The organism is uncultured Ilumatobacter sp. (assembly GCF_963980585.1).
GTDB lineage: Bacteria > Actinomycetota > Acidimicrobiia > Acidimicrobiales > Ilumatobacteraceae > Ilumatobacter_A.
This window is the reverse complement of sequence record NZ_CAXCAM010000011.1, coordinates 1-57,671: the sequence shown is the minus strand read 5'-3', so window position 1 is coordinate 57,671 and position 57,671 is coordinate 1. Positions and strand designations below refer to the sequence as shown.

Annotated in this window: 52 protein-coding genes and 1 tRNA gene (1 of these 53 running past the window's edge); 25 read left to right on the top strand and 28 right to left on the bottom strand. The window is 64.0% G+C overall.

Going from position 1 to position 57,671, the window contains the following annotated elements; translation table 11 throughout:
• A protein-coding gene (locus ACH2DW_RS05600; protein ID WP_394928735.1) for a succinate dehydrogenase cytochrome b subunit crosses the window boundary here: on the bottom strand, positions 1–109 show its start. 713 nt of this gene lie to the left of the window's left edge; 109 of the gene's 822 nt are visible here — the first part of the coding sequence; its start codon is at positions 107–109; its stop codon lies beyond the left edge, outside the window.
• A gap of 288 nt (positions 110–397) precedes the next feature.
• Between ACH2DW_RS05600 and ACH2DW_RS05595 the strand changes: the two genes are divergently transcribed.
• The gene (locus ACH2DW_RS05595) at positions 398–2,485 is read left to right on the top strand and encodes a sodium-translocating pyrophosphatase (protein ID WP_394928734.1); all 2,088 of its coding nucleotides are present in this window, start codon (positions 398–400) and stop codon (positions 2,483–2,485) included.
• Between the two features lie 170 nt (positions 2,486–2,655).
• Here the strand turns inward: ACH2DW_RS05595 and ACH2DW_RS05590 are convergent, their stop codons facing one another.
• Together ACH2DW_RS05590 and ACH2DW_RS05585 are read right to left on the bottom strand one after the other, a co-directional pair.
• A complete protein-coding gene (locus ACH2DW_RS05590; RefSeq protein WP_394928733.1) occupies positions 2,656–3,483 on the bottom strand; it encodes a DUF3097 family protein in 828 nt (275 codons plus the stop codon).
• Positions 3,484–3,625: 142 nt separating this feature from the next.
• Positions 3,626–4,384 carry a hypothetical protein gene (locus ACH2DW_RS05585; protein ID WP_394928732.1) on the bottom strand — a complete coding sequence of 253 codons (759 nt, stop codon included), beginning with the start codon at positions 4,382–4,384 and terminating at the stop codon, positions 3,626–3,628.
• Between the two features lie 19 nt (positions 4,385–4,403).
• Here ACH2DW_RS05585 and ACH2DW_RS05580 point away from each other — a divergent pair, with 19 nt between their 5' ends.
• The 5 genes from ACH2DW_RS05580 to ACH2DW_RS05560 all read left to right on the top strand — a co-directional run bounded on the left by ACH2DW_RS05580 (position 4,404) and on the right by ACH2DW_RS05560 (position 8,710).
• Entirely contained in the window at positions 4,404–4,796 is a 393-nt protein-coding gene (locus ACH2DW_RS05580; RefSeq protein WP_394928731.1) for an SCP2 sterol-binding domain-containing protein, read from the top strand.
• 51 nt (positions 4,797–4,847) lie between these two features.
• Positions 4,848–5,729, top strand: coding sequence for a DNA-formamidopyrimidine glycosylase family protein (locus tag ACH2DW_RS05575; protein WP_394928730.1), 882 nt, complete (start codon positions 4,848–4,850; stop codon positions 5,727–5,729).
• 19 nt (positions 5,730–5,748) lie between these two features.
• Positions 5,749–6,465, top strand: coding sequence for a purine-nucleoside phosphorylase (locus ACH2DW_RS05570; RefSeq protein WP_394928729.1), 717 nt, complete (start codon positions 5,749–5,751; stop codon positions 6,463–6,465).
• A gap of 111 nt (positions 6,466–6,576) precedes the next feature.
• Positions 6,577–7,860, top strand: coding sequence for a multidrug effflux MFS transporter (locus ACH2DW_RS05565; protein WP_394928728.1), 1,284 nt, complete (start codon positions 6,577–6,579; stop codon positions 7,858–7,860).
• 43 nt (positions 7,861–7,903) lie between these two features.
• Entirely contained in the window at positions 7,904–8,710 is an 807-nt protein-coding gene (locus tag ACH2DW_RS05560; protein ID WP_394928727.1) for an META domain-containing protein, read from the top strand.
• 61 nt (positions 8,711–8,771) lie between these two features.
• On the opposite strand, the gene ACH2DW_RS05555 is transcribed toward ACH2DW_RS05560, so the two are convergent.
• The 5 genes from ACH2DW_RS05555 to purH all read right to left on the bottom strand — a co-directional run bounded on the left by ACH2DW_RS05555 (position 8,772) and on the right by purH (position 16,689).
• On the bottom strand, positions 8,772–9,758 hold the full coding sequence (locus tag ACH2DW_RS05555; protein WP_394928726.1) for a malate dehydrogenase: 987 nt from the start codon (positions 9,756–9,758) through the stop codon (positions 8,772–8,774).
• Between the two features lie 44 nt (positions 9,759–9,802).
• Positions 9,803–11,938, bottom strand: coding sequence for an acyltransferase family protein (locus tag ACH2DW_RS05550; protein WP_394928725.1), 2,136 nt, complete (start codon positions 11,936–11,938; stop codon positions 9,803–9,805).
• Positions 11,939–12,092: 154 nt separating this feature from the next.
• Positions 12,093–14,147, bottom strand: a complete 2,055-nt coding sequence (locus ACH2DW_RS05545; protein WP_394928724.1) for an acyltransferase family protein — start codon at positions 14,145–14,147, stop codon at positions 12,093–12,095.
• A 16-nt stretch (positions 14,148–14,163) separates the two neighbouring features.
• Complete coding sequence (locus ACH2DW_RS05540) at positions 14,164–15,021, bottom strand: methylenetetrahydrofolate reductase (protein ID WP_394928723.1); 858 nt, start codon at positions 15,019–15,021, stop codon at positions 14,164–14,166.
• 99 nt (positions 15,022–15,120) lie between these two features.
• A complete protein-coding gene (gene purH, locus ACH2DW_RS05535; RefSeq protein WP_394928722.1) occupies positions 15,121–16,689 on the bottom strand; it encodes a bifunctional phosphoribosylaminoimidazolecarboxamide formyltransferase/IMP cyclohydrolase in 1,569 nt (522 codons plus the stop codon).
• Between the two features lie 137 nt (positions 16,690–16,826).
• On the opposite strand from purH, the gene ACH2DW_RS05530 reads away from it, so the two are divergent.
• The gene (locus ACH2DW_RS05530) at positions 16,827–17,387 is read left to right on the top strand and encodes a hypothetical protein (RefSeq protein ID WP_394928721.1); all 561 of its coding nucleotides are present in this window, start codon (positions 16,827–16,829) and stop codon (positions 17,385–17,387) included.
• 75 nt (positions 17,388–17,462) lie between these two features.
• Here ACH2DW_RS05530 and sucD read toward each other — a convergent pair whose 3' ends face one another.
• The 3 genes from sucD to ACH2DW_RS05515 are packed head-to-tail and all read right to left on the bottom strand — an operon-like array spanning position 17,463 to position 19,972.
• Positions 17,463–18,359: a succinate--CoA ligase subunit alpha gene (gene sucD / locus ACH2DW_RS05525; protein WP_394928720.1), complete on the bottom strand. Its 897-nt coding sequence runs from the start codon at positions 18,357–18,359 to the stop codon at positions 17,463–17,465.
• 9 nt (positions 18,360–18,368) lie between these two features.
• On the bottom strand, positions 18,369–19,514 hold the full coding sequence (gene sucC, locus ACH2DW_RS05520) for an ADP-forming succinate--CoA ligase subunit beta (protein ID WP_394928719.1): 1,146 nt from the start codon (positions 19,512–19,514) through the stop codon (positions 18,369–18,371).
• Positions 19,515–19,567: 53 nt separating this feature from the next.
• Positions 19,568–19,972, bottom strand: a complete 405-nt coding sequence (locus ACH2DW_RS05515) for a cobalamin B12-binding domain-containing protein (RefSeq protein ID WP_394928718.1) — start codon at positions 19,970–19,972, stop codon at positions 19,568–19,570.
• Positions 19,973–20,112: 140 nt separating this feature from the next.
• On the opposite strand from ACH2DW_RS05515, the gene ACH2DW_RS05510 reads away from it, so the two are divergent.
• Positions 20,113–20,646 carry a hypothetical protein gene (locus tag ACH2DW_RS05510; protein WP_394928717.1) on the top strand — a complete coding sequence of 178 codons (534 nt, stop codon included), beginning with the start codon at positions 20,113–20,115 and terminating at the stop codon, positions 20,644–20,646.
• Between the two features lie 14 nt (positions 20,647–20,660).
• Here ACH2DW_RS05510 and ACH2DW_RS05505 read toward each other — a convergent pair whose 3' ends face one another.
• Together ACH2DW_RS05505 and ACH2DW_RS05500 are read right to left on the bottom strand one after the other, a co-directional pair.
• Positions 20,661–21,089: a flavodoxin family protein gene (locus ACH2DW_RS05505; RefSeq protein WP_394928716.1), complete on the bottom strand. Its 429-nt coding sequence runs from the start codon at positions 21,087–21,089 to the stop codon at positions 20,661–20,663.
• A 56-nt stretch (positions 21,090–21,145) separates the two neighbouring features.
• Positions 21,146–23,635, bottom strand: a complete 2,490-nt coding sequence (locus ACH2DW_RS05500) for a UvrD-helicase domain-containing protein (protein WP_394928715.1) — start codon at positions 23,633–23,635, stop codon at positions 21,146–21,148.
• Between the two features lie 134 nt (positions 23,636–23,769).
• Here ACH2DW_RS05500 and ACH2DW_RS05495 point away from each other — a divergent pair, with 134 nt between their 5' ends.
• Complete coding sequence (locus ACH2DW_RS05495; RefSeq protein WP_394928714.1) at positions 23,770–24,522, top strand: TSUP family transporter; 753 nt, start codon at positions 23,770–23,772, stop codon at positions 24,520–24,522.
• A 70-nt stretch (positions 24,523–24,592) separates the two neighbouring features.
• Here the strand turns inward: ACH2DW_RS05495 and ACH2DW_RS05490 are convergent, their stop codons facing one another.
• From ACH2DW_RS05490 to ACH2DW_RS05475, 4 genes are all read right to left on the bottom strand, one after another.
• Entirely contained in the window at positions 24,593–26,404 is a 1,812-nt protein-coding gene (locus ACH2DW_RS05490; protein WP_394928713.1) for an ABC-F family ATP-binding cassette domain-containing protein, read from the bottom strand.
• 75 nt (positions 26,405–26,479) lie between these two features.
• Positions 26,480–27,121, bottom strand: coding sequence for a hypothetical protein (locus tag ACH2DW_RS05485; protein WP_394928712.1), 642 nt, complete (start codon positions 27,119–27,121; stop codon positions 26,480–26,482).
• Positions 27,122–27,263: 142 nt separating this feature from the next.
• On the bottom strand, positions 27,264–28,580 hold the full coding sequence (locus ACH2DW_RS05480) for an ATP-binding protein (protein WP_394928711.1): 1,317 nt from the start codon (positions 28,578–28,580) through the stop codon (positions 27,264–27,266).
• A 29-nt stretch (positions 28,581–28,609) separates the two neighbouring features.
• Positions 28,610–29,323, bottom strand: a complete 714-nt coding sequence (locus ACH2DW_RS05475; protein WP_394928710.1) for a response regulator transcription factor — start codon at positions 29,321–29,323, stop codon at positions 28,610–28,612.
• 91 nt (positions 29,324–29,414) lie between these two features.
• Between ACH2DW_RS05475 and ACH2DW_RS05470 the strand changes: the two genes are divergently transcribed.
• A complete protein-coding gene (locus ACH2DW_RS05470; protein ID WP_394928709.1) occupies positions 29,415–29,852 on the top strand; it encodes a CrcB family protein in 438 nt (145 codons plus the stop codon).
• Entirely contained in the window at positions 29,849–30,172 is a 324-nt protein-coding gene (locus ACH2DW_RS05465; protein ID WP_394928708.1) for a fluoride efflux transporter FluC, read from the top strand. The genes ACH2DW_RS05470 and ACH2DW_RS05465 overlap by 4 nt, the downstream gene beginning before the upstream one ends.
• A gap of 41 nt (positions 30,173–30,213) precedes the next feature.
• Here ACH2DW_RS05465 and ACH2DW_RS05460 read toward each other — a convergent pair whose 3' ends face one another.
• From ACH2DW_RS05460 to ACH2DW_RS05430, 7 genes are all read right to left on the bottom strand, one after another.
• A complete protein-coding gene (locus ACH2DW_RS05460; RefSeq protein WP_394928707.1) occupies positions 30,214–31,521 on the bottom strand; it encodes a cytochrome P450 in 1,308 nt (435 codons plus the stop codon).
• 8 nt (positions 31,522–31,529) lie between these two features.
• Positions 31,530–31,724 carry a ferredoxin gene (locus ACH2DW_RS05455; protein WP_394928706.1) on the bottom strand — a complete coding sequence of 65 codons (195 nt, stop codon included), beginning with the start codon at positions 31,722–31,724 and terminating at the stop codon, positions 31,530–31,532.
• Positions 31,725–31,875: 151 nt separating this feature from the next.
• Positions 31,876–32,838, bottom strand: a complete 963-nt coding sequence (locus ACH2DW_RS05450) for an AAA family ATPase (RefSeq protein WP_394928705.1) — start codon at positions 32,836–32,838, stop codon at positions 31,876–31,878.
• A gap of 101 nt (positions 32,839–32,939) precedes the next feature.
• A complete protein-coding gene (locus ACH2DW_RS05445; RefSeq protein ID WP_394928704.1) occupies positions 32,940–34,139 on the bottom strand; it encodes an MFS transporter in 1,200 nt (399 codons plus the stop codon).
• A gap of 63 nt (positions 34,140–34,202) precedes the next feature.
• Entirely contained in the window at positions 34,203–35,489 is a 1,287-nt protein-coding gene (locus tag ACH2DW_RS05440) for a DNA-methyltransferase (protein ID WP_394928703.1), read from the bottom strand.
• A 22-nt stretch (positions 35,490–35,511) separates the two neighbouring features.
• A complete protein-coding gene (locus tag ACH2DW_RS05435; RefSeq protein WP_394928702.1) occupies positions 35,512–36,372 on the bottom strand; it encodes an SDR family NAD(P)-dependent oxidoreductase in 861 nt (286 codons plus the stop codon).
• A 104-nt stretch (positions 36,373–36,476) separates the two neighbouring features.
• Complete coding sequence (locus ACH2DW_RS05430; RefSeq protein ID WP_394928701.1) at positions 36,477–37,895, bottom strand: diguanylate cyclase domain-containing protein; 1,419 nt, start codon at positions 37,893–37,895, stop codon at positions 36,477–36,479.
• A gap of 133 nt (positions 37,896–38,028) precedes the next feature.
• On the opposite strand from ACH2DW_RS05430, the gene ACH2DW_RS05425 reads away from it, so the two are divergent.
• From ACH2DW_RS05425 to ACH2DW_RS05365, 13 genes are all read left to right on the top strand, one after another.
• Positions 38,029–39,975, top strand: coding sequence for a mycofactocin system FadH/OYE family oxidoreductase 2 (locus ACH2DW_RS05425; protein WP_394928700.1), 1,947 nt, complete (start codon positions 38,029–38,031; stop codon positions 39,973–39,975).
• Between the two features lie 69 nt (positions 39,976–40,044).
• On the top strand, positions 40,045–42,552 hold the full coding sequence (locus ACH2DW_RS05420; protein WP_394928699.1) for a beta-glucosidase family protein: 2,508 nt from the start codon (positions 40,045–40,047) through the stop codon (positions 42,550–42,552).
• 104 nt (positions 42,553–42,656) lie between these two features.
• Positions 42,657–44,381 carry an alpha-amylase family glycosyl hydrolase gene (locus tag ACH2DW_RS05415; RefSeq protein ID WP_394928698.1) on the top strand — a complete coding sequence of 575 codons (1,725 nt, stop codon included), beginning with the start codon at positions 42,657–42,659 and terminating at the stop codon, positions 44,379–44,381.
• Positions 44,382–44,424: 43 nt separating this feature from the next.
• Positions 44,425–45,048 (top strand): DedA family protein, encoded by a 624-nt coding sequence (locus tag ACH2DW_RS05410; protein WP_394928697.1) that lies wholly within the window; start codon positions 44,425–44,427, stop codon positions 45,046–45,048.
• 48 nt (positions 45,049–45,096) lie between these two features.
• On the top strand, positions 45,097–45,519 hold the full coding sequence (locus ACH2DW_RS05405; RefSeq protein WP_394928696.1) for a cyclic nucleotide-binding domain-containing protein: 423 nt from the start codon (positions 45,097–45,099) through the stop codon (positions 45,517–45,519).
• 74 nt (positions 45,520–45,593) lie between these two features.
• Positions 45,594–46,544, top strand: a complete 951-nt coding sequence (locus ACH2DW_RS05400) for a mycofactocin-associated electron transfer flavoprotein alpha subunit (protein ID WP_394928695.1) — start codon at positions 45,594–45,596, stop codon at positions 46,542–46,544.
• Positions 46,541–47,845 carry an FAD-dependent oxidoreductase gene (locus ACH2DW_RS05395; RefSeq protein ID WP_394928694.1) on the top strand — a complete coding sequence of 435 codons (1,305 nt, stop codon included), beginning with the start codon at positions 46,541–46,543 and terminating at the stop codon, positions 47,843–47,845. The genes ACH2DW_RS05400 and ACH2DW_RS05395 overlap by 4 nt, the downstream gene beginning before the upstream one ends.
• Positions 47,842–48,189: a ferredoxin family protein gene (locus tag ACH2DW_RS05390; protein ID WP_394928693.1), complete on the top strand. Its 348-nt coding sequence runs from the start codon at positions 47,842–47,844 to the stop codon at positions 48,187–48,189. Before ACH2DW_RS05395 ends, ACH2DW_RS05390 begins: the two co-directional genes overlap by 4 nt.
• Positions 48,087–48,980, top strand: a complete 894-nt coding sequence (locus ACH2DW_RS05385) for a mycofactocin-associated electron transfer flavoprotein beta subunit (RefSeq protein WP_394928692.1) — start codon at positions 48,087–48,089, stop codon at positions 48,978–48,980. The genes ACH2DW_RS05390 and ACH2DW_RS05385 overlap by 103 nt, the downstream gene beginning before the upstream one ends.
• Before the next feature lie 56 nt (positions 48,981–49,036).
• Entirely contained in the window at positions 49,037–49,765 is a 729-nt protein-coding gene (mftE, locus tag ACH2DW_RS05380; RefSeq protein ID WP_394928691.1) for a mycofactocin biosynthesis peptidyl-dipeptidase MftE, read from the top strand.
• A 7-nt stretch (positions 49,766–49,772) separates the two neighbouring features.
• On the top strand, positions 49,773–51,038 hold the full coding sequence (locus tag ACH2DW_RS05375; protein ID WP_394928690.1) for a glycosyltransferase: 1,266 nt from the start codon (positions 49,773–49,775) through the stop codon (positions 51,036–51,038).
• Between the two features lie 81 nt (positions 51,039–51,119).
• Positions 51,120–52,076, top strand: coding sequence for an alanine racemase (locus ACH2DW_RS05370; protein WP_394928689.1), 957 nt, complete (start codon positions 51,120–51,122; stop codon positions 52,074–52,076).
• The gene (locus ACH2DW_RS05365) at positions 52,067–53,164 is read left to right on the top strand and encodes a DUF418 domain-containing protein (RefSeq protein ID WP_394928688.1); all 1,098 of its coding nucleotides are present in this window, start codon (positions 52,067–52,069) and stop codon (positions 53,162–53,164) included. Before ACH2DW_RS05370 ends, ACH2DW_RS05365 begins: the two co-directional genes overlap by 10 nt.
• Here ACH2DW_RS05365 and ACH2DW_RS05360 read toward each other — a convergent pair.
• Together ACH2DW_RS05360 and ACH2DW_RS05355 are read right to left on the bottom strand one after the other, a co-directional pair.
• Complete coding sequence (locus ACH2DW_RS05360) at positions 53,117–54,187, bottom strand: ROK family protein (RefSeq protein ID WP_394928687.1); 1,071 nt, start codon at positions 54,185–54,187, stop codon at positions 53,117–53,119. The two genes, ACH2DW_RS05365 and ACH2DW_RS05360, sit on opposite strands and share 48 nt — an antisense overlap.
• An 81-nt stretch (positions 54,188–54,268) precedes the next feature.
• On the bottom strand, positions 54,269–55,561 hold the full coding sequence (locus ACH2DW_RS05355) for a 2-oxoglutarate and iron-dependent oxygenase domain-containing protein (protein ID WP_394928686.1): 1,293 nt from the start codon (positions 55,559–55,561) through the stop codon (positions 54,269–54,271).
• Positions 55,562–55,742: 181 nt separating this feature from the next.
• On the opposite strand from ACH2DW_RS05355, the gene ACH2DW_RS05350 reads away from it, so the two are divergent.
• On the top strand, positions 55,743–56,543 hold the full coding sequence (locus ACH2DW_RS05350; RefSeq protein WP_394928685.1) for an SDR family NAD(P)-dependent oxidoreductase: 801 nt from the start codon (positions 55,743–55,745) through the stop codon (positions 56,541–56,543).
• 28 nt (positions 56,544–56,571) lie between these two features.
• On the opposite strand, the gene ACH2DW_RS05345 is transcribed toward ACH2DW_RS05350, so the two are convergent.
• Together ACH2DW_RS05345 and ACH2DW_RS05340 are read right to left on the bottom strand one after the other, a co-directional pair.
• Positions 56,572–57,555 (bottom strand): 3'(2'),5'-bisphosphate nucleotidase, encoded by a 984-nt coding sequence (locus ACH2DW_RS05345; protein ID WP_394928684.1) that lies wholly within the window; start codon positions 57,553–57,555, stop codon positions 56,572–56,574.
• Positions 57,556–57,595: 40 nt separating this feature from the next.
• Positions 57,596–57,671 (bottom strand) — tRNA-Thr (locus tag ACH2DW_RS05340).

Genomic DNA, 57,671 nt, shown 5'->3' with positions numbered 1-57,671 from the left:
TCTTGCCGACTGCCGTGCCGTAGAGGTCGAGGAGGAACGGTTTTCTCTTTGCCGTGTTCGCCTTGACGGCGGTGCCCGAAACCGGGCCACGGCTCAACGTTTGTGACATGACGGCCACGGTACTCGCCATGCATCGTCGCGAGCCCAATCCGCCACCAACCAAAATTGTGTGGGCCTCGTCACACACCAGCTCCGTGCCACCCAGGGCCCCAGGCGCCGCGATGACGTTGCCCACCACCGGCGAGGGACAACGTCATCTCGACACTCACTGACTGTCACGCACCTGTGGAAAGTGATGAGTTGGGATTTAGCCTTGCGCAGCGGCCATCATGGTCCGGACGTTCGCGCTCAACGCGAGCCTCGCTCATCATCCATTTGCCCCAGGAGGCACTACCCCGTGGGATCCATTCCATATCTCGCAGCACTGTCGGCTCTCGCAGCCCTCGGTCTTGCGTTCTTCTTTTACAAGTCTGTCGAGAAGGAGTCGCCCGGCAACGAGCGCATGGTCTTCTTGATGACCGAGATCCAGAAGGGCGCCAAGGCGTTCCTCCAGGCCGAGTACAAGTGGGTCAGCATCTTCGCTGTCGCCATGGCCATCTTGTTGGCGGCCGTTATCGCGCCGCTCGCTGCAGTCACGTATCTACTCGGCGCAATCCTGTCATCCGCCGCCGGCTACGCAGGTATGACCGTGGCCACCATGGCCAACGCTCGCACCACCGAGGCGGCCAAGCAAGGTCCGGGCAAGGCGCTTCCTGTCGCATTCCGCGGCGGCGCCGTGATGGGCTTCTCCGTCGCCGGTCTCGCACTGCTCGGCCTGATGGGCACCTACATCGTGTTCGTCACGATGCTGGAAGTCGACGACGCCTTCGAAATCGTGACGGCCTACGGCCTCGGTGCATCGACGATCGCACTGTTCTCCCGCGTTGGCGGCGGCATCTTCACCAAGGCCGCCGACGTCGGCGCTGACCTCGTCGGCAAGGTCGAAGCCGGTATCCCCGAGGATGATCCTCGCAACCCGGCCACCATCGCCGACAACGTCGGCGACAACGTCGGCGACGTCGCTGGCATGGGTGCCGACCTGTTCGAGTCGTACGCCGGCTCGATCATCGCTCCCATCTCGCTCGTTGCATTCGCTGGAGCGATCGGCGCCGAGCAAGCCGGCGATGTCGGCAACATTGAATTCTTCGTCTTCCCGATGTTCGTTGCGTTCATCGGCATGATCGCTTCGATCATCGGATCCTTCCTCATCAAGGGCGGGACATCGACAGACTCGAAGTCCCTCAGCAAGGCGCTGCATCTCGGTACGAATGTGGCCATGGCGATCACCACCGTGGGTGTGTTCGCCGGTGCGTACTGGATCTTCGGCGACGCCTCCGACAACCCGTGGGGCCTTGCCGTCTCGGTCATCGGCGGTTTGATCATCGGTTGGGCGCTCGGCAAGACCGCCGAGTACTACACCTCGGATCACTACAAGCCGGTGAAGGAAATCAGTCAGCAGACCGAAACCGGACCGGCGACCACCGTGCTCAAGGGCATCAGCATCGGCATGCAGTCCGTCGCTGCTTCGGTCGCTCTGATCCTGGCCGGCGTCGGTATCGCCTACTGGGGCGGACAGCAAGCATTCGACGGCGAGATCGGCGGCCTCTACGGCATCGCCGTTGCCGCCATCGGCATGCTCGCAACCACCGGCATCGTCGTCTCCGTCGATGCATACGGCCCGATCGCAGACAATGCCGGCGGCATCGCCGAGATGGCCGAACTGGACCCGTCCGTGCGTGAAGTCACTGACGCGCTCGATTCGCTCGGTAACACCACAGCCGCCATCGCCAAGGGCTTCGCTGTCGGTTCCGCAGCGCTGACCGCCCTCGCTCTGTTCAAGAGCTTCGAGTTCGCCATCGCGACGGCCTCGGACGGTGCGACGGTGCTCAACCTCGACATCGGCGAGGTTGACGTGTTCTCCGGACTCTTCATTGGCGCGGCACTGCCGTTCCTGTTTGCCGCTCTCACGATCGACGCCGTCGGCCGTGCCGCAGCGAAGATGATCGAAGAAGTGCGTCGCCAATTCCGCGAGATTCCTGGCCTGCGCGAAGGGCTGCCGGGCGTCATTCCGGACTCGGCTCGTTGTGTCGCCATCTCGACCGAAGCTTCGCTCAAGGAAATGATCCTTCCGGGCGCCCTCGCCGTGGTCGTGCCGCTCGTCGTCGGATTCATCAGCGTCGACGCGCTCGGCGGCTTGCTCGCCGGTGCGCTCGTGACCGGCTTTGCCCTCGCCATCTTCATGGCCAATGCCGGTGGCGCTTGGGACAACGCAAAGAAGTACATCGAAGCCGGAGCCCACGGCGGCAAGGGCTCTGATGCCCACAAGGCAGCCGTCGTTGGTGACACCGTTGGTGACCCGTTCAAGGACACCTCGGGTCCGTCGATGAACATCCTGTTGAAGGTCATGACGATCGTCAGCTTGGTCTTCGCCAGCGCCTTCGTCTGATCAACACCTGAACAACTGAACGTGAGGGCGGGCCTGCGGGCCCGCCCTTCGTCGTTGTCAGCAAGAGTCCTTGACGGGATCGGTGGCGCTGATCCAGACGGCGCTGATCCAGACGGCGCTGATTCAGGCGCGTTGACCGTCAGACCGGCATGCGAGGCCGGGCTGCGCGTTCACTCCTCCGGGAGGTCGGCGACGAAGTCGATGAGTTGTTCGACAGCACCAACGAGTTCGGGAGTGAGGTCGGCGAACGTGTTGACCTGATTGCGGAGACGCGGCCAGAACCCCTCAAACGGTGCTCCGAGCGCCGCGCAGAGCCCTTCCTTCCACGTGACGTCCGGGTCGTATGGGATCTCCGGCCACGCCTCCAGGCCGATCACCTTGGGTCGGATACCCGCCCACACGTCGACGAATGGATGGCCAGTGATCAAGACGTTCGGGTCGCGCACCGTCTGGGCGATACGCGTCTCCTTCGAACCAGGAACGAGGTGATCGAGCAGCACGCCGAGCTTGCGTTGGGTACCGGGCTGAAAGTCAGCGACCATCGCCGCCAGGTCATCGGCGCCGTGCAGCGGTTCGACAACGATGCCAAGGTCACGGAGGTCGTCGCCCCACACATGTTCGAGCAGTTCGGCATCATGCTGACCCTCCACCCAGATGCGGCTGGCACGAGCGACACGCGCTCGGCCGTCGCCCGCGACTGCGCCTGAAGCCGTGACCCGCTGCGTTGCGGACTTCGCCTGCTTCGGACGAACGAGGGTGACCGGCTCGCCCAAGATAAGAAAGCCCCCGGGCTTCCAGCTGAAGTGACGGAGATACTGCTTGGCATCGCGCAAAGTCACCCCCTCCGCGTTCCAGCGGGCGATGTCACCAGTGAAGTGGCTCGAGCGATCCTCGACGACCATGCCCATCTCAACGACCACGTCGGGATAGGCCGGCCGCTTCGCGCTGCCCATCCCGCCGTGGGTGAAGTCGTCGAGGATGTCGTTGTTGTAGGTCATGGTGTCGTTCGCTCGTTGAGTTCGTGCCAGAGAGGGCGACCGCAGCCTGGCGTCGATCGCAGTTTCGAGTGTGGCATGGGAACCCCCGATGGTCGCGGCACGTCGGCGACCGGCTTCGACGACCAGGGCACCCAGTCGCTGATCACCGTGACGGTGCAGACGGCCGAGACGCTCGCTGGCACCAGCCCGTCGACGTCAGCACGAGGTCGCTGGTGCTCCCGTCGGGGAACCGGAACGGCGCACGAACTCCGGTGTGTGCCACCACATCTGGAAGCGGCAACGGCCCGAGACCCGCCAGTGACCCATCCGGTGCGGGACCACTGGTCCAACGATGCCACCGCTGCGCACGCACCTCAGAAAGTTCCACCTTCGGTTCGCCCAGGATCTCGATCGCACCGTGGACCACACCCCGCTGCTGGTATCCGATGCTCATGTCAGGCGCGAGCTCGAGGGCCACAGCCGCTCCTGTGGCGTACCACTCCAGGTCGAAGGCGATCGGCGTCGGATTGCCGTACCCGCGGCCGAGTGCTTCTTCTGGGTCGTCGAGTGCTGCGGCATATGTTTCGTTGCCCACGGTCCACTGCTCCATCGGCGCCTCGCGAGTGTGCTCGGCCCACATCGCCTCGCCCTTCACGATAAACGGGTCGGCGAGTCGGACCGGCACGTCGAAGTCGGTGATGTGCAACAACGGGCGTCCGTGCCGAGCCAGGGCCGCCCAGTACCACGCGTTGCGGCCCACGAGACGGTGGCCCGAGATCACGCCCAGCGCGGCGTCGTCGGTCCACGCCGCAAACACCCACTCTTCGACATCGGCTGATGGGTGCCGACCGTCGTGAAACACCAGGCCGCCATCGCCACCGTGACTGTGGCCGTGGTCGTGGTCGTCGGATATCGGGCTCACGATCAGGCAGACTACGGGGGTGTACCGATACCTCAGTCTCGACTGGATCAACGAGCTCACTGCCCAGGTTGCGGCGAGCGACCACATGCGCGAAGTCGCGGCGTCGCACAAGATTGGCGTCACTCAGGTCGTTTCCGATGGTCCCGAAGGTGATGTCACCTATCACGTCCAAGTGGGCGATGGTGAGGCCTCCTTCGGCGCGGGAGTCGCCGATCCCGAAGACGTGAAGATGGAGCAAGCCTGGGACACCGCAGTTGCCGTGGCAACGGGTGAGATGAACGCGCAGGATGCATTCATCAACGGCCACATTCGGCTCTGGGGCGACCAGCAGAAACTGCTCGACAACCAAGCGGTGTTCGGCGCGCTCGATGCCGTGTTCGCCACGGTCAAGGAACAGACCACCTACGAGTAGTTCGCTTGCGAAGCGATCGAGGCGAGTACTCGTCGTGGTTAGCCTCGGCGTATGCCTGAGATGCCTGAGGTTGAGGCGCACGCCGAGCGCCTGGAGCGACAGTTCGGCGGGCGCATCTTGTCGAAGTTCACGCCGTTCAACTTCACCGCGTTGAAGACAGCGGTTCCCGCTCCTGATGAGGCGTACGGCTGGCCCCTGCTCGGCGTGAGCCGCCGCGGTAAGTACCTGATCTTGCGTTTCGATCCGGTCAGCTTCGTCGTCCACCTGATGCAAGGGGGGCGACTCCTCGCTGACGAAAAGCGCTCCGCGAAGCCACGCGGCGGACAGGCCCGTTTCACCTTCGAGCCCGTCAACATCCCATCGACAGACGACCGGCCAGGATCAATTGATGAGACAGCGCTCCTCCTGACCGAGCAGGGCAAGGAGCGACGCGCCGGAGTGTGGTGCGTTCCGTCTGCCGAACTCGAAACTTCGCCCCCGCTCACGAAGCTCGGCCCCGAGGCAGCAGGGATCAGTGCCGACGACCTCGCGGAGCGGTTCGCAACCAACTCGATGCGGGTGCACGGATTCCTGCGGCATCAGGGCATGGTCGCGGGCATTGGTCGTCGGTTGTCGAACGAGGTCTGTCATGCCGCGCAGATCTCGCCGTTCGCAACCACCAAGCAACTCGGAGCGCAAGGCGCAGCGAAGGTGGCGGCCGCGATCGAACACTGCGTTGCCGAGGGCCTCGCCGCCGAGCGCACCCGCGAAGACATGAGCTCCTCGAAGGACCGGCCGAGCGCCGTGCACAAGCGCACGGGTGAGGCCTGCCCCGTCTGCGGCGACACGATCCACGAAGTCACGTACTCCAGCTATTCGGTCAACTACTGCCCGACCTGTCAGACCGGCGGCAAGATCCTCGCCGACAACACCACGAGTAAATTCCTCAAGTAGGCCTGCGTATCCTGCACTCATGCCGATTCACTTGCGTGCTGACGAGTCCGACTATGCGCCGAACGTGCTGTGCCCCGGCGACCCGGTGCGCGCCCAGTACATCGCGGAGACGTTCTTCGATTCCGGCTTCCGTCAGGTCAACGCTGAACGCGGGATGCTGGGCTTCACCGGCACGTTCGACGGCAAGCCGATCAGCGTCCAGTCCACGGGCATGGGCTCGCCCAGTGCCGGAATCGTCTTCGAAGAACTCATCATGCTGGGCGCCAAGCGACTGGTCCGTGTGGGTACCTGCGGGGGCCTGCAAGCCGATATGAAGATGGGCGACACCGTGATCGGCATCAGTGCCTCGGCCGACGACAGCACTCCCCTTCGTTACGCCCAGATGCCGGGTTACGCACCAAGTGCAACGTTTGCGCTCGCTGAGACCGCCGCACAGCTCAGCCGGGAGTCGGGCGCTGGCGCAGTGCATACCGGAGCGATCGTCACCTCCGGCATTTTCTACGACCCCGACCCCGACACGTTCGGCCGATGGAAGCGCCTCGGCCACCTCGGTGTCGAGATGGAAGCGGCGATGATGTACACGATTGCCGCGGTGAAAGGCATCGAAGCGCTCGCCATCATGACGGTCAGCGACATTCTCGGTGACGACGGCAGCGCCGTCCGCATCAGCGACGAGGACCTCAAGGCGGGAGTCGACCGAATGATGCAGATTGGCTGCCGCGTCGCAGTCAGTTAGGCACCAGCAGCCGATTCCTCACCGCAGGTGAGCCTCGTTCCGCGACGCGCCGCAGCGTGACGCCCGTCGCTCAGCCGGGACTTGTCCATCGCCGCTCGTTAGCGTCGACAGGTGACCCAACTCGCTTCTGACACTGACGCCGCCGTTCCGGTGACGCCGCAGTACCGCATGGGTCAGCGGGAACTGCTGACATTGATGTCGGCGATCATGGCGCTGATGGCGCTCGGCATCGACACGATGCTGCCGGCATTCGACGAGATCCGCGAGGCATTCGACCTCGGCGACTCTTCGCCGCGCGCCGGTCAGGTCATCACCGTCTTCTTCATGGGACTCGCCATCGCTCAGCTCGCCTGGGGGCCGATCGCGGACCGCTTCGGACGCAAGCCGGTCCTGTACGCAGGCAGCATCATCTACATCATTGGGGCTGCCGGTTCTGCGTTGGCGCCGACCTTTGAGCTGCTGCTCCTGAGCCGCTTCGTCTGGGGCCTCGGAGCGGCAGGCGCACGAGTGGTCGCGACGGCGATCATTCGCGACCGTTTCGAGGGCAGCCAGATGGCGAAGGCGATGTCACAGGTGATGGTCGTCTTCATGCTCGTGCCGATCCTCGCTCCCAGCATCGGCGCCGGCCTCATTGCCATCTTTCCCTGGCGCTCCATCTTCTGGTTCTGCGCGATCTTCGCCATCGCGATCGGGCTCTGGAGCTTGCGGATGCGCGAGTCGCTCGATCCGGCCAACCGCCGCCCTCTGCAACTCCGCTCCACGGCCAGTGGCTACGTCGAGGTGGCCCGCACTCCGGTCACCTCCGGATACACCAACGCCACAATCTTCCTGCAGGGCGTGTTCACCACGTACCTGGCGAGCAGCGAACTGATCATCAGTGAGGTGTTCGATCGCGAAGACCAGTTCCCATTGATCTTCGGACTGGTGGCGTTGCTCTTCGCCGCCGGGGCGATCCTCAACGGCCGAATTGTCGTACGCGTCGGCGTCCACCGCCTGATCAACACGGTCTACGCATTGCTGATCCCGACGACGCTGCTGCTGTGTGCCATCTCGATCTTTGCCGGTGGGCAACCGAGCATCTGGGTCTACATGCCAGTGCTCGCCCTCACGCTGTCTTCATTCATGTTCCTCATGCCAAATCTGAACACCGCTGCCCTCGGCCCCGTCGGCCATCTTGCCGGGACTGCGTCGGCCTACGGCGGAGCGATCCGGATGGCAGGCGGCGCCGTGCTCGGCACCATCGTCAGCGCGTTCGTCAGCGATTCAACGACGCCGTTCTCGATCGGTATCGCGCTGCTGTGCCTCGGCTCCTGGATCACCGTCTTGATCGTGCGACGGCATTCGCCCGAACTCACCACGGAGCACCTCAGCACCCCCGTGGCAACGACAGCCTGACCGCCATGGGGAACTCAAGCTCACGTCCCAGCGTCTGATCAACATGCAACGACCCCTGATTGCGGCTCTCACCTGTGCAGCGCTCCTCGCGCTCGGCGCGTGCGGTAGCGACGACGCGGCCAGCTCAAACGGTGATGGCACCAACGATGCGACCGAGCTTTCCTCATTCCTCTCCGGCCAAACGTTTCTCTCGTCATCCGTCGACGGCCACACGCTCGCCGATGACACGCAGATCCAGTTGTCGTTTGAACGCGACGCGCTCACCGCCAGTGCGGGGTGCAATCAGCTCCGAGGCTCGATGTCGATCGACGGTGGCATCCTTGTTGTCGGCGACATGATGCAGACCGAAATGGGCTGCGAGCAGGACCTGATGGAACAGGACACGTGGCTCGGCTCGTTCCTACAAGCTCGCCCAACGCTCTCGCTCGACGTCGACACGCTGTCCATGGCCACAGCAGATGCAACCGTGGTACTCGTTGACCGTCGAATCGCCGATCCCGATCTCGCGCTCATGGGCACCACCTGGGTGGTCGACGGATTGATCGACGGTGACGCGGTCTCCAGCATCCCTCAGAACACTGAGGCCTCGATCCTCATCACCGACGGAACAGCGACCGTACGCACAGGCTGCAACACAGGCAGAGCAACGGTCGAGATCCGTGACAACACGATCACATTTGCACCGATGCCCAACACCGCCATGGCCTGCGAACCCGATGCAATGCGCCTCGAAGCTGCGGTGACCAGCGTGTTGCGCGGCGATGTCACCTACACCGTTGAAGCCGGGCGCCTCACGTTGTTGACGATGGACGATGGGGCGACTCTTGGCCTCACGCTGATCGCAAGCTGACCGTTTGGGCGCGCTCACGCGGTTCGTCGGCGTCAGCACTCGCGACTGACGCCAGACCTGATCAGATCAGACCGAGATCCTTGACCGCATCGCGTTCTTCAACGAGTTCGCCAGCGGTGGCATCGATCTTGGCGCGGCTGAAGTCGTCGATGTCGAGACCCTGCACGATCTCGTAATTGCCGTCCTTGCAGACACACGGGAAGGAGCTGATGATGCCTTCAGGCACGCCGTAGCTGCCATCGCTCGGAACCGACATCGACACCCAATCGCCGTCCGGCGTGCCGAGCGTCCAGTCCCGAATGTGGTCGACCGCTGCCGAGGCCGCCGAGGCCGCCGACGACGATCCGCGTGCCTCGATGATCGCAGCACCGCGCTTGGCGACCTTGGGGATGTACTCGTTGGCGTACCAATCGTGATCGCCGACCGCGTCGTACGCGTTCTTGCCGTTGACTTCACAGTGGAACAGGTCGGGGTATTGCGTCGTGGAGTGATTCCCCCAGATCGTCATCTTCTTAATGTCGTTGACCGACGCGTCGAGTCGAGACGCGAGCTGGCTGATCGCACGGTTGTGGTCGAGACGGGTCATCGCCGTGAATCGGCCGGGATCGAGGTCCGGGGCATTGTTCATAGCGATGACGGCATTGGTGTTGGCCGGGTTGCCGACGACGAGTACCTTCACGTTCTTCTTGGCCGAGCGGCTCAGCGACTCGCCCTGCGGCTTGAAGATGCCACCGTTTGCCGAGAGCAGGTCGGCACGCTCCATGCCCGCCTTGCGCGGCATCGAACCAACGAGAATCGCCACGTCGGCGTCGCCGAATGCCACGTCGGCGTCGTCGGTGCAGGTGATCGAGTCGAGCAGCGGGAAGGCGCCGTCGTCGAGCTCCATCTTGACACCTTCGAGCGCACCGAGGGCGGGCGTGATCTCGAGCAACTGCAGCGCGATGGGAGTATCGGGGCCGAGCATGGTGCCCGATGCAATACGGAAGAGGAGGCTGTAGCCGATCTGGCCTGCAGCTCCGGTGACGGCAACACGAACTGGAGTGGTCATGGTGCTGAGGCTACGCCGCACGGCTCCCCAGGCCAAGCTGTCGGTTAGGCCAGACCGAGGACGCGCTTGATCACGTCGGCATAGAACGTCTGTCCGGATTGCGTGAGGTGAATCCCATCGTCGTAGAAGCAGTTGCCGGTACAGCTCGCCGACAGCACTTCCCAGTCGATCACGGTCACCGCGGGGTACAGCGCTGGCAGATCACGGATCTTCGCGTTGTTGCCGGCTATCCAGTCGCGATCGCCCTTGCCGGTGAGCACGAGCACTCTCGGCACCCCGGCGACCAGGCCCATCATCTGGTCGAGCGTTGTCTGACTGAACGGACCGTTGGTTCCCAGGTGGACGACCACGACCGGCCCGAACGAACCGGTGTCGCGTATCGCCTGCATGTCGGGCAGGAACGTGACCATCTGACGGCTCTTCACCGCATCGACGGCGAAACCTGTGGCTTGCAGTTCTTCTGCCGCGCCGAGCATGACCGAGTCGCCGAGCGCAACCAGGGGGAGCCCGACGTCCATCACGGGGATCGTGAGTGGCTGGATGCCTTCCAGATCGGTCACGACCCCAAGCTGCGTCACCGGTGCTGGCGGAACGGTCGGCGGCGGCACGGTGGATGCCGGGACCACGATGGGTGCTGTGGTTGAGGGAACTGGAGCCAGCGTCGTGACCGGAGCCGTCGACGTCGGGGCGGTGGTGGTGGTCGGCGCTGCAGTCGGCGAGGGCGCGAGCGTCGTTGCGGGCACCGTTGCAGGAGGAACGGTCGGCGGCAGCGTTGCCGTCGGTGAACTATCGGCCGGTGCAGCAAGATCCGTGGTGAAATCTTCGCCGTCATCAAGCGACTCGGCGATGTCGTTCTGCTTCAGTTCTGCGGTGGCGAGCGCGACGCCGGCGAACAGAGACAGCACGCAAGCCACAGCGACGCCGCCGATCAGCAGTCCCCTCGGACGGCCGCCTGAGCCAGCGCGAAGACGCCCGACCATGGCGCCGAACTGGCCCTTTCGGATCGGCGTCTCGATCCAACGGTATGACGCTTCGGTCAGCAACACGGTCGGGATCATCGCCAGCACAAATTCGTGCGGACGCAACGAGTTGCCCGCGACGTTGCGGATGATCTGATAGATCGGCCAGTGATACAGGTAGAGCCCGTACGAGCGCGTCCCAATCCAGTTCAACACCTTGCCACCAAGCACTCGATTCGCAATCGAACCCTGGTGCGTCACTGCAGCAATGATGAACAGCGTCAGGATCCCGGCGACGAAGAGACCGCCTTTGAAGAGCCGAGCGTCCGGCCCCGCCGGATCGATGAGGTAGATGTTCCAGCTCATCCAGCAGAAGCCCAAGAACCCAACGAGGGCCAGCACGTCAAACGCCCGACCCTTGCTGCGCAACGGGCCGCGCACGATGGCGTACGGACGCCAGATCATCGCAAACGCCGAGCCAAGCATCAGGCCGCCGGCGCGTGTCACCGTGCTGAGGTAGAGCGTGTCGAGCTTCGCAATCGGCCGATCACCGATGAACCAGTAGGCCTCGGGAGTCTGGCTCGGTTCGCCGATCGGGCCAGGTTGGTACACCAGGGCCACACCGATCGTGATCAGGATCGCGCCAGCGAACAGCCATCGGCTGAAGTTGGCGATGCGGCGGGTGCCAGATCGGCCAAGGAACGCAACCATCACCACCGGCCAAATCAAATAGAACTGCTCTTCGACGGCGAGGCTCCACAAGTGCCGCAGCGGTGCGAAATCGCCGGCGGCGGTGTAACCGAGCCCAACCCAGATCTGATACCAGTTCGAGACGTAGAACAAACCCGCAATCACGTCGCCGCGAAGTTGTCCCAGCGCATCGCGCTCGAAGATCGCAGTCCAGATCGTCAGGAGCGTCATGAGCACAAAGACCGCGGGAAGCAGTCGTCGAGCACGGCGAATCCAGAAGTCGGTCAACGAGATGCCGTAGTCGCGTTCTCGTTCGGCAATCAGCAGCAGCGTGATCAGATAACCCGAAATCACGAAGAACATCTCGACACCGAGGAACCCGCCGGGAAGCCACGAGCTGTTCGCGTGGTAGATCATCACTGCGACAACAGCCAGCGCACGCATGCCGTCAAGGCCTGGCAGATACGGCACCCGACTGATGTGTTCGCGAACAAAACCCCCCGAATGATCGGTCAGGCCGGCTCGATCCATTGGCAAACCGGACCTTGGCGGCCGAGTCGTCGGTGGGTCGAACACAGCCATGAACGTTCCAGTATCACCGTCCAGCACGCTCAAATGGCGTCACGCTTCGATCAAGCTTCAGTGACGCTTGGCCGGTCAGCCTGGACCTGCCAGTCCGTGACGGTTATGCGAAGAGTGCAGCGTCGGCGAGCACTGTGGTGATCAGCGCGGTGTAGTACTCCGCGCCGGGCGTCTTGAGGTGGAAGCCGTCCTGATAGATGCAATCGCCCGGACACTGCGCGGCAAGACCGTCCCAATACAACACCTCGACATTGGCCCGAGCGCTTGCCTCGTTGACCATGAGGGCATTGTTCGAAGCTTCGTAGTCCCGCGGCACATCGTTCTGCACGAGCACGACCTTGGGCACGGTGGCCGCCAGGTCGAGCAACTGCGTCATTTCTGACTCGTTGATTGGGCCGTTCGTGCCGAGGTGGACCACCAACTCTTCTGGGAGTTGGCCGTTGTCCGCGAGCGACTGCACGATGTCGACTCCTCGCACAAATGCGCGGCTCTCAGCGGCATCAACAGCGAAGCCGGCAGCCTGCAGCTCTTCTGCTGCGCCGAGCATCACCGAATCACCGATGGCGAGTTTGCTCGGACCCGCCACAACCTCGGTAGTCGTCACCGCATCGACAACCTGTGCGCCCTCAGCGGCAGGGTCGATCGTCGTCTCGGGCACCTCACCGACGTCAACACTCTCACCATCAACGTCGCCGGACACCGGTTCGCTGTCAGCTTCGTCACCGCAGTTGCCCTCGATGACGCTGCAGGTTGCTCCTGCGCTCTCCTCGAGGCGCTGCGCCACTTCGTTCTGCTTCAACTCCGCTGTGGCCAGGCCGTATCCGGCAAACACCGCAAGCGCGGTACCGACAAACGCGCCGCCGAGCACGGCACCGCGGTGCTCATTGCGTCGATTGCGCTGGCCTCGGTTGCGCCACCACTCGCTGAGGTGGCCCTTGCGGATCGGTGTCTCGATGTAGCGGTAAGAGATCTCGGTGATGATCGCCGTGGCGACCATGCACAACACCCATTCGTGAAACTTCAGCTTCGTGCCCGCTGTGTTGCGGACGATCTGGTAGATCGGCCAGTGGTAGAGGTAGAGACCGTACGAGCGTGTCCCGATCCACAGCAGCGTGGCGCCGCTGAGTGCCTTCGAAGTCAACGATCCGCGGTGAGTGACCGCGGCGATGATCATCAGCGTGGCAATGCCGGCCACGAAGAAGCCCCCGCGGAACAGCCACGGATCGGCGCTGTTGTCACCATCGCTGTTGATGAAGCCAACTTTCCAACACATCAACGCGAGGATCGCGAATCCGACAACAGCCAGTCCATCGAGCGCTCGGCCCTTGTCCCGCAGCGGACCGCGCATCACCGCAACGGGACGCCACACCATGGCCATCGCAGCGCCGAGCAGCAGGCCGCTCGATCGGGAGATGCTCGAGAGGTACAACGCGTCCGCCTTGGAAATGAAACGGCCGCCGATCTCCCAGTAGGCGTTGGGCGAATTTTCCGGGTTCGCGTTGATGGGCCCCGGGTAATAGAGCAGTGCGACGACGATGGTGATGACCACCGCAGCGCCGAACAGGTAGACAGCGAGATCGGCGATCTTGCGACTGCCCTTGCGGAGCAGCGCCACCATCACGATCGGCCAGATGAGATAGAACTGCTCTTCGACAGCCAGGCTCCACAGGTGTCTCAGCGGTGCGAAGTCGTTGCTGGCGCTGTATCCGGCGCCGATGAAGATCTGGTACCAGTTACTGATGTAGAAGATGCCAGCGAGGATGTCGCCGCGCAGTTGGCCGAGCGCGTCGCGCTCGAAGAGCGCGGTCCAGACCGACAGCAGCGTCATCATCACGAAGAGCGCTGGAAGGAGCCGTCGGAAACGACGGATCCAGAAGCCCTTCATGTCGACCAGGCCCGACTTTTCGTTCTCAGAGATGAGCAGCAGCGTGATGAGGTAGCCCGAGATCACGAAGAACACCTCGACGCCGATGAACCCACCCTTCAGCCAGGAGCTGTTTGCGTGGTAGATCATCACCGCGACAACGGCGAACGCCCTCATGCCATCGAGCCCGGGGAGGTATGGCACCTTGCTGATGTTGGCGCCACCGGCGCTACCGGCACCACCGGTGCCGCGGACTGCAGACGACGCAGAGGTGGAGGAGGTAACGGCGGACATCAGCGTCCAGTATCGCTCAGACGAGGACCGATCCCAGGTTCACCCTGATGTCTTTTGCAATCTCGGACCGGTTGAGTGTGTACAAGTGCAGGCCAGGCGCCCCGGCCTCGATGAGGTCCCGGCAGAGCTCAGAGGCAAGTTCGATACCGATGCGCTTCGCGTCAACCGCATCATGGGCCGCACTCAACCGATCGACCAACCAGTTGGGGACTTCCGTGCCGCTCATCTCCGCCATGCGAGTGATCTGGCCCAAGTTGGTCACGGGCATGATGCCGGGAACGATCGGCTTGTCGATACCAAGCGCTGCCAGCTCGTCGACGAGGCGCACGTAGTGCTCGGGATCAAAGAAGAACTGGGTGATGGCGAAGTCAGCAAGTCGGAGCTTCTCGGCAAGATGTCGGCGGTCGGCCTGACGGCTCGCTGAGCGGGGATGCACCTCGGGGTGCGCGGCGACACCGATCGAGAAGCAGCCGGTGGTTGCAACGTCGTGGAGCAGGTCCAGTGCGTACGAGTAGTCCCCAGCCGGGGCGCTGCCATCGGCGGGCAGGTCGCCACCGAGCGCGAGGATGTTCTCGACACCGATCCGGCGGTAGTCGACGAGCAGCCCGGCCACGTCGGTCCGGGAGTGCCCGACGCACGTGAGGTGCGCCATGGGTTCGACGTCGGTTTCACGCCGGATCCATTCGACGACGTCACCGGTGCGGTGCCGGTCTGAGCCGCCAGCGCCATAGGTGATGCTGACGAAGTCAGGCCCGAGCGGTGCGAGTTCGCTCATTGTGCGACCAAGGGTCAACTGCGCGCCTGCGGTCTTGGGCGGAAAGAACTCGAACGACAGCGTTCGCCCCGCTGCCAACTTGTCGGAGATCCGGGCCATGTCTGGAACATATGCACCCGAACGATCGACTTGGTGCCGCAGCAGAAACTTCCCACCAGGCGGACCTTGTTCCACGATGCGGAACGGTTGATTCCCGGATCAGTGGCGGAAGTGGCGCTGACCGGTGAAGACCATGGCGAGGCCGTGTTCATCGGCAGCAGCGACGACCTCGTCGTCACGCATCGATCCGCCAGGCTGGATGACGCACGACACACCGGCTTCAACCGCTGCGTCGAGCCCGTCACGAAACGGGAAGAACGCATCGCTGGCGCACGCGCCGCCCGTTGCGCGTCCTTCGGCTCGTCGGGCGGCGATTCGTGCGGAGTCGAGACGATTCTGCTGTCCTGCACCGATACCAAAAGCCTGCTGGTCCTTCGTGTAGACGATTGCGTTGCTGGTGACTGCGGCGCACACCGTCCAGGCAAACTCCATATCAGCCCACTGCCCCTCGGTCGGCTGCACCGATGTGACCACGCGCCACGCGTCAGATCGTGCATCGACCGGGTCGGGCTGTTGGACGAGCAGGCCACCATCGATGGGGCGGACGTCGAACGGCAAGGGAGACGGCGCATTGGCGGCGATGACCCGGAGGTTCTTCTTCGCCGCGAGGGTGGCCAGCGCGTCGTCGTCGAAGCCGGGAGCCACGACAACTTCGGTGAACACGTCGCCAAGCGCGACGGCCATCTCGTTGGTGACCGTGCGGTTGACGGCGACGATGCCACCGAAGGCGCTGACCGGGTCGCACGCGTTGGCGCGTACGTACGCGGTCGTGATGTCATCGGCGATCGCCACGCCGCAGGGATTTGCATGTTTCACGACGACGCAGGCCGGGTCATCGAACCGATGAACGAGTCGCCACGCTGCTTCGGTGTCATACAAGTTGAGGTAGCTCAACGCCTTGCCGCCGTGCTGCGTCATTGAGTCCCACCAGCTGGTCGCACCGGCTTGGCGGTACCGAGCGCCCTCCTGATGAGGATTCTCTCCGTAACGCAACGACTGCACGTTGGACAGTGCCAGATGGATCGAGGCGGGCAACGCGCCGGAAGTGTCAACCTCTTCGACCGTGAGCGACTCGTCAGCGAGATCAGGATCAGTGTCATCGAACCACGTGACGATCGCCGCGTCGTACGCCGCGGTGTGCGCAAACGCTGCCCGGGCTAGCCGACGTCGGGTGGTCTCACTCAAGACGCCGTCTGCGCGGAGTTCGTCAATCACGGGGCCGTAGTTCTTGGGGTCGACGACAACTGCGACGTGCGCGTGGTTCTTTGCCGCGGCACGCACCATTGCCGGGCCGCCGATATCGATCATCTCAACGGCTCCGCCTGAACCGTGCTCGAAGTCGTCAGGACTCTGCCCGAACGGATAAAGGTTCCCAACGACGAGATCGAATGGCTTGATGCCGTACTCATCCATGTCGGCAACGTGCTCGGCATCAGTTGGGTCGGCCAGAATGCCGCCGTGGACCTTCGGGTGCAGCGTGACGACACGGTGACCCAGAATCGCGGGGACACCGGTGACATCAGCAACGTCAGTGACCGGAATTCCGGCGTCAGCGATGGCTCGAGCGGTTCCCCCGCTGGAGATCAGCGACCACCCAAGCTGGCTGAGCGACTGGGCGAATTCGACCACGCCGGTCTTGTCGTACACGGAGAGCAGAGCGGTAGGCACGACGCGAGCGTAGGCCTCAGGTGTCCGCCGTTCCGCAACACCGCTCGGAATACTCAGAATCGCTCCGTCGAGAAGAGGTACGGTCGTTGACCGTCACGGTCACCTTGATCACATCAGAGCCTCAGGAGGGGAACGAAGTGGACTTCAGTAACTTCAAGACATCCGACTGGTTGATGATCGGGGGCGGTGCAGGCGTCGCCATCTTCGGACTGTTCAACTGGATCAACGTGTCCGGCTTCGGCTTTTCCGACTCAGGCGGCAATGCGTTCGACTTCTTCTTCACCGGGACGATTCCCTGGCTGCTGTTCGTCGCCAGCGGGGTCATTGCATTCCTGCTCGCCTCCGGGACGATGGACAACAAGGGACTGCCCTGGCCGCTCATTCTTCTCGCCGCTACCGCTCTGGCGGCGTTCCTCTTTCTACTTCGCATCATTTTCAACCCAATCGAGGGCAAGGACATCATCGAGGCTGCGGGCGGCAGCGTTGGCCGAGGCTTCGGCATGATCCTCTCAGCCATCTCCGGCCTCGTCGCTGCAACGGGCGCATTCCTCAACTTCCAGGCTGCGGGCGGCGAACTGTCAGATCTCACCGACATCAACAAGATCAAGGAGAGCTTTGGTGGGAGCAGCAGCGATGCCATGCCTCCTCCGCCTCCGCCTCCAGCCGACGACACACCCCCTCCGCCGCCGGCACCGTGACCTGACCCGAAAAATGCCGAAGGCATGTGGTCGTCACGCACATTGTGCGTGACGACCACATGCCTTCGCTGGAAACTAGAGGGCGGCGACGATTTCCGCCATGAGCTCACCGGCTTCGGTCGGATTGAGACCGACCTTCACGCCAGCAGCTGCGAGCGCGTCCATCTTGCCCTGAGCCGTGCCCTTGTTGCCCGAAACAATGGCGCCTGCGTGGCCCATCTTCTTGCCGGCCGGCGCAGTGACGCCCGCGATGTATGCGCTCATCGGCTTGGTGACGTTGGCCGCGATGTACTCGGCGGCTTCTTCTTCGGCCGAGCCGCCGATTTCACCGAGCATCATGATCGCATGCGTCTCGGGGTCATTCTGGAACTCCGAGAGGCAGTCGATGAAGTTGGTCCCGGGCACCGGGTCACCACCGATGCCGACACAGGTCGACACGCCGATGCCACGCTGCTTGAGCTCATAGAGCGCCTGGTAGGTGAGCGTGCCGGAGCGACTCACAATGCCGACGTTCGGGCCACCAGCGGTGGGGTTCTGAGCGATCTCGCCAGCGGTAATGCCGATGTTGCACTTGCCGGGGCTGATGATGCCGGGGCAGTTGGGGCCGAGCAGACGGGTTCCGGGGAAGTCGCGAACCAGGCGGTTGAAGACCTTGGCCTCATCCTGGGCCGGAATGCCCTCGGTGATGCACACGACGAATCCGATGCCGGCTTCGGCCGCTTCCATGATGGCGCCAGAAGCGAACTTCGGCGGGACGGCGGCGAACGACGCGTTCGCTCCGGTTGCCTCGACGGCTTCGGCGACCGAATTGAAGATCGGAATGCCCTCGACGTCTTGGCCACCCTTGCCGGGCGTGACGCCCCCGACGACCTGGGTGCCATAGTCACGGTTGCGGAGGCCGTGGTACTTGCCCTGACCACCGGTCAGGCCCTGGACGATGACCTTCGTGTTCTCGTCAACAAAAATTGCCATGTCAGTACCTCAGCTTGCGAGCGCGACAGCTGCGCGAGCAGCTTCGAGCATGGTCGGCTCCGAGCGGAGCTTGTCTTCCGGAATGCCTGCATCGAGGAGAATCTGACGACCCTCCTCGGCGTTGGTGCCATCGAGGCGGATCACGATCGGAGCCTTGAGGTCAACGCGACCCATCGCCTCGACGATGCCCTTGGCAACTTCTTCGCCGCGGGTGATGCCGCCGAAGATGTTGATGAAGATCGACTTGACGTTCTCGTCGAAGTTGATGACTTCGAGCGCACCGGCCATGACGTCGGCGTTGGCGCCGCCGCCGATGTCGAGGAAGTTCGCGGCCGAACCGCCAACCTGATTGACGACGTCGAGCGTCGACATTGCCAGCCCGGCACCGTTCGCGATGATGCCGACGGTGCCGTCGAGACCGATGTATTGGAGGTCCTTTTCGGCAGCCATCTTCTCGCGGTCGTCCATCTCGGTGAGACCGCGGAAAGCGTCCCACTCGGGATGACGGAACTCGGCGTTGCCGTCGAGGGTGACCTTGGCGTCGAGCGCGTGCACTTCACCGGTCGGCTTGAGAATCAGCGGGTTGATCTCGGCGAGGTCGCAATCGCCCTCGTCGTAACAGCGGTACAGCTTCACGAGGATGTCGGTCGCCCCGTCGATCGCCCGCTCGGGAAGCTTGGCCTCGATGCATGCCTGGCGGGCGACGGCCTCGGAGAGGCCGTCGACTGGGTCGATGTGGAGCTTGACGATCGCATCGGGGTTCTCTTCCGCCACGACCTCGATCTCGACGCCGCCTTCGCGCGACAGCATCATGAGGTGCTTCTTCTCGCTGCGGTCGAGGGTAAAGGAGACGTAGTACTCCTCGTCAATATCAGACGCAGCCTCGACCCAGAGACGACGCACAACGTGTCCCTTGATGTCCATGCCCAAAATGTTGCCGGCGTGTTCTCGCACTTCAGCTTCATTGTCGGCCAGCTTGATGCCACCGGCCTTGCCGCGGCCGCCGACCTGCACCTGCGCCTTGACGACAACGGGGTAGCCAGCAGACGCAGCTTCCTTCACCGCCTCATCAACGGTGTCGGCAGGCCCTCCAGGGCTGACCGGAATGTCATAGCGGGCGAAGTACTGCTTGCCCTGATATTCAAAGAGATCCACGGTGGGGTCCCCTCTCTTTCATGTGTGCGGATGGGTTGCGAATGTGATTGGTGTCAGGTTTCGGTCTCGTCCAGGGCCGTCTCCAGCCACTCGCCAATTGCTTTCAATGACGATCCGGGACCAAAAATCTTTGCGACACCCTGCTCCTGCAACGCACGTGCGTCAGCGTCGGGGATGACCCCGCCGCCAAAGACGAGCACGTCGCCCAGGTCGCGATTGCGAAGCTCTTCCATCACGCGCGGGAAGAGCGTGAGGTGCGCGCCGGAAAGGAGCGAGAGGCCGACGCCGTCCGCATCTTCCTGCAACACGGTTTCTGCGATCTGTTCGGGCGTTTGGTGCAGGCCGGTGTAAATGACCTCGAAACCGTGGTCCCGGAGGGCACGGGTGATGGTCTTGGCGCCACGATCGTGGCCATCCAGGCCAGGCTTGGCAACAACGATGCGGTACGGACGCTTCACAAGTTCAGAACCTTATGCCGCACGTGCCGTGTTCCACCAACCGACCCGAGGCACCTCTGACACCGTGCAGGTGGACTGGAACCAGGCCCAGTCCGTTTCCCCGACGACGCGAAACGGGCTGGGGGCGGCAGACTGAGCTGGTGGCGAAGGTGAACGACAAGCCAGTCAAGCTTCGATCGCCGTTGACGCGTGCGCTGCTCCCCAACCTGGGCGGGCTCGTGGTCCTCGGCCTGATCGGGCTGATGCTGTGGGGATTCGCGGCATACATCTCGCGCGGCGACGCGGCAACATCTGATCGGCTCGCCCCGTCCAACTTGCGCGTCGGCAGCGTGACCAACGTTGCCGACGAAATCGTTGACAAAGGCCCCATTCTCTTCCCGGGCCTCGGCACCACCGAGGGAGAGCGCACCATCGTGCTCGATCACACCGGCGACGACCCCGCAATCGGTTGGGTCGTGTACTACGCCTACCCGGCTGGTGGCGACGAAAGCTGTGTCGTTGAGCAAGTACGTAACGACGCGGGTGAGGGGACACGCAAGTTCACCGACTGCAACGGCAACACCATCGACGTGAGCGAACTGTCACCGCCCCCGCAAGGCGTGAACCCCGTCGTCGAAAACCAGCGATTGCTGTCGATCGATCTCAGCGGCGTCACCAACGACAGCGGGCGCTGAGCGCCGACTCGGAGTCAGGCATCGACGGTTGCGTCGAGGAGGCGCGCAGCGAACTCTTCGCTGTGCTGGTCGAGCTTGCTCCGACTCATGGCCAGTCCGCCGATGACGTAGGCGCCGGTGTCGCCGAGCACATTCGTGAGCTTGTCGAGGCTGCGGCCCGGGTCGAGTGCAAACGTGCAGAACGCGGCAGCCTTCTTCCCGCGCATTGCGGGAAGGTTCGCGATGTTGTTGGCGGCCCATGGTGCCTGGCCGAACAGGAACGCTCCGTGCACCCAGGTCCCGACGAGGACGAGGTCCGCTTCGTGGATCGACTGGTAGTCGGGATGCTTGACCTTGGACAGGCCCGTGATGGTCCACCGCTCCTGCTGCAGCAGCTCGGCGACGTTTTCGGCCGCCTTCCACGTATTGCCGGACAAGCTCTCAACCAGAATTGCTGCCTTCACGTCTCTGATTCTGCCAGATACCGCGCCATCTGACCCGATCTTCTTGACGACATCGTTCACTCGATCTTCTTGAGCGGCGCCCAGGCAAGCGAGAGGTGCTTGGTGCCCGTGCCAGTGAAGTTGATCGTGGCCTCAGCCTTCTCGCCCTCACCGGAGATGTCGATGATCACTCCTGCACCGAAGCTGGGATGTTCAACGCCGTCGCCGACGTGCAGCCCAAGTTCCTGACTGTTCGACGGCTCGGGGGCATGCTTCTTGGCAAACTGCATCGCTGCTTCGACAACACGATCGCGATGTGCGTCCTGTGCCTGCTTGGCGTCTTGTACATCGTCGTTCACATCGGCATTGATGTCGCGCCCAGGCATCTCCTCGTCGACCGCGCGTCGGTACGGCGGCGGCGTAGAGGACGAGTCGTTCCCGCGCCCTTCGCGATCCGGTCGACCACTGCCGGAGGCACCGCCGTACCCCGATCGGTAACTCTGACGCCCATAGCTGGAGCGACCACTCACGTTGCCGCTCGCCTCGATCAACCCTTCGGGGATCTCGTCGAAGAACCGCGACGGGGGGTTGTACTGCGTCGACCCGAACAACTGCCGGCTCCACGCGTGGCTCATGTACAGCCGATTCATTGCCCGCGTGATGCCGACGTACGCGAGTCGACGCTCCTCTTCCATTTCGATTGGTTCGGTGAGCGACCGGATGTGCGGGAAGATGCCCTCTTCGACGCCGGCGAGAAACACGACAGGAAACTCGAGGCCCTTTGCCGAGTGCAACGTCATGAGAATCACCATGTCTTCGACCTCGTCCTCTGGCAGGTCGTCAGTGTCAGCGACGAGCGCGACCTGTTCCATGAACTCAGAAATCACGGTGAACTCGCGTGCGGACCCGATCAACTCGCCCATGTTCTCGAGGCGGGTATGCGCTTCGACTGAGTCTTCGGCTTCGAGCTCAGCGAGGTAGCCCGACCCGTCGAGTGCCAGCTGGAGGATGTCCGCCGGCCCGTACTGGTCATCGTCGACCATGCCGGCCATACCATCGACCAGTTCCACGAACTTGCCGATGCCACGGAGCGCGGGACCGCTCACGCCCGCCTCGTCGCATCGCCGCAGAGCGTCGGCAAACCCGATGCCCTCAGCGGCGGCAAACGCGTCGAGCTTGGCCACGCTGGTATCGCCAATGCCTCGCTTCGGAACGTTCAGAATCCGTTTCAGGCTGACCTCGTCAGCGGGGTTGACCACCGCACGCAGGTAGGCCATGGCGTCTTTCACTTCGCGCCGGTCGTAGAACCGGGTGCCACCCACCACCTTGTAGGGGACGCCTTGGCGCATGAACGCTTCTTCGATGACACGACTCTGTGCGTTGGTTCGGTACAGCACGGCGATGTCGCGGAAGTTCGCGTCGGCATCGCGTTGCAACTGTTTCGCCGTCCCGGCCACCCAGTTGGCCTCATCGCCTTCGTCTTCAGCGTGATATCGCTGGATGCGTTCGCCACTGCCACTATCGGTCCACAGCGACTTGGGCCGGCGCTCAGTGTTGTTTTCAATGACGGCGTTGGCGGCATCGAGGATTGTCTGCGTGCTGCGATAGTTCTGGTCGAGCACCACCGTGGTGACGTCGGGAAACGCCTCCTCAAACTGCAAGATGTTGCGAAAATCGGCACCGCGGAATCGATAGACCGACTGGTCGGTGTCGCCGACGACGCAGACGTTGTTGTGGCCGCCGGCGAGCATCAGCACCATCTGGTTCTGGGCGTTATTGGTGTCCTGGTATTCGTCGACAAGGATGTGGGCGAAGCGTTCGCGGTAGTGCTCGAGGACGTCGCCGTGATTCTTGAACAGCTCGACGGTCTTGGTCAGCAGGTCATCAAAGTCCATCGCACCGGCCTTGAGGAGCCTCGCCTGATACTCGGCGTAGACCTCGGCGTGCTTGCGATCGAAGATGTTCTCAGCGCCGTCGGCTGCTTCGGCCGGAGAGACCAGCTCATTCTTCCAGTTGCTGATGATGCCGTGCACGCCGCGTGGAGTGAAGCGCTTCGAGTCAAGCCCCTGGTCGCGGATGACGTAGCCGGTGAGGCGATTGGTGTCGGCTGAGTCGTAGATCGAAAACTGTCGGGGGTAACCGAGCGCGTCGGCATTGGCGCGCAAGATGCGCACGCACGCCGAATGGAAGGTGGACACCCACATTGTCTTGACGACCGGCCCAACCAGCGTGGCGACGCGTTCGCGCATCTCGGCAGCGGCTTTGTTGGTGAACGTGATCGCCAGGATCTTCGACGGGTGCACGCCCACATGGATGAGGTGCGCGATGCGATGTGTGAGCACCCGCGTCTTGCCCGAACCGGCACCGGCGACCACCAGCAAAGGCCCACTCTGGTGGACCACAGCATCGAGCTGATCGGGATTGAGCCCTTGGGCGAACGGCGACGGGCCATGCGAGACGATCTCGCTCCCCGCACCGAACGGCCCGACGGGTGCGGCCTGGTCCGACTCCGCGGACGGCGCGTCCGCCGGATGGGGGATGTCGCCGAACAGCTCCTCGTCACTCATGCGGGCATCACTCTAGGGATGCACTGTCACGGTCGAGCCGTCCCGCGACGACGGGCATCACACCCGCCGCACGATTCGCGACCGGACACACCCAACGGGCTCGTCAAGTCGGCACGGTGCGTAACGTGGTGATCGTGACGTCGCTGGTCGAACTCAGCGCCGGCGAACTGGCCTTCTGCGCCGCTGTGCTGCTCGTTGCCTCATACATCCGCGGCTATTCCGGATTCGGTTTCTCCGCCGTGCTCGTCGCTGGGGCGACCTTCGTCATCGAACCGGCGGCCGCTGTGCCGCTCGCGCTCACCTTTGAGGTCTTGGCGAGCCTTGCGCAGGGCCCCTCGATTCGGCACGAGATTCGCTGGCCCGATTTCCGCCTCTTGTTGGCCGCCGCAATCGTCGGCAACCCGATCGGCTTGGTGATTCTCACAACTGTCGACAGCGACGTCTTGCGCGGCGTCACCCTCGCCGTCTTGCTGGCGCTGACCGCCGGACTGCTCGTCAACCACTCGGCTCGAGTTCATCCCACACCCCTGTTGGTCTTCAGTGTCGGGGTCGTCGCAGGCGTCGTGAACGGGGCCACGGCGATGGCGGGCCTGGTGCTCGTGCTCGCGATGAGCATGGCCGCGATCTCTGCAGCTGAGACTCGAGCCACACTCATCGCCTACTTCTTTGCTTCGAATCTCGTCGTCATCGTCGGACTGTTCGTTGCGGGCGAGCTGACCGATGAATTGTTCTGGCGCGTCCTGCTCGGCATTCCGCTACTCGTCGCTGGCATCGTCGCTGGTTCGTTGATGTTCCGTTCGACTTCAGAGACAGCCTTCCGGCGCGTCACCCTCTGGCTGCTCGCCACCATCGCCATCGTCGGACTCGGCCGCCTTCTCCTCGCGTGACGTGCACCCCTGCACTCCAGCCACGGCAGCGGCGACCCCCGGACGAGGCCGTCGGCAGGTTGGTCTTTGCTCAGTGTGTTTGTTCGGCCAGTTCGAGCCAGAGGAGTTCGTGCTCGTCGAGCTCGGATTGCGCCGTCGCCAGGTCCTGACCAACCTCTTGCAGCTCCGATGAATCAGTGAGACCGGTCAACCGCTCGGTGAGGGAGTCGACGCGCTTCTGTGCTTTGACCATCGCCTGTTCGGCGGCACGAAGTTGCCGGCCGAGGGTCGACGGGCTCGGTCCCGTCCGAGCCGCCTTCGGCTTACCTGGGCGACTCGACGAATCGGCCGTGGCGGGTCCGGCCTTCGATGCGCTGACCTTTTTCGCCGATCCAACTGGCTTTCCAGTCCGACCGGTCGAACGCTCTGTAAGCCAACCGCTGACGCCGCCGGGCACACGGTGCATGGTGCCGTCCTCGTCGATCGCCAGCACGTGATCTGCCACGCGGTCGAGGAAGGCTCGGTCGTGGCTGGACGTGACGAGTGCACCGGGCCAATCATCAAGAAACGACTCGAGTGACCGCAATGTGTCGAGATCAAGATCGTTCGTGGGCTCATCCAGAATCAGCAGGTTCGGCTTCGTGGCCAGCACCATCACCAGTTGCAGCCGGCGACGTTCGCCGCCCGACAGCATCCGCGTCGGCGCGTATTGGGCAGTGGAGTCGAACCAGAACTTCTCGAGGAGCGCTTTGTCTTCATGGTCGGGCTCCCGGTACGGCCCTGCGACCACCTTGCGGACAATGGCGTCCGGATCGAGCGCAGACGAGTGCTGATCGGCGTAGCCGACCACGACGGTCTGCCCTCGCTTGACCTCGCCCGCAACGGGTGCAGCCCGTCCTGCGACGATGTCGAGCAGCGTGGTCTTACCCGACCCGTTCGGACCGACGACTGCGAGCCGGGCGCCGGGCTCGATGAGCAGGTCGATGTTCTCAAAGACCGTGTGCGCGTCGAACCGTTGCGTGACGCCGATCAGCTCGACGACTTGATTGCCGAGGCGAGACGTTCCAGCACCCAACTCGAGGTCGTTGCCACGTACGCCGGCGGCTGCGGGGCCGCCTGAGATGATCTCGGCGGCACTCCGCAGTCGCGCCTTGGGCTTCGTCGAACGCGCGGGCGCACCACGACGCAGCCAAGCAAGCTCCTTGCGCGCCAAGATTTTGCGCGTTGATTCTTCCGCTGCTTCACGCTCGATTCGCTCGGCGCGAGCATCGAGGTACGTCGCATAGGCACTTGATCCGGCTGCTGCCTGATGGATGTACGACTGTCCGTTGTCGAGTTCGACGACGCGGCTCGGGCCCACGGCCGTCGTCAGCCGATCAAGTGCATGTCGGTCGTGAGTCACCAGCACCAACGCCGCGCTCATCGCAACAAGGCGCGATTCAAGCCACTCGATTGCCTCGAGATCGAGATGGTTCGTCGGCTCGTCGAGGACCACCATGTCGAAGGCACCCTGCTGGTCGTCCGCCAGCACCTTCGCAAGCGCAACCCGCTTGGCCTGGCCACCCGACAACTGGTCGGTGCGTCGGTCGAACAACGGCAAGACGCCTAGCGTCGTTGCGGCAGCCTGCACTTCCCATCCGTCGCCGAGGACGTCGCGGACCAGCCCCTCCGGCAACACAGGGTCTTGCTCGAGCGACACAATCCGAGCACCTCGGCCGAACCGCACATCGCCGCTGTCCGGTGTGAGCGCTCCCGTCATGATCCGCAGGAGCGTGGTCTTGCCCGAACCATTGACGCCGACCACAGCGACACGATCGCCCTTCGAAATGGTGACGTCGACATGACTGAAGAGCACCTTGTCGGGCTGAGCCAGTCCGACGTCGGAGAGATCGACGCAAATCACCCCGGCGACGCTACGGCCGAAACGGTCACGCCGTGCCGAGCACGACGGGACCGTTCGACGGCTCGTGTGGGGGGATCAGTCGCCGTTGATCTTGTCGGTGATGCGTGTCTCGATCTTGGCGAGCTTCTCAGCGGCCTCGTCTGCCGTGATCCGCTCGGCCTCGACGGCAGTGTTGATGCGCTCCTCGGCCTGGGTGATCAATGCAGCGATCAGGTCGCTGGATTCGACACCATTCGCAGCTGCGAGTTCAGCCAGGGTTGATCCGGCGCGGAGCTCCTCCCGCAACTCGTCGGCATCGACGCCAAGCAGCTCAGTCAGCACCTCAGAACGGGCGAACTTGCCGGGGCCCCGACGTCCACGATTTTCACGACCGCCGCGATCGCCGCGCTCCGGCCGATTCTCGACCAGATGGGTGGCGACTGCATCAGCTTGATCTGCGGTCAGTGTTCCGTCGACGACCAGTGGCTGCAGCGCGTCGCGAAGACGTTCGCCAGAATTGGCCTGCATGTCTTCGCCGACGGTGTCGTCGACCTGCTGCACGAGTGCGGCGGGAGCGGCGGGAGGTGTGCCGTCGTCATCGGCCGCACTTGAGAGGCCCGGCACGCCGAGCACCAAGCCGGCGAGTGAGCCGCCGACGAGCCCGGCGGTGAGACCGATGGCCAGGCCCTTCTTCGAGGACCGGGGCTGCTGGGACTGAGTGGAGACCGTGTTGTTCATGTCGTGTTCCTTTCCAGAACGCTGTGGGGGATGTCGACCACGATGACAGTCCCCGGTGAGGAGGAAACCGGAGCAAGGTAAGAGTCGGGTGTGACTCGAGCAGCACACGAAGCCGCACGAAGCCGCAGTGGTGCCGGTCAGGTCATGCAGGGGTCGCCGAGGTCGGCACGTTCTGGACTGGCAACTCGAAGCCGACCGATGCGCCACCGCCAGGTCGGTTGACTGCGCTCACAGTGCCACCGTGCCGCTCGACGATCTCACGCACGATCGCCAACCCCAGCCCTGAACCGGGCAACGTCCGCGACGCCGTGGCGCGGTGGAATCGGTCAAAGACCAGCGGGAGGTCGTCTTCTGGAATGCCCGGGCCATGGTCGATGACCGTGAGCCTGCCCCCGTCAACCTCCACGCGGATCTCGGAATCGCTCTGATCGAACTTCGCGGCGTTCTCGACGAGATTGGTGATCGCCCGTTCGATTCCGGCGAGCGGCGCAAACACCGAGGCTTCCTCACCGACGTGCACCCCGACTTCCACGACGACAGATCGATCCCGTCGTCGGCCGACACGCGCGGCCACGCGGCGAGCCACCTCGGCGAGCAGAAGATCCTGCGGCGGTTGGTCGGCAAGTTCGCCAGACGCAACAGCGACCAGTTCGTTGACGAGTTCAGTGAGTTCGCCGACCTCGCTGTCGAGGTCCCCCAGGATCCGTTCCTGCATGTCAGGCTCCATGTCCGGATGCCGACGGAGCACGGCAAGGTTCGTCCGCAGGCTGGTCAACGGCGTACGGAGTTCGTGACCCGCGTCCTGCACCAACCGCTGCTGTTCGCCTCGCGACCGTTGGAGCGCACCGAGCATCGAGCCGAACGCCGAGCCGAGGCGGCCGACTTCATCCCTTCCCGGCTCCGGCAGTGCAACGTTCAGGTCGCCCGACTGCTCCACTTCGCTCGCCGCTCGGGTCAGACGGCGCAGCGGAGCAGCGACTGTGCTGGCGAGAAGCCAACCCACCGCTGCGGCGAGCGACGAAACGACGAGGACGAACAACGCGGTGCGACGCTGGACGTCGCGCAGCACTCGATCGGTCTCACCCAGCGAGCGGGCGACCTGAACAGCACCGGCATCGCGCCCAACGGTGTGTACCCGGAAACGTTCGGAACCGAATTCGACCGTTGACTGATCGAACCCGCGATTCACACCGACCACACTCCGGGCGGCGTCGCTGACTGGAAGGTCGACCTCGAACGAACTGTTGACCGTCTCGGCCCGAACATTCAGCACACGCACCGAGTAGATCCCGAGCAGACCACGCGCCGGGATTCGAAAGCGATTGTCGTCGCCCCGTCCGGCGAGCAGCGTCGTGGCCTCACTGATCGAGTCGTCGACTTCGGCGATGAGGCGAGCACTGGTCGATCGGTAGCTGATCGCCCCGACGACTGAAGTGGCCACGAGGACCAAGACGGCCATCGCCAGGGCGATCTTCAGCCGCAATGAATTCACAATGGTGTCCGGACCGTGTAGCCGACGCCGCGCACCGTCTGCACGAGTCGCTGCTCGCCCTCGGCCTCGGTCTTGCGACGGAGGTACCCGATGTAGACCGCAAGGTTCTTCGAATCCGGCCCGAAGTCGTAGTTCCAGATGCGCTCGTAGATCGTCGTGTGATCGAGCACGATCCCCTGGTTCTCGACCAGCAGTTCGAGCAGATCAAACTCGGTCTTCGACAAATCGATCTCGCGTTCGCCACGAAACACACGACGGGCTGCAGGGTCAAGGCGAAGGTCGCCAACATCAAGGGTCGCGACCTCATCCTCTCCGGCGTACTCCGCTCGGCGTAACAGTGCTCGCAGACGGGCGAGCAGCTCATCAAGGTCATACGGCTTTGGCAAGTAATCGTCCGCACCGACGTCGAGGCCTGCGACGCGATCGGAGGTCTCCGTCCGAGCGGTCAGCATCAAAATTGGCAGCCGATTGCCTTCGGCGCGCACCACGCGGCACACCGTCAACCCGTCGACGAGCGGCATCGACACGTCGAGCAGAAGCGCTGCCGGCTCGTCCCGCGCAACAGCGTCAAGACACTCCGCACCGTTCGACGTGGCTGTGACGCGATAGCCCTCGAGTTCGAGCGCTCGCACGAGCGACTCGCGCACGGCGCGGTCGTCCTCAGCGACCAGAAGATGAGCCGGTGCACGATCGTTGGCCGAGACAGTCACTTCGTCAGTCTTGCCGCTCGCGGGGCCGGCGCGGGTGAGAGTTGAGTGTGAATCCCCGTGGCTGACCTCCGCCGTTTGCTAGCAACTGCAGGTGCAGTTGTTTCCGTCGAGCGCTCAGATCGAGGGCCGCAATCTTCCTCTGGCGATCGCTGCTGTTGCTGCAGGCGGCGCGACCGGGGCAACACTGCGCTGGGCGGTCGGAACGTTTTTCGACGTCGAAGCCGGCTCCTGGCCGTGGCGGACACTCATCGTCAATGTGCTCGGCTGCCTGGCAATTGGTGTCGCGGTCCATCGGCTCGAACGCGGATCGCTGCGGTGGGACGCCATCGTCACCGGCCTGCTTGGCGGCTTCACCACGATGTCGTCGTTTGCCGTCGAACTCAACGACTTCGTCGACCGCGACCTGACCGGTACTGCCGTCGCGTATGGCGGAGTCACCGTCGCAAGCTGCGCCGCCGCAGTCGGGCTCGCGTCCGCCCTGTCTCAGCAGCGCACCCGCACCAACCACAGCCGAGGTGACGACACATGACGCCGATCGTCTTCGTCTGCGCCGCAGCGCTGGGCGCTGTTGCCCGACTCACCCTGGGCCTCCTCGTGTGCTCGTGGCAGGCGCTACTGGTCGCCAACACCATCGGCGCCGCTGTGCTCGGCTACACCCTGAGCGCTGACTTCTCCGACAGTGTCGTCACCGTCATCGGCATCGGATTCTGCGGCGCGCTCACCACCTACTCGACATTCGCGCTGGAGGCACGATCGCTCGGATGGCGTTGGGGATCGGCCTACGCGGCGCTCACCATCGGGTGCGCGTGCGGTGCGGCCTCGATTGGTACGACGTTCGTGTCAACCTGATCCGCCTTCACGCCCCTGGTCCGTCTCCGGTGAATCGGAGGTCAGGTGGTTTCGAGGATGCGAACCGGCAGCACGCGCGGTCCACGAATCTGACCGGCGCTCCACGTCACGTCACCGGCGAGCTCAAACTTGGGGAACCGGGTGATGAATTCCTCGATCGCCACCTTGAGTTCGAGCCGGGCGAGGTTCGAACCGAGGCATCGGTGGATACCAAGACCGAAGGCTGCGTGCCGGTTCGACTCCCGGTCGATGATGAACTCATCGGCGTCCTCAAATGCCCGCGGATCGCGGTTGGCCGCCGGGAAAGGCAGGAGCACCCAGTCGTCCTTCTTCATTGGGCACCCATGGAAGTCCACGTCCTTGGCGACCATACGGGCCATCGTGACCGGCGCGTAGGCACGGAGGAACTCCTCGAGCGCGAAGGTCATCACCTCGGGTTCGGACCCGAGACGGTCGAGGTCCGACGGAGTCTGCGCCAGATGCCACAGCGATGAACCAATCGCCGACCACGTGGTGTCGATGCCAGCGATGAGCAGCAGCACAATCGAGCCACGCACGTGCTCGGGCGACAGCTTCTCGCCACCCAGCTCGACGTTGAGGAGATAGTCGGTGAGGTCCTCGCGCGGGTTGTCGATGTGGTCTTGCACCTGTTTGTCGAGGTACTCGTCCAACTTGAGGAAGTTCTCGCGACGGGTCCCCGGCTCGGCGTTGATCGTCTCGAGCGTGTTGTGCACAAACTCGCGGAACAACGCCTCGTCTTCTTCGGGGAACCCGAGCATGCGTCCAATGACGTTGACCGGGATGTGCTGTGCGTACTGCACCGCTGCATCGACGGTGTCGCCAGGCGCGACGTCACCCATCTCGTCGAGGAGGCGGCGGCACAGAATCTGGACTTCGGCCTCCCAGGGCTCGATCTGCTTTGGAGCGAACGGCGGCAACAGCAGACGACGCGCCATCCCGTGGAACGGCGGATCACTCGAGATCGGCGGTACGACACCGATGGGCGCAGGGATAGCAGCATCGCCTGGGCGGAGGTGGGTAACCACGACACTGCGACTCGTGAAGTTCTCCGTGTCGTACGCGACGTCGTGCACCGCCTCGTGCGTGATCGGAGCCCACATGCCGCCGTAGCGATCGGAATGGGCGACGGGACAGCCGCTGTCGCGCAGTTCCTTCCACACCTCAGGCGCATTCGGGTTGTAGCCGGGGTCGGCGTGGTCGAGGTCGGTCGCCCAGTCGGTGACCGGCCCATAGTCGTCGGCGTCGTAGGGAGTGCGTTCCCAGGAGAGCGCGTTCTCCGGAGTGTCGGAAATCTCCAGCGGTTCGGTGGGTTCGATCGTGTCAGTCATCCAGCTGGTCAGTCGGAGATCGTGATCGCGTATTCCGGGCAGTTCGACGCAGCGAGACGTGCCTTGGCCTCGAGGTCGGCCGACACATCACCGTCGCCGATCAGCACGGCTTGGCCGTAGTCGTCAACATCGAACAATTCGGGTGCCAACGCGTAGCAACGGTTGTGGCCCTGGCACTTTTCAACATCGAGATGAACACGCATGTCCTGACCATAGAGCCCAGAAACAGACGGTGACCAGCCCCCTGGGCATCTTTCTCGAACAGTGTTCCAATGCTGCTGCTTCTGCCATCGGACGGGAAGGCGGCCGAATCTCGCGATGGCAATGAGTAACTCTGGGGCGTCACCACCGGGATCAGACCAGGCGAGCAGCCTCGTCGATGTCGGTGCGAGTGAGTGTGAGGAGCTCATCTCGATTGAGGTCGATCATCCCTGCCCCGTCGAGGCGGAGTGCCTGGCGATTGACAGCCTGCTCGAACAGGTTTCGCGCGTACCGCGCGTTACCGAATCCACTCTGATGACGGGCTGCTCGGAAGATGTCGAGCAGTGCATCGTGTGCTTCGGGCGCGATCACGTACTCGGCATCGGCGGCTGTCTTGTCCATGATCGCCACAAGCTCGATGTCGGTGTAGTCGTCGAACGCGATTTCGCGGGAGAAGCGCGAGCGCAGCCCGGGGTTCGAGGCGAGGAACTGGCCCATCAATTCGGGGTATCCGGCAACGATGACGACGAGCCGACCGCGATGGTCTTCCATCCGCTTGATCAACGTTTCGATCGCCTCTGAACCGAAATCGAGGCTCTTCGGTCCGGCTGGCGACAGCGCGTACGCCTCGTCGATGAACAACACGCCATCGAGCGCACGCTTGATGGCTCGATTGGTCTTGAACGCGGTGTGCCCAACGTATTGACCGACGAGCTGGGCCCGATCGACCTCGACCAGGTGGCCTTTCTCGAGATAGCCGAGCGCGCCGTAGATCTCCGCCACGAGACGGGCGACAGTCGTCTTTCCTGTGCCGGGGTTGCCGTAGAACACGAGGTGCTGGCTCGCTGCCACTTCGGCCAGACCGTGCTTGCGACGCTGCTGCTGAATGCTCAGTGACGCGATCAGTGTCGAGACCTGCTCCTTGACGGAGTCGAGTCCGACGAGCGTGTCGAGTTCGGCTCGGACCTCGTCAACACTTCGGCGCGCCTTCTGGCGGCCGGGCCCCAGATCGACGCCACGCTCGCCCAGCCGTCGCTCGGATTCACTGATCAGTCGGCCAACACCGTCGCCGGCCTGCTTGATGCGACGCGTCAGTCCGCGCGGTCCCCGTGCCATTGGCCAGACCGTACCGATCCGCAGGCCCAACGCATCGCGTCATGCGGGCTCGTCCTTCGCGCCCACACGCGTGGAAGTGGCGCTGTCTGCGCGCGACCTGTTCACGCCTTCGCTTGAGAAGCAGAACGTTCCGACCCCAGCGACACGAGCAAGAAGCCAATCGTGCATGGCAGCGTCAAAATTGCGGTTGCTGCACCAACGGAGAGCCGCGACTCGGCCAACACTCCGACCGCCACGGGGATGACCAGCGCCGTTACTCCGGATCCCGCTCGCAACCAGGTGAGCGCTGCGCCACGTCGACCTGGAAACTTCGCAGCATCGTCGTACAGCTTTGGGAAGAAGGTCGAGATGCCGACACCGGCGACCACGTACCCAGCGAGCACCAACCACTGATTCGGTGCGAACGCGGCAACGGCAAGACCGAGACCGGACACGACGATGGCGCCGCGCAGCAGCCGGTCGCTCCCGACGCGAATCAGCACCGAGTCTCCACCGAGTCGGCCGACAGTCATACCGATCGTGAACGCGACGAATCCGAGGCCAGCGAAGCCCGCCGACGCCCCAAAGTCCTCACTCAACCGGAATGCGGCCCAATCGGTCGAGACGAGTTCAACGGTGAGGGCAAACCCGCCGGCTGCAGCGAGCAGTATCAGCGTGATCCACCGCTGCCGCGTTCTGCGGGCCGGTCGTGGCAGATCGTGGAACTTGGTGTTTGCTCCTTCGTCGATCTTCAATAGCCCCGACCCGACAAAGACGAGCGCGCCGAGCAGCACGGCGCCGACAACGATCAGGTGCATCCGCAGTGAGACCCCTGATGCCGCGGCCTGCGCGGCGGCGAGCCCCCCGGCCACCGTGCCAAGGCTCCAGAGCCCGTGCAGGCGATTCATCACAGGCGCATGCCGACGAGAACTCAACCAAGACCCCTGAAGGTTCATCGCGATATCGACGACGCCGTCAGCGGCCAGCATCACCGCCGAACCCAACAAGAGCATCCACCAGACATCGGCAAACCCGACGATCTGCAGACCGCACAGCAACACCAAGACGAACACAATCAGTGCTCTGCGCGTTCCAACGGCATCAATGATGCGCGGCGACCACATGCTTGCCAGCAGGCCGAGCGCTGCGCCCGCCGTGAGGACTGCGCCCAACTCGTCGAGACTCAGGTCGAGCCGGTCACGAATCTCTGGGAGCCGCGGCACAAAGGAGGCGAACACCGCACCGTTGACGAAGAACTGCACGGCCACCGCCTGCAGCGCCCGGCGATCAGTCGCCGTGAACTCGCGAGCGCTCAACGTCACTGCGGCAAACTACTCCTGTCCTTCGTCGACCCGACGACCATCGAGGCCGGCGGACCGCTGCAGTCAGAGAGCGAGGATGCGCTCGAGCGCATCCTCGCGCGACGCATCGATGACCGCGGTAATCGGTCCGCTATCACCAGAAACAGCGGCCAACGGCCCCCCGCGGATGGTGCCGACGGTGAGCACTACGACATCGACGTCGGGTGCAACCTCGCGACAGATCGCCGCCTTCGCGATCGACTTCCACACGTTTTCAACCCTGCTGAGTCCTGGTCGAGCCGGCGTGTTGACGCCACCGAGTTCGAAGATCCGTGTGACGCCATCAGGGCCAACGCCGCGGAAGTTCACCGTGACACCAGGCGACACCCGGGCGGCTTCGTCGACATCGGTGTATCCCGCTTCGTCGAGGAGTGTCCGCGCCATGTCTTTCAGCGTGCGCCGATCAGGCAGCTCCCGCGGCGCCATCGACTTCACCCGCTCTTTGGCCTGCTGTACGTAGCCGGGATCGGTGTCGTATCCGACATAGTGACGACCCGTGTTCTTCGCCGCGACAGCCGTTGTCCCCGAGCCCATGAACGGGTCGAGCACGACGTCACCTTCGTAGGTGAACAAATGCAGGCAGCGCTCGACGAGCGCGACCGGGAACGGTGCGGGGTGGCCGACTCGTGTCGCGCTCTCCGCGGGAATCTCCCACACGTCGAGTGTGGCTTCCATGAACTCGTCGCCGGGCACCGTCGCCACGCCGCCGACGCCATTTCCATCGCGGTTGCCGGTACCGACGCGATCGAAGCGGCCCTTGCTGGCGATGATGACTCGTTCCGTTGTGTCGCGCAGCACCGGATTGGCCGGAGATTGGTACGACCCCCAGGCACACGAACCGCTGGCGCCACGCTGCTTCTGCCACACCACTTCGCCACGCAAGAGCAGTCGAAGATCATCCTGGAGAATGGTGGTGACGTCGGCAGCCAGGCTGCGATACGGCTTGCGGCCGAGGTTGGCCACATTGACTGCGATGCGCCCGCCAGGTTCAAGCGTGCGGACACATTCGCCGAGCACGTCGCGGAGCATGGTGAGGTACTCGATGTAGTCGGCCGGTACATGCCCTTCGCCCAGGGCGGTCTCATACTCTTTGCCTGCGAAGTACGGCGGCGAGGTGACGACGAGTGCCACCGATCCGTCGGGCACCTTCGTCATATTGCGTGCGTCGCCGACATAGATCGCGTCGAGTTTGCCGTGGGCGCCGAGGGTGTCGTCGTCGCTGATCTGCGGCGGAGCAAACCGGCTGTAGAAGTCCGACGAGTCGTGCGATTCGCGCTTGCTGACGCCAAACGATGACGTGGATGTTCCCATGATGTGTCTCTGTCTCGCTCGTTCAGTTCTGGCCGTCAGCGGGTGCGGTATCCGCTTCGTCAAATGGCATTGGTGGGTTCGTTTGGGTGGCGGCGCGCTGCATGCGCTCGACCGGTCGTTCACGCATGTCGGCATGCGTGAGAATCCAGAAGCGGTTGGTGTCGACCGCATCGACGACCTCGGTTGCTACGTCGTTCGCAGGCATCCCCTCAGCAATGCCGGATGCGACGGCTTCGTTCATCAGCTCGCCCATTGGCGAGTCGACGTGGTCGGGTTCGGCATCCATGAGATCGGTCTGGACAAAGCCGGGACATAGCACGCTCACACCGACCGGGGACCCCGTCGACTCAAGTTCGATGCGCAGCCCTTCGCTGATGGCAACAACCGCGTGTTTCGTCGCGTTGTACGGCGCGGCACCCGGCATGGCGACCAGACCAGCCATCGATGCAGTGCTCACGATGTGCCCGAGGCCCTGCTCGTTCATGATCGGCAAGAACGAACGAATGCCGTGGACAACTCCGAAGAGGTTGATGTCGACCACTTTGCGCCAGAGTTCGATCGGGCCGTTCCAGGCATCGCCCATTCCAGCGATGCCGGCATTGTTGAACACGAGGTGGGCTGCTCCGTAGGTGGCAAGCGTGTACTCGGCGAGTTCGGCGACCGATCCTTCTGAGGCGGTGTCGCACACGAACGTGGCGATGTCGGCGCCCGCCTCGGTGAGTCGGCCTGCAGTGGCATGCAATTTGGGTGCGTTGATGTCCGCGAGCACGACGCGCATGCCGCGCTCAATCAACTGCTCGGCGACGGCGAGACCGATGCCACCGGCTCCACCGGTGATCACCGCGACATTGCCGGGCGCGATGACATTCCCAACGACTGTCATAAGGGCCAATCTACGATGCGTCGCGCGACGAGTGGTTGATACACGCGCGGAGAGCGCGTGACACGTCACGACACGACCTCACTCGGCATCACTCTCGATCGGCATCAGTTGGCGTGTATCACGACGTCCGCGTGGTGGATGGTGCCTCGGGCACGTTCTTTCGCTGCGTACATCGCACGGTCGGCAACGAGGATCGTGTCCTCCAGTGAACGCGCAACCTCAGGATGAGGTCGACCGCTCGCGATACCAATCGTCGCACCAATCCGGACCCGATGATCCAGACAGTCGAACGGCGCGCGCAGGTGCTTGATAATTCGCTCCGCAAGGGCCAACAGCCCTCGCTCGCGGTCCTGGTCGGACTCTGACCCGTGGTCGCAGACGACGATGAACTCATCGCCACCGGCTCGATACACATCGCCACCACCGCGTACTGCTGTGGCAATGCGGCGCGCGGTCTGCGCCAGCACCTCATCACCGGCAGCGTGGCCGTAGGTGTCATTGACCGCCTTGAACCGGTCGAGATCGATGAACAAGACGCTTGAGGGCGTCCGCGCCGACTCGATGCGGTCGTTCAGCGACGTCCGATTGCCCACCCCGGTCAGCGCGTCACGACGTGCAGCGAGCTCAAGCTCGCTGCGGCAATCGGCCTGCTCGAGCGCAAGGCGAGCCAACCGAATCACCTCGGTGATGTGCTGCTCCTGGTTGGGACTGACCACGACGGAGATACGCCGCCACACAATCAAGACGGCAGCAACATTGCCGGACCCGTCGACGATCGGGCGCACCCACGCTGCGGGGAGCTGGGCCATCGCCATCTCTGCACCGGTACGCGCGTCGACATCACTCGAGGTCGCGTCAAGGACATCCTGTGTTTCGTTCCGGGTGAGACAGCGGCGCCATGGCGTGTCGTGCGCATTGACGAGATCAGCGTCGATCGGCCACTCCCCCATCACGCGGAACAGATCCTGGTCGGTTGGCGCCCCTGGCTCGACAAGCAGAATGCAGCCGATGCCGTCAAGTGGCATCGCGCGGCCGCACATCGCAATGGCCGCCAGAGTCCGGTCCAACGGTTCGTCCGATGCAACAGACGTCACCGCTGTCGCCAGGACGTCACGAACCGATTCGGGCGTCAGCGTCACGACATACCCAGCGACACCGAGTTCGGCGGGCGCCTCGTAGGACCAAAACTGCGTGAAGTGACTCACGCCGGCGCTGTCGACGTAGCGAATCCGACTCGGCCCCATCACCGTCCCGTCGAAATCAGGGCCATTGGCGAGCAGATCGATGGCAAAGTCCACATCCCGATCATCAATGAATTCCATTGCGGAACGCCCAAGCACGGTCGATCGTTCTCGACCGATCATGCCCAGCAGTCGTTCGTTCACGAATACGATGTTCGCTGCTGTATCGATGACGAACATCGCCACAGGCATGACGTCAAGCAGCAGCGACGGGTTGGCTTCGAACTGCTGCTTTCCCGTGTTCTCCACAGCGACCAATGTCTGGCCGCCAGTCAGTTTCATCCCATTGCCCATCGTCATGGCATCGACGTGACAGCGGTCAACCTTGAGTCGAGTTCGGCTCGCGACCAGGCGCGATGCTGTCTGCGACCACAGTTTCACCAGGAACAACTTGCAGAGATAGCTTCGTCGGCACATGTCCAGCCGCTACCTGTGGACCCCGTTGCAACTCGGTCCGGTCGAAACACGGAATCGAATCGTCTTCTCGGCCCACCTCACGAACTACGCGCGTGACGGTCTCCCGACCGCTCAGCACGCCGCCTATTACGCCGCCCGAGCCGCAGGCGGCACCGGACTGATCATCACTGAAGAGCACTCGACTCACCCGACCGATTGGCCGTACGAGAAGCTGATCCACGGCTTTCACCGCGACGTCATTCCCGGCTACCTGGCCATGACCGAAGCCGTCCACCGGCACCGCACACCGATCTTCGCGCAGATCAACCACAACGGCGGGCAGGCGTCATCGATGTACTCGCGACTGCCGGTCTGGGCTCCCTCCGCGGTTGCCGATCCACTTTTCCGCGAAGTGCCGAAAGCCGTCACCCACGCCGAGATCGACGAAATCATCGCCGGGTATGCGCTGGTCGCTGAACACTGCGCCGAAGGCGGCTTCGACGGTATTGAACTGCAGTGCTCGCACAGCTCCATCGTCCGCGGGTTTCTGTCTCCGGCGACCAACAAACGGACAGACGGCTACGGCGGCTCGCTCGAGAACCGGGCGCGCCTGCTGGTTGAGATCGTCGCAGCAGTCCGCAAGGTGATCGGCAATCGACTTGCGCTCGGCGTCCGAATCTGCGGGGACGAGCTCATTGACGGCGGCACCACGATCGACGACGCCGTTCGCATCGCCGAACTCGTCGAGCAGACCGGCCAGGTCGACTACATCAACACGTCGATCGGTGTGGCCACGGCAAGCCTGTTCATGATCGAAGCGTCGATGCACATCCCGCCGGGCTACGCGATGTTCATCCCCTCGGCGATCCGCAAGGCGGTCGACCTTCCCGTGGTCGGAGTCGGCAGATTCAAGGATCCGCTCCAGGCCGAGCGAGCACTCGCCGAAGGCCACTGCGACCTGGTCGGAATCGTGCGCGGCCAGATTGCCGACGCCGACTTCGCGGCGAAAGCCCGCGCCGGCGCCACCGATGAGACCCGGCTCTGCCTGTCGTGCAACCAGGAGTGTGTCGGTCGCATGGGTCTGAATCGGTGGCTGGGCTGCATCGAGAACCCCCGCACCGGACGTGAGGCGGAAGGGGTCGGTGCCATCCGGATCACACCCAAGCCGAAATCGGTGATGGTCGTTGGTGCCGGCCCCGCCGGACTACAGGCAGCTATCGCGTCGCGCCGCAACGGGCACGCGGTCACCGTGTTCGAAAAGGGATCGGAGGCCGGCGGCCAGGTTCGAATCGCAGCCTCGGTGCCCAACCGCGCCGAGTTCGGCGACATGGTGCGCAACCAACTCGCCGAGTGTCGACGGCTCGGCGTCGAGTTCGAATACGACGTCGGCGTCTGGCCCGGCCTGGTCGAGGAACGCCGCCCCGACCACGTCATCATTGCGACCGGGGCCGAACCGGCACGGCCGTACTGGGTCCCGGAAGATGCCACCAACGTCGCCGACGTTCGCGAGGTCCTCGAGGGAACCGCTGAGCCCTTTGGCGACGTTGTGCTGATCGACGAAATTGGATTCCACCACGCCACCTCGACTGCAGAAGTGCTCGCCGATCGCGGCTGCAACGTCGAAATCGTCACGCCGGGCATGGTCGTCGGCCAAGACCTCGGCATCACCCTCGACATGGAAAACTGGTGGATTCGTGCTGGCGAGAAGGGCATCGCGCAGACCACGGACCTCGTACCAATGGGTCTCGAGGGCAACACGCTGACGCTGCTGCACCATCCCACCGGCCAGAACGTCGAGCGCCGTCCCGACTGGATCGTGCTCGCCATCCATGGCAACCCGGTCGAGTGGCTCTACCACGACCTGCGCGCTGCAGGCGTCAGCGTCGAACGCGTCGGCGACTGCGTCGCACCCCGGCGCGCGCACAGCGCGGTGATCGAGGGCGAACGCGCCGGCGCCGCCGTCTGAACCGCTGGCCGGTCAGATGTTGCCCAGAGCGCCGACAAAGCGATCTGCCGTCCTCTAACGTCCACGACTGTGATTGACATCGACGCGGCATTGTCCGCACTCTCCCTCACCGACAAATGTCGGATCGTCACCGGCAAGAACACGTGGAGGACCGTGGCCTTTCCCGAGGCAGGTATCCCCGCGATCAAGATGAGCGACGGGCCCAACGGCATCCGCGGCGAGGGTCATGGTGGCGGTGGAACCCCCGGCGTCGTCGTGCCTGCCGGGATCACGCTTGGTGCCACGTGGGATGTCGAACTCCTCGGCGAGATCGGATCACTTCTCGGGATCGAGGCCCGCCGTAAGGGCGCCCACGTCCTTCTCGGCCCCAACGTCAACCTGCATCGCACACCGATCGGTGGCCGCACGTTCGAGTGCTACAGCGAAGACCCCGAACTGTCCGGGGCACTTGCCGCGTCGTACGTTCAGGGCGTCCAATCCCACGATGTCGCCGTCACGGTGAAGCACTTCGTGTGCAACGACACCGAGATCGAACGAATGAGCGTCGACGTCCAGATCGATGATCGTTCGCTGCGCGAGTTGTACCTCCGTCCGTTCGAACGCGCCGTGAAAGAGGGCGGCGCCTGGGGCATCATGAGCGCGTACAACAAACTGAACGGCGAACACGCCGCACAGCACCGCGGCCTGCTGACCGACATCTTGCGCACCGAGTGGGGTTTCGACGGCTTCGTCGTCTCCGACTGGTTCGGGGTCCACGAAGCCGTATCGGCGGCAAATGCCGGGCTCAACATCGAGATGCCCGCCCCGGTTCGGGTCTACGGCAAGAAGCTGGAAGACGCAGTCGAACGTGGCGATGTCACCGAGGCGCAGGTGGACCTCCTCGTCCGTGACATTCTCGTGCTGGCCAATCGCGTGAAGGCCGACGAGCGTGACGCCAATGTCGAGGAGGAATCGGTCGATGAGCCAAACGAACGCGCCCTCACCCGCCGCGCAGCGACGGCCGGCACGGTGTTACTCCGCAACGATCCGGTCGCCGCACTCGCAAACTCACCCGTCCTGCCACTCGACGCGTCGAGCCTGACGAGGGTCGCCGTGCTCGGCCCCAATGCCACCATCGACCGCTCGATGGGCGGCGGCTCTGCGAGCCTCGTTCCACTCGGCCATCGCACCTTGCTCGACGCGCTGACCGACCGCATCGGGCCGGATTCGCCGACCGGCGCGTCGGTCATCTTCGAACCAGGTGTTCGCATCGATCGCCTCACGCCGGTCGTCCTCAAGAGTCAGCTGCGCCAACCCAACGGCGAGCCTGGTCTGCGCATCGAATACGCCAACGGGCGCGATTGGAACGGCGACATCGTCGTCGTCCAGCCGGCACCGACGTCGATGATCCGCTTTTTCGGGTCGACCCCCGATGGAGTCGACCCGCGCGGGTTCTCCACGCGGATCAGTGGCTCGTTCATCCCCGACTCCGACGGCCCCCACGTCGTCGGTATCGTTTCGACAGGACCGTTCACGATGGCCGCCAACGGCGCCACGCTCGTCGAAGACCCGCTGATGGAGTTGCCGCGCAGCGAGGAATTCTTTGGCTACGGCAGCGTCGAGGCCACGGCAACGTTGGAGTGCACCGCTGGCACCCCGGTCGAACTTGATGTTCGGTGGGCCACCTCGGAGGTCAACGGCTTTGCAGCACTGCGCGTCGGTATCCGCTCCCCCGAGCCTGCCGACCTGATGGACCGCGCCGTCGCCGCCGCAGCAGCCGCCGACGTCGCTGTCGTCATGGTCGGAACCAACGACGAGTGGGAGACCGAAGGGTTCGACCGAACCACGATGGATCTTCCAGGCCGACAGGACGAATTGGTTCGCCGCGTCGTCGCCGCGAACCCGCGTACCGTCGTGATCGTGAACGCCGGTTCACCCGTGACGATGGACTGGGCCGATCCGAGCGACCCTGGGTCAGCGGCCGCGATTCTCACGCCCTTTTTTGCCGGCCAGGAACAGGCCGAAGCGCTCACCGACATTCTCCTCGGCAATGCAGACCCTGGCGGTCGACTGCCGATCACGGTCCCCGTTCGCCTCGCCGACCACCCCGCCTATCTCCACCATCGGCCCGATCATGACGGCGAAGGAAACGGCACGCAACGCTATGCAGAGGGCCTGTTCGTCGGCTATCGCCACTACGACGCGACCGACACGCCAGTGCGCTTCCCGTTTGGCCACGGGCTGAGCTATGGCGATGCCACGTGGGGCGATGCCGTGCTCGACGCCGAGAACCGCAGTGTCACCGTCACGGTGCCCATCACGTGCACAAGTGACCGAGCAGCAACGGTGGTTGTTCAAGGCTACGTCGAGGCCGTGGCGCCCGGATACATGCGGCCCCGGTTGGAACTGAAAGCTTGGGACAAGCTGACAGTCGAGCCGGGGACGACCGTGAACGCCGTGCTCGAACTTGATCCGACGGCATTCCGACGGTGGGATACTGCTGCCGACGACTGGCGACTCGAGCCAGGCGAGTACGACATCGTGTTGGCTGCTTCGGCCAACGACGAGCGCCAGCGGCACCGCGTCACCATCTCCTGAATCGAACACTGCCACCGGTGTTCCCCGACCGAACAACCACTTGAACCAACTCACCTCCTTCGACGCACCCAAACGCGCTGAAAGCGCTTACATTGTTGCGTTCTATGGCTGGCAACACACCCCTGCAGCGCCACTGGTGGCAGGACGCGCTCATCTATCAGGTCTATGTCCGATCGTTCGCGGACTCAACGGGCGATGGGATCGGCGACATCGAGGGCATCAGATCGCGACTCGATCATCTGGACTCGCTGGGCATCGATGCCATCTGGCTCAACCCGTGCTACCCGAGCCCACAACAGGACCACGGCTACGACGTTGCCGACTACTTCGGCATCCACGACGAATATGGCACGCTCGCCGACTTCGACGCGCTGCTCGCAGATGCCGAACAGCACAACATCAAGATCCTGATGGACCTGGTGCCCAGCCACTGCAGCAACGAACACGAGTGGTTCCAGGCAGCACTGTTGGCCGAGCCCGGCAGCGCGGAACGCGCGCGCTTCTATTTCCGCGATGGCAAAGGTGACGGCAACGAACCACCGAACAACTGGCGCGCCGCATTCGGCGGATCGGCCTGGACTCGCGTCAACGACCGCGACGATGACGGCCAGTGGTATCTCGGCACCTTCACGCCACACCAGCCCGACTTCGATCACACCCACGTTGACGTCAAACAGCATTTCGCCGACATCTTCGAGTTCTGGTTCGACCGCGGCGTGGCCGGCTTCCGCGTCGATGCCGTCGCACCGACCGGAAAGCACCCGGACTTGCCCGATCAGCCTCCGGTCGGCGCAGACGTGGGAATACTCGACATCACCTGGGTCAACCCGTACACCGTGTTCCGGCCCGAGGGCCACGACGTCTGGCGCGAATTTCGATCGACACTCGAGAGTTACGAGCTTCGCCATCCCGGGCGCGACCTGATGATGGTCGCCGAGGCCTACGCCGTGCGCCGCCCCGAATTGGTCAAGGAGTTCACCCAACCCGACCAGTTCCACCAAATGTTCTCGTTCGACCTGATGCTGTCTCCCTGGGAAAAGGGTTCGATCGAGCTCGCCCTGCGCGATCCGTTCGAGATTCTGAACAGCACCGGCGTCGCGCCGGCCTGGACGCTGAACAACCATGACATTCAACGCATCGTTACTCGGCTCGGTAAGGCCGACGCCCACCTGCCCGAGTCGTGGACCAACAACAATCTGGCGTTGTCTGGCGCAGCGATCGACCTCGAGCTCGGCGCCCGCCGCTCGCGTGCGATGACTGCCCTGATCTTTGCGTTGCCCGGAAGTCTCTACCTGTATCAAGGCGAAGAGTTGGGCCTGCCCGAGGTCCTCGACATCCCCGCCGACTACCGCGAGGACCCAATCTTCCACCTCACGGACGGTGCAGAGGTCGGCCGCGATGGATGTCGCATTCCACTGCCGTGGAACACCGATGTGTCGACGTCGTTCGGGTTCTCGAAGCCCGCTGCTGACGGCTCGGTCGGCGAGCCGTGGCTGCCACAACCTGCTGGTTGGGGCGCCTACGCGCTGGCAACGGCAGAGGACGACGACACGTCGATGCTCGAGTTGTATCGGACAGCTTCGGATGCTCGAGCGGAATTCGCAATTGTTCAGCCGCTCCGCGCCGAGGTCCTCGACCTCGGCCACGACCTCGTCGGCGTTCGGCGAGGTGGCCTCGTCATCGTCGTCAACGCGACGATGCAGCCCGTGGCAGTCGACCTCGAACACCCCGAACTCTCGATTGCGCGACCGGTGTTCTCCAGCGAGCCGAACGAAATGCACACACCCGGCGTCATTCCCGCGAACTCCACGGTGTGGTTCGCCAGCTGACACGTCTTGTCCTCCACACCTGACCGCTAACGTTTCGTCGCACATGCTGGCGAACGTCATCACCGATTTCACCGATCAACTCAAAGACTTCTCAGGCAACTGGTGGTTCCTGCTGGTCATCTTTGCGGTCGCGCTCCTCGACTCGATCCTTCCGATCGTTCCTGGCGAGACCACAGTGATCCTGGGCGGCGTGGCCGCCGGTGCCGGCGACCAAAGTCTCTTGCTCGTCATCATCGCCGGTGCGACCGGAGCGTTCGTGGGCGACAATCTCGCCTATGCGATCGGGAGCAATTTTGAGGGCCTGGTCAACCGGTGGGCAGACAGAAAGCCAGAGCGACGGGCGCGGCTGGATGGGGCCGCGCACCAGATCCGCAAACGCGGTGGCCTGCTCTTGATTACCGCACGATTCATCCCTGGCGGCCGCACCGTGCTGACCGTGTCTTCGGGCGTCACGCAGCAGCCACGCCGTTGGTTCATGTTCTGGATCGCCATCGCTGTCACGATCTGGGCGTCGTATGCCGCCATCCTCGGCTTCGTGTTCGGGAAGCAATTCGAAGACAATCACACGCTTGCCTTCATCCTGGCGTTCGTTACGGCGCTGTCGATCACGGGCATTGTCGAACTGGTCCGCTGGCAACGCGACCGTCGCAAGACCGCAGCGGCCTGAAGCCGGCGCGGTGCCAGGCGACGTGTCTCTATGGTGCACACTAGGGATATGACGACGAACACAACCATTGCTGCCCTCGCCTCAATCGAACTCTTCGCCGGGCTCTCGAAGAAGGAACTTGCCGCGATTGATCGATTGATGACACCGATCGACATCAAAGCCGGCAAGGAAGTCATCAAGGAGGGCACCGCCGGTCGCGAAGCCTTCATCATCGTCGAAGGGACCGCATCGGTCTGGCGCGACGGGAAGTTGATTGCATCGGTCGGCAAGGGTGCCGTGCTGGGCGAAGTGGCGCTGCTCGCCAACCGGTCACGAACCGCCACGGTGCAGGCCGAAACCGCGATGACGGTCGAAGTGCTCAACCGTCGCGAGTTCGAGCAACTGCTCGATCAGAGTCCCGCCATCACACGCAAGCTCCTCGTCGCCACTGCGAAGCGGGTCCATCAGCTCGAACCCTCGATGCTGAGCTGAAAACACCGAGAGTTTGCGACGCAGTCGGCGAACGGTTGCGAGCGACGACGTGACGCCCCGTACGCTGACGATCGATGATCGCAGTGGTGCCGGTTCGAGAGAGCGTTCTGCCAGCTGGCACCGACGACGCCATTGCTGAATGCGATGGCAATGTCGTCCTGGTTGGTTCAGGCGTCGATGACATCGACCTGACTGATCGAGCTCGAACGGTCACACTCGTCGACCTGGGCGATGTGGAGATCGCGCGCTGGGCGCGCCACCTTGCAGCTCTCATCAACTCAGCCGACGACGTCGTTCTGCCCGGCTCGACCGACCAGGTTGTGCTTCCCCACTGCCCCGATGGTCGCGACCTTGCACCAGCACTTGCGCTTCGCCTCAGCCGACCGCTGTACGCCGGCGCTACCGCGCTCGCTCATGACTCGGTATTCGTGGCTCGCTCCGGCGGCCGCGAGCTCCACGAACTTCGGCCCAGTGGCGCCTTCGTCGCCACGCTCCAGCCGGGTATTCGCGGAGCAGCGTCGTTTGACGGCCACCCCGAAGTCCGGCGCGTACGCGTCGATCACGAGGCGGTGTCCGGCCATGATGCGACCGTCGTGGAAATCTTGCCTCCTGACGTCCGCACGATGGACCTGTCCGAGGCACACCGCATCGTCGGTGGCGGCGCAGGACTTGACAGCGAGGAACGGTTTGCTCAGCTCGCAGCATTCGCTGCCGACATCGGTGCGACCATGGGAGCCACCCGGGTCATCACGGATCGATCGTGGGTGCATCATGACAAGCAGATCGGCACCACCGGCGTCGTGGTCGATCCGAAGTTGTACCTCTCCTTTGGAGTCAGCGGGGCGGTTCAGCACACCGCCGGACTCGGCAGCCCCGACCACATCATCAGCGTCAACACCGACCCCCACTGCCCCATGATGCACATGAGTGACCTCGCCATCGTGAGCGACGCGAATGCAACGCTTGCAGCGTTGACCCGTCTGCTCGCCGAACGCTCAGCCAACACGGCGGAGACCCCCGCATGACCGAGTTTGACGTCGACGTCGTCGTGGTCGGCGCTGGCCCAGCCGGCGCCACGGCCGCCACGGTGCTCGCACGGGCCGGCCACTCGGTCATCCTGCTCGAACGCGGCCCGTTCCCCGGTTCAAAGAACATGTATGGCGGCGTGGTCTATCCCCGCATCCTCGACCAGCTGCACCCGCAATGGTGGGAAGAAGCACCGGTGCAGCGCTGGATCACTCGCCGCTCCACGATGGTCTTGACCGACGACCAGGCGGTCAGTGTCGACTTCCGGAGCCAAAAATGGGGCAGCGCTCCCTACAACGGTGCCACGGCATTCCGGCCCGATTGGGACCATTGGCTCGCCAGCAAGGCCGAGGCCGACGGCGCGACCCTTGTCTGTTCCACGACCGCCACCGGTCTGCTGCGCGAGAACGGCCAGGTCGTTGGTGTCACCACCGACCGTCCTGACGGCGACTTGCGTGCCAGGGTCGTCATCGCCTGCGACGGCGTCAACAGCTTCCTCGCCAAGGAGGCGGGGATGTACGGCGAGGTCGACGCGGCGAACTACACCGTCGGCGTCAAAGAGACCATCGCACTTCCCAAGGAAGTCATCGACGAGCGCTTCGGCGTCCGTGGCCGCGACGGGATGGACATCGAAGTGCTCGGTGGCACATCCGGGGTCAACGGTGGCGGCTTCGTCTATACCAATCTCGACACGCTCGCCGTGGGGTGTGTCCTCAAGCTGCCCAAACTCGCAGCCCAGGAGTTGCGTCCCGAAGAGATCATCGAGCGGTTCAAGCAACACCCCGGCATCGCCCCACTCGTCGAAGGTGGCGAGGTGCAGGAGTATTCAGCGCACGTGATCCCCGAGGCTGGCTTGTCGATGATGCCGCAGATGACTGGCGACGGCATCCTCATCGCCGGAGATGCAGCCGCGATGTGCCTGGCCGCCGGCCTGTGGCTGGAGGGCGTGAACTTCGCCATGGCAAGCGGCATTTACGCCGGCGAGGCGGCCGTGGAGGCGCTCGCATCCGGCGACGCTTCTGCCAAAGGCTTAGCCGGATATGAGCGCCGGCTCAACGACACATTCGTCTTGCGCGACCACAAACGTCTGCACCGGGCGCCTGAGATCGTGCTGTCGGACCGGGTGCAGCATCTGTATCCGCAGATGATCGCCAACTCGGTCGAGCGTATGTTCCGCGTCGACAACCCGACGCCGAAGCCGGGCCTGATCCGGGTGCTCAATCAGGAACGCAAGCGCGCCGGGTTGAAGGTGCGCCATGTCGTCAGAGACACACTCGAGGGATTGAGGACGTTCGGATGAGCAAGATCAGTGACCGCTGGGCCAGCATTGCGGCCGCCGGAACCAAGGAAACCGAGCAGTGGCCGACCCGCTCGTTCGAAGACCTCATTGGATCGACGCGCTTCGACGTCCATGAGCGGGCGCACATCGTTGTCGACGACACCGTGTGTCGTGACTGTCCCAGCCGCGAGTGCATCGTTGCCTGCCCGGCCAAGTTGTTCGTCCCGACGAGCGACGGCGGCATCCTGTTCAACTACGAACAATGCTTCGAATGTGGCACGTGTTATCTGGTGTGCAACAAGGAGGGCGCCATCTCGTGGAGCTATCCCGAAGGTGGCCACGGCGTCGTGTTCAAACGGTCGTGAGTCGCGTCACCGTCTGTTGGAAATGGGTCTCGGTCGATGGTGGCGACGTCGATCCACGTTGGTCCGGGGTGTCCCCAGCCGATGAGGCGGCGCTCGAGGTCGGCCTGCAACTTGCCGGCACCGACGACGTGACCGTTGTGTGCGTCGGTCCGGCAGAAGCTGACACCGTGCTGCGCGATGCGCTCGCCGCTGGCGCGCACCACGCCGTGCGAATCAATGCGACCACCGCCGCAAGCAACGACGTTGCTCATGCCATCGCTGCGTTGGCCCACGATGCCGACCTCGTCGTGTGCGGCGACTACTCACTCGACCGCGGCACCGGTTCCGTTCCCGCGTACCTCGCGGCGCACCTCGGCGCAGCACAGGCGTTGGGACTGGTGCACATCGACCCCTCGAGTTCACCCCTGCGTGTCATTCGACGACTCGACGGTGGCCGCCGCGAGGTTCTCGATGTACCAACGCCGGCTGTGCTCTCCGTCGAGGGATCGGTTGCCCGGCTGCGCCGTGCTCCGCTCGCCGCGGCGCTACGCGCCAAGACTGCTGAGATCAGGGTGTCGCCAGGCCCCGCCGCTGCCGAGGACATGGCTCAGATCACGGCCTACCGTCCTCGCGCACGCCAACTCCCCGCTCCGGCGGGTGGAACCCTGGCCCGCGTACGCGACATTCTGGACATCGGAGCAGCCGAACAGACGCACGCCGAGACAGTGACGCTTGAACCAAGCGACGCCGCCGCGCTGGTGATCGAACAACTCGACGAGTGGGGCTACCTCGGAGAACAGCCAACCGATTGAGGTGACTCCCGATCGCCGTTCGCGCGGTTGGGACCCCTTGGCGGCATGATGGTCCGATGCGATTGGGCGACGCAACGTGGAGTGATGTGCAGACGCTCCTCAATGACCCGATCGCTGAAGACGGCACTCGAGCTCCGTTGGTCCTCATCCCCATCGGGTCGACCGAGCAGCACGGCCCGCATCTCCCGATGTCGACCGACACGTTGATTGCCGAGGAGATCGTCGCGCGTGCGATGCATCTCACCGACGGCCTCATGGTCGGCCCCACGCTGACCGTCACCGCATCGGGCGAACACGCCGGCTTTCCTGGAACGCTCTCGATCGGGACCGCGGTGATGCACGACGTGATTCTCGAACTTGGGCGGAGCGCTGATTGGGCCGCTGGCGTCGTGTTCGTCAATGGCCACGGCGGAAACGCGAGTGCCCTCACCGCTGCCGTAAGCACACTTCGTCACGAGGGTCGCCATGTGTTGTCGTGGTCGCCGAAGTGGCCGCAGCGCGCCGACGGCGGCGCCAAGGACCTCCACGCGGGCCGTATCGAAACGTCCCTCATGCTCGCTATCGACCCCGGTCTCGTCCGACTGGAACTGGCCGAGCCTGGAATCGACGCTGACATCGAAGAGCTCCAACGCGTCGGGGTCCAAGCGGTCAGCGCGAGCGGGGTGCTCGGAGATCCGACCGGAGCATCCGGCGGCGAGGGCGACCAGTTCATCACCACCTTCGTCAACGACCTGGTGCATGCCATCGAAGCCTGGCGACCGATCGATCCCACCCCAATCGGGTGAGGCTGTGATGGTCTCCGCCACGACCGCGTCGGCCGGGGGGCTCACACGCCGTTACGTTCGCGATCGGTCATGGGAGCGTTTTGGGAACGTCGTGCTGGCCGGCTCGCCGCTGACGGTGTTCCGCGCGACCGTGGCCGGCGGGCGCGTCCTCGATGCCATCGAGCGCGATGAACCCGTTGCGGCATCACCGCTCGTCGATCGCCTCCTCGAGACCGGATCGATCCATCCAGTCCCGGAGCAACCGTCGACGCTGTCCATGGACGACGTCACAGTCGTCACCCCGCAACTCGGAGGTGTGGCGACCGTGGACGGACGAATCGTGGTCGACGACGGCTCTGAGCCGCCGCTTGCGGGGGCACAGGTCCGCCTCGACCTGAACCGCGGCCCGGCAGCAGCGCGCAACGCAGCGCGACCACTCGTCGACACCGAACTCATTGCCTTCGTCGATGCCGACGTCGATCTCCTCGATGACGTCGGCATCGGCTCGTGGCTTGACGCGCTGCTCCCCCACTTTGACGACCCGAATGTTGGCCTGGTGGCTCCGCGCGTGACCGGCGAAGTCGGGTCGCCGCTCGACCTCGGTGATCAGCCCGCACGAATTCGGAGCGGCACTCGGGTCAGCTATGTTCCCGCCGCCGCGCTCGTCGTACGAACCGCCGCCTTCGATGCCGTCGGTGGATTCGACGAACAATTGCGGTTCGGCGAGGACGTCGACCTGGTCTGGCGGCTCGATCAAGCCGGATGGCGATGCAGGTATGAACCATCATCGGCGGTCTGGCACGATCCGCGACGCACGCTGATCGCCCGCATTCGGCAACACGCCGGATACGGATCGTCAGCAGCACCGCTGGCCCTTCGTCACCCAGGACAGCTGTCACCGGTACACAGCAACGGCTGGACTGCCGGAGTCTGGGTCGCAGCGCTCGGCGGACATCCCGCAATCGCGTGCGGTCTTGCTGTCAGCACTGCGCTCCGCCTGGCGCCGAAACTTCCCGGGGTGCCGGCAGCTCGCTCGTTCAGGTTGGCAATGACTGGCCATCTCCGCGCCGGTCAACAGTTCGCTGCTGCGATCCGACGGGTGTGGTGGCCGATTGTGGTCGTCGGGAGTCTGTGCTCACGACGCTTCAGGTGGGCCGCGCTTGCGTCGATCGCGGCCAGTCCCTCGACCACCACGACCGATGTCGCCTACGGCTGGGGTGTGTGGGCCGGCATGATCCGCACTCGCACCATCAACCCGCTACTCCCTCGCTGGCGGCCCTGGCCCGGCCGGTGAGCAGCTGCAACAACTCTCGCGGGTACATCTCACCGCAGGGCGACGACCGATCGACCGAATCCAGCGATTACCGTCGTGTCGGTGACGATTCGATTGACGATCCGGACCGCGGTCTGGCGCAGCCATGTTGCTCGAATTGCCAACGCGGTCGACGAGGCCGGCGGTGGATTGGTCCCCGTGGTCAAGGGCAACGGCTACGGATTCGGCCGCAACTGGCTGGCAGCGGTCGCTGCTGACTTCTGCGACACCATCGCCGTTGGCACCGTGCACGAACTTGACGGCCTGCCCGATCAGCTCACGGTCGTCGTCCTGACACCCACACTGTCGCCGCCCGAGGCACCCGCATCGGGCTCGTCGGGCCCCGTGCTCACCGTTGGCAGTCAGGCCCACATCGATGCGCTGGCAAACTGGGGTGGCCGGGTGATCGTCAAGCTCGTCAGTCCCATGCGCCGATTTGGGGGGGACTACGAGATGGTCGAGCTCGCCAAACGTGCAGGACTTCACGTCGTCGGTGTCAGCATTCACCCACCGCTCGCTGGGTCCCCCGAAGAACACGCAGCAGCGATCACCGACCGGCTTGACGACATCGACACCTCCATCCCCGTCTGGGTCAGTCATCTCGATCCTGATCAGTACCGCGCCCTGCCCGCCACCCACCAGTTCCGTTTGCGACTGGGAACGATGCTGTGGCACGGCGACAAGTCCGCGCTCCACCTCGATGCCGACGTGCTCGACGTCCGTCCGATCACCGCCGGCGGCACCGCCGGCTACCGCCTCGGATCAGTCGCAGCCGACGGACACCTCGTGATCATCGGCGCCGGCACCGCCAACGGCGTGGCGATGATCGATGAAGGCGATCGCGGCAGCCTCAGTCCGTTCCACTTCGCGCAGACACGGCTGGCGCTGCACGAACCGCCGCACATGCATGCGTCAATGGCGTTCGTCCCGGTCGGAAACGCGCTCCCATCGGTCGGTGACCACGTCGACGTGCAACGCCCGTTGCACATGACGGCGGTCGACGAGTATCGATGGCTCTGAACACGAGCACGCTGACCTCGCCGGCGGCCGGTTCGACGCGGCGCCAGCCCGGCCCCGACGTCATTCGGGCGCTCGCGCTCATCGGGGTGGTCGTGATGAACTACCACGGCTACCTGATCATCCGCGGTGCATCTCGCGGCGACGGCTGGGCCGATGATCTCTTCAATCCGTGGACCGGTCCGCTCGCGACCCGCTTCGCCGCAACGTTCGTACTGGTGGCAGGCGTCGGCGTCACACTGCTCACGCGTCGAGCCATCGGCGATACGGACCGTGTGACCGAGATGCGGTGGCGGCTCGTTCGACGCGGCGCGGTTCTCTACGCAGGCGGGTTGTATCTCGACATGATCTGGGAAGGCACGATTATCCCGTTCTACGGCGCGATGTTCGTCATCGCGGCCGGCCTGTTCACCCTGCGGTCGAGATGGATTCTCCTCATCGGTGCTGGTGCCGTCGGGGCAGGCGCGCTCCTTCGCACCTGGAGGTTTTGGCAGCAAGAAGCTGGCGAGAGCACGGCCTGGCTCTTCTCCCCGTCAGAGGGTTCTCCGCAGAGCTACGTCTTCAACGTCTTCGTCAACGGCACGCATCCGTTGCTTCCGTGGCTCGGTTTTTTCTGCGCGGGGATCCTGCTCGGACGCATGCTGGGGCGGCCCGATTGGCGAGCGATTGTCGGCGGCACCGGCTTGATGCTGTTCGCCGGTGCCTCGGTCGCGCGCGATGGCGCCGACACCACGTTCCAATCGCTCGTGCTGTCGACCCAGCCGGCGAGCCGAAGTGTGATCTTCTTCGCGAGCGCGCTCGGGACGGCCCTTCTGGCCTACGTCGTCATCGATGTCATCGCCGAGCGTTTCCCGACCGCCGTCGATCCGTTGCGCCGGGCAGGCCAGCTGACGTTGACGCTGTACTTGCTCCACATCGTGGTTTTCAACTTTGTCGTCGACTGGATGGGTTGGGTCGTCCCGACCGACCTGTCGACCTCACTGCTGTTTGCTGGCGGCTTCTGGATCGTGGCGATCGCGCTCGCCAACGTGTGGCACCGCCGATTAGGCCGTGGTCCCGCCGAGCGGGTCTATCGAGCCATCGGCGGCTGAGTCCGCAGAAGCGCTGGACTTCGCCGACGACTGCTGACCTTGAGTCCCGCTGCGAACATCGCGACGGCTGCCACGCCATCCGACTGCGCCAGCTCCGATCAGCGGCCCCGAGTCAGCGAGTCGCGACGGGGTGATCCTCGCTCCAGCGCTGTACGGAAGCTTCGCGTGCTCGTCGAGTGACATCTGCGCCGAGTGGAAGAAAGTGGCTGCGAATCCCAGTGCGACAGCACCACCGACCACGACAAGTGACAGATCAAGCGAGTTGCAAATCGAGGCCGCAGCTCGACCGACCAGTGTCCCGGTCCGTTGCATGATCTCGTACGTCGGCTCCGTTGGCGGACGGCCAGTGATCTGCTCGATCGCAAGACCCGACGCCTCTGCTTCCAAGCATCCCTGTGCTCCACAGCCGCAACGACGACCGCCCGGCTCCACGATGATGTGTCCAACATGACCGGCATTGCCCGACTCGCCATCAAGGAGTTCGCCATCGAGCACGATCCCCCCACCGATCCCTGTCGAGACGGTCATCGCACAGAAGTTCGGATGACCCTGAGCCGCGCCCAACCAACCCTCCGCCAAGGCGAGCGCCTTGGCATCGAGATCGCCGTACACCGGCAACTGAGTGAGCTCACGGAGCCGTCGACGCAGCGGGAATTCCCGCCAGCCGGCAATGTTGACCGGCGAGACGGTTTCAAGTTGGCGGGTGACCGGACCAGCGCACCCGACGCCGACGCTGCGGATACGAGCGTGCTGCTCAACCGCTTGCGACTGCATTTCCGAGACGAGCCCGGCAAGTGCCGTCCAATGCGACTCGGAGCCGACGTCACGTTCCACTTCGACTCGAGCACGCGCCACGAGTTCACCCCGAGCAGTGATCAGGCCGGCCGCGAACTTTGTCCCACCGATGTCGACACCGAGCACGACATTGGTTGGGGGCACCGAGGCGACATCGATCTCGTCATCGACTTCGACGGATTGATCGTCGTGCGCATCGCGCTGTGCGGTGTGGTTGCCGTCGGCCATCTGACGCCGACCGTATCGGTCGCGCCCCGTGCCGCATTGAAATTCGTTTGCTACTTCACGAAGATTCTTGCCGCGAGCCCATCAGTGCTCGGAGACCCGACGAGCATCTTCGACGAGATTGATCTCGTAGAGCACTTCGTCGAGCGCGTCTGCGGCGCTCATGGCCGAGAACCGTTGCGGGTTGTCGGGCGTGCAGCAGGATGGGACAGGTGCCAGCACGGTCCAGGGACGCGGGTGGCAGAACTGCACGACGCTGTATCGCTCGCCGGTGTAACCCGGCGAGGCGACGACGCGATGCCAGCCGATTGGAATGGCGCCGTTCGTCAACCGTTCAAGCATGATGCCGGTGTTGATGATGACACCGTTGTCGGGTGCCACTGCGTCGGCCCAGTCATCGCCGACCTTGACCTGCAATCCCGGGGCCGTGGCGCGCGGTAGCGCGGTGATCAGATTGATGTCGCCGTGCTCGGCTGCCCACACGTGGGCCGGCCCGGTGCCGTCCTTCCCGGCGTCGGGGAGTTCTCCCATCGACGGGTAGCGGATCGCCCGCGTGAGCGTGGGCCCGTCCGCGACCATGTCGTCGAAGAACGTTTCATGACAGCCAATACCCACAGCGATGATGTGCAGGAATCGGCGCTGGAGATCCGCAATTGAATCATGGAATCGATAGAGCACATCGGTGATCCCAGGCACCACTGACTCGGGCAGCACCTGATCGGGGTAGGCCGTTGCGAAGTTGCGTCGCAGGGGATGCCCGGAGGCGATTGGTGTCGACCAGTTGAGCATCTCCTTCCAATCCGGTTTGTCACTCGACGCTGCAGTCTCGACCAACAACCCGGTGTAACCCGTTTGACCGTTTGCACCAGGCGGCGTGAATCGTTGCTTCTCATCCGGCTCTTTTTCGAAGAATTCCCGGAGCATTCCGTAGGCAGTGTCGAGCAGATCTTCCGAGAGGTCGTGGCTGGTGTAGACGAAACCCGTTGCAAGGCTGCGTGTGACGCCATCGACCACGGCGCGCCGTTGCTCGGAACTGCCCGTTTCGAAGGCGAGAAGATCGACGTCGAGAATCTGATCACTCATGTCGGAAAGGTTATCGACCGGCACTGACGCCCGGTCGACCGGCCTGACCGCTGACTCACGGTGCACACCAACGGCGAACAGCCGCAATGCTGGTGTGATGTCGCTCTCTGCAACAACATCGATCTGGTCCGTCAGATCTCTGCTCTCGGTTCGCAGTATCTGCTCGACTGCATCGACCGGGTCAATCTTGTCGATCGCGTCAGTCGGCTCAATTCTGTCGATCGCCTCCGCCGGCTCCATCTTGTCGATCGCGTCCTCGGGCTCCATTCTCTCCGTCGGCTCCTCTGGCTCCATTGCATCGATCGGATCGGCAGGTTCAATCGGCGGGCTTGGTCAGGCTGGCGCATTCGAACCCCGGCGGGCGGCCACAGCGACCGGCGTGTTCCTCGCTGCAATCGCGCTCATCGCGTGTGCTGCACGACGGCGACGAGGTCACTGAGCGATTGCGCCGGCGCGCATGCCAACATCTCAGGCCATGAGCGACAACCCGACGAACAGCACGACCGAATCGAACCAGGCACGCGACCTTTTCGACCTCACCGACCGAGTCGCAGTGGTCACCGGCGGGTCCCGCGGTCTCGGGCGCGAGATGGTGATGGCGTTTGCCGAGCGTGGTGCCGACGTCGTCATCGCCAGTCGCAAGCTCGACAACTGCGAACAGTTGGCGACCGAAGTGACGCGAGCAACCGGACGCCGGGCGATTCCCGTGGCGTACCACGCAGGCAACTGGGACGACAGCGAGCGACTGGCCGACCTTGCGTACCGCGAGTTCGGCAAGGTCGACATTCTCGTCAACAACGCTGGAATGTCGCCGCTCTACAAGTCAGTCGACTCGATCACTGAGGAGCTCTACGACAAGGTGCTCGACGTCAACCTGAAAGGGCCGTTTCGGTTGTCGGCGCTGATCGGAACGCGAATGGTCGACAGCGGCAACGGCGGATCGATCATCTTCGTGTCCTCAATCGCATCACGTCGCCCCAGCCCCCAGGAGTTGGTCTATGGCGCGGCCAAGGCCGGGCTCAACAACCTCACCTACGGGTTGTCGCGCACGTTCGGTCCAACCGTGCGGGTGAACTGCATCGTGCCCGGCCCGTTTCTCACCGATATCTCCAAGGCCTGGGACCTCGAAGCGTTCCAGGCCCGAGCCGCGGATGCCTTTGCTCTCGAGCGGGGCGGCGAACCCGGCGAGGTCGTCGGCGCTGCGCTGTACCTCGCGAGCGACGCATCGACGTACACCACGGGCGCTCTGATCGACATCGACGGTGGCCCGCGTTAGCGACGAAGGGCTCAGGGTGTACGAGGGCCTAGACACCGAGGACTTGGCGGACGGCGGCGATCACGTCGTCGTGGATTTCCCCCGAAGTGGCGACGACGCCACTGTTGGTCTCGAGACATGCTCCGTGCGCGAAATCGAGCGGCGCGCCGGTCACGTCAGTAACCCGGCCGCCGGCCTGCTCGACGACAAACTTGCCGGCAGCGTGGTCCCAGATTTTCTCGCGGTAGTCGGCCCTGGTCGGAAGTCGAAGATAGATCGATGCGTCGCCGCGTGCGACCGCGCCGTACTTGCATTGGCTGTCAATGCGAAACGGCTCTGATGTGATGCCCAGCAATTGAGCGATCTGCTGCGACTGCGACTGGTCGGAATGGCCCGACTCGACCGACTCACAGAACTTCGCCTCAGCAACTGCGGCCGGCGCCACGACGGCGATGTCGACCGGATCAGGCGAGGCGCCGTAGAACGCTTCGCATGAGCCCTCAACGGCCGTGAAGATTGCGCCCCTTGAGCCGTCTGGGTTGGGAAGGTTCGGACAGCCCAACACACCGAGAATGACCTCGCCATCGTCGATCAGCCCGAGCGCAACGGCGTACTGATCGCCGCGAAGAAACCCTTTGGTGCCGTCAATTGGGTCGAGCGTCCAGTAGCGGCCGGACGACGCTGCGCGATCGGCCGAAGTCCCCGTGGCGATCCAGTCGAGCACGTCGGCATGCGATGCTCCTCCGCGTTGCCCGCGCACGAGCTCCGTGACACCGGCGAGCAACTCATTCGCCGTATCGGCGCGCAGATCATCGGCATCTTCCTCACCGATCATCACCACGTCTCCGAGTGCGTCGCCGAGTTCCGCGCACACCACGGCTTGGGCCGCGAAGTCGGCAACCGTGACCGGACTGTCATCGGACTTGGTGAGCGTGTCACCGGCAGCGAGTCGGCCTTGCGCTGCTGAACAAAGACGGCTTGCAGCAGTCACTGCCGCGAGGGCCGCATGGACTTCAGAAGGAGAGGCGCTCATCGGTGTGCGACTCTAACGAGACCGCACCACGCAGTGATCGTGGAGCCGGGTGCGAGGATCGAACTCGCCACCTCATGATTACAAATCAAGTGCTCTACCAACTGAGCTAACCCGGC

Coding starts and splice junctions, on each gene's coding strand:
- ACH2DW_RS05460 (WP_394928707.1), bottom strand. CDS start 31,521: ATGACTGACACGATCGAACCCACCGAACCGCTGGAGATTTCCGACACT.
- mftE (WP_394928691.1), top strand. CDS start 49,037: ATGCGATTGGGCGACGCAACGTGGAGTGATGTGCAGACGCTCCTCAAT.
- ACH2DW_RS05500 (WP_394928715.1), bottom strand. CDS start 23,635: ATGAGTGACGAGGAGCTGTTCGGCGACATCCCCCATCCGGCGGACGCG.
- ACH2DW_RS05375 (WP_394928690.1), top strand. CDS start 49,773: ATGGTCTCCGCCACGACCGCGTCGGCCGGGGGGCTCACACGCCGTTAC.
- ACH2DW_RS05480 (WP_394928711.1), bottom strand. CDS start 28,580: ATGGCCGTCTTGGTCCTCGTGGCCACTTCAGTCGTCGGGGCGATCAGC.
- ACH2DW_RS05540 (WP_394928723.1), bottom strand. CDS start 15,021: ATGGCCCGGATCTCCGACAAGTTGGCAGCGGGGCGAACGCTGTCGTTC.
- ACH2DW_RS05385 (WP_394928692.1), top strand. CDS start 48,087: ATGCTTCGAATGTGGCACGTGTTATCTGGTGTGCAACAAGGAGGGCGC.
- ACH2DW_RS05555 (WP_394928726.1), bottom strand. CDS start 9,758: ATGACCACTCCAGTTCGTGTTGCCGTCACCGGAGCTGCAGGCCAGATC.
- ACH2DW_RS05390 (WP_394928693.1), top strand. CDS start 47,842: ATGAGCAAGATCAGTGACCGCTGGGCCAGCATTGCGGCCGCCGGAACC.
- ACH2DW_RS05450 (WP_394928705.1), bottom strand. CDS start 32,838: ATGGCACGGGGACCGCGCGGACTGACGCGTCGCATCAAGCAGGCCGGC.
- ACH2DW_RS05575 (WP_394928730.1), top strand. CDS start 4,848: ATGCCTGAGATGCCTGAGGTTGAGGCGCACGCCGAGCGCCTGGAGCGA.
- ACH2DW_RS05360 (WP_394928687.1), bottom strand. CDS start 54,187: ATGGCCGACGGCAACCACACCGCACAGCGCGATGCGCACGACGATCAA.
- ACH2DW_RS05400 (WP_394928695.1), top strand. CDS start 45,594: ATGATCGCAGTGGTGCCGGTTCGAGAGAGCGTTCTGCCAGCTGGCACC.
- ACH2DW_RS05485 (WP_394928712.1), bottom strand. CDS start 27,121: ATGAACAACACGGTCTCCACTCAGTCCCAGCAGCCCCGGTCCTCGAAG.
- ACH2DW_RS05560 (WP_394928727.1), top strand. CDS start 7,904: ATGCAACGACCCCTGATTGCGGCTCTCACCTGTGCAGCGCTCCTCGCG.
- sucD (WP_394928720.1), bottom strand. CDS start 18,359: ATGGCAATTTTTGTTGACGAGAACACGAAGGTCATCGTCCAGGGCCTG.
- ACH2DW_RS05350 (WP_394928685.1), top strand. CDS start 55,743: ATGAGCGACAACCCGACGAACAGCACGACCGAATCGAACCAGGCACGC.
- ACH2DW_RS05415 (WP_394928698.1), top strand. CDS start 42,657: ATGGCTGGCAACACACCCCTGCAGCGCCACTGGTGGCAGGACGCGCTC.
- ACH2DW_RS05355 (WP_394928686.1), bottom strand. CDS start 55,561: ATGGAGCCAGAGGAGCCGACGGAGAGAATGGAGCCCGAGGACGCGATC.
- ACH2DW_RS05345 (WP_394928684.1), bottom strand. CDS start 57,555: ATGAGCGCCTCTCCTTCTGAAGTCCATGCGGCCCTCGCGGCAGTGACT.
- ACH2DW_RS05455 (WP_394928706.1), bottom strand. CDS start 31,724: ATGCGTGTTCATCTCGATGTTGAAAAGTGCCAGGGCCACAACCGTTGC.
- ACH2DW_RS05465 (WP_394928708.1), top strand. CDS start 29,849: ATGACGCCGATCGTCTTCGTCTGCGCCGCAGCGCTGGGCGCTGTTGCC.
- ACH2DW_RS05410 (WP_394928697.1), top strand. CDS start 44,425: ATGCTGGCGAACGTCATCACCGATTTCACCGATCAACTCAAAGACTTC.
- ACH2DW_RS05365 (WP_394928688.1), top strand. CDS start 52,067: ATGGCTCTGAACACGAGCACGCTGACCTCGCCGGCGGCCGGTTCGACG.
- ACH2DW_RS05440 (WP_394928703.1), bottom strand. CDS start 35,489: ATGGGAACATCCACGTCATCGTTTGGCGTCAGCAAGCGCGAATCGCAC.
- ACH2DW_RS05545 (WP_394928724.1), bottom strand. CDS start 14,147: ATGTCCGCCGTTACCTCCTCCACCTCTGCGTCGTCTGCAGTCCGCGGC.
- ACH2DW_RS05430 (WP_394928701.1), bottom strand. CDS start 37,895: ATGAAACTGACTGGCGGCCAGACATTGGTCGCTGTGGAGAACACGGGA.
- ACH2DW_RS05550 (WP_394928725.1), bottom strand. CDS start 11,938: ATGGATCGAGCCGGCCTGACCGATCATTCGGGGGGTTTTGTTCGCGAA.
- ACH2DW_RS05405 (WP_394928696.1), top strand. CDS start 45,097: ATGACGACGAACACAACCATTGCTGCCCTCGCCTCAATCGAACTCTTC.
- ACH2DW_RS05590 (WP_394928733.1), bottom strand. CDS start 3,483: ATGACCTACAACAACGACATCCTCGACGACTTCACCCACGGCGGGATG.
- ACH2DW_RS05425 (WP_394928700.1), top strand. CDS start 38,029: ATGTCCAGCCGCTACCTGTGGACCCCGTTGCAACTCGGTCCGGTCGAA.
- ACH2DW_RS05570 (WP_394928729.1), top strand. CDS start 5,749: ATGCCGATTCACTTGCGTGCTGACGAGTCCGACTATGCGCCGAACGTG.
- ACH2DW_RS05395 (WP_394928694.1), top strand. CDS start 46,541: ATGACCGAGTTTGACGTCGACGTCGTCGTGGTCGGCGCTGGCCCAGCC.
- ACH2DW_RS05435 (WP_394928702.1), bottom strand. CDS start 36,372: ATGACAGTCGTTGGGAATGTCATCGCGCCCGGCAATGTCGCGGTGATC.